This is a genomic window from Aquimarina callyspongiae (assembly GCF_034322225.1).
In the GTDB taxonomy this organism is placed as follows: Bacteria; Bacteroidota; Bacteroidia; order Flavobacteriales; family Flavobacteriaceae; genus Aquimarina.
In genome coordinates this window covers 660,559-718,229 of the sequence record NZ_JAXLPA010000003.1, presented here as the reverse complement: position 1 = coordinate 718,229, position 57,671 = coordinate 660,559, and the positions used below count along the sequence as shown (strand labels likewise).

The window sequence follows — 57,671 nt, the reverse complement described above, 5'->3', positions numbered from 1 at the left end:
TTCTAAAAACGGTAAGATCGGTATCATTAGGTAATAATTTATAAATACTATATGCAAGTGAATTAGTAACAGGAAATTCAGGGTCGGCTTTGATAAACTCATCAATCATTTTTCCATTTTTACTATTGGTTTCCATAAGCATATACGAGCTTCCTCCACTACCTCTAGCTTCAAAATTTAAAACAAGCCCAACATCTTTGGCCCAAGCGTGTTCTGATACAAATAGATCCGCACCATTTAGACCTAATTCTTCGGCATCAGAGATACATATAATAATATCGTTTTTAGGCGTTTTATTTTGATTTAGATAAGCTCTGATTCCTTCTAAAATAGTAGCTACTCCACTACCAGCATCACTTGCTCCATAAGAAGAATGCGGATTACTGTCATAATGAGAAAGTAATAGTAGAGCTTTATCAGGAGACGAACCTTTGATTTTTGCAACAATATTTTGAGGTTTGCTTAGATTGGCACGATCTCCAATCGAGAATCCTTCTTGTATCTCTGGGGTTAATCCAAGTTTCTTAAGTTCATCAACAATATATGCTTTTGTCTTTTCATGAGCTGGACTACCTAAGTAGTGAGGGTGTTCAGAAATTCTTTTTACGTGTTCTAATGCTCGTAACGTAGAAAACTCCTGATCTGGAGTATCTAAGCCCGAAATATTTTGAGATTTACTACCGTAAAAAGTATACCAAACAGAGACAAGGATCAATACAAAGGTGAGGACTGCGAGTACTTTTTTCATTAATTGAGTGGTTTGTTTATGTTAGTTGAATGCGAAGTTAGGGGTGCATTTTTGATCAAAATAGTGTTGAAATAAAAGGACAAAAAATTATCACTTCTCATAAACGGTTTTATTAGTGGGTTTGTTATCTTGAAGAGATGATTTGTTTTTCATACCGAACCAATTATTGTCAATTATAATATGATTAAACCGTTTTATTGTTGTAGCTAAAGGTAATAAAATAAGATTTTACCTACATAAATATCAAGAATGCATTTGAATAAGTTCGTGAAAATGACTATATTGAAGATTCACTAAATCACTGAATATTATGGGAATAATAAGTTTTCAAGGAGCACGTTCGAAAACCAAAAAGCAGAACGAAACTCCTATAAAAGTGTCAGATTATATGTCTCGAGACTTGATTACCTTCAGGCCTGACCAACCTGTTATGGAAGTCATTGAGACACTTGTAAAACACAAAATATCAGGAGGACCAGTTGTCGATGAGCAAAATCAATTGTTAGGGATCATTTCTGAAGGAGATTGTATTAAACAGTTAAATGAAAGTCGCTATTACAATATGCCAATAGACGATGCCAGAGTAGAGAAATTTATGGCTAAAAATGTAGAGACTATTGATGGAAACCTCAATATTTTTGATGCTGCTAACAAGTTTTTAGAAACTAAAAGAAGAAGATTTCCTATTATAGAAGATGGAAAACTTATTGGGCAGATTAGTCAGAAAGATGTTATGAAAGCAGCGTTAAAACTAAATAGTCAACATTGGAGAGATCTATAATTCGTTACTTTGTTTTAATAGCTTTAGGGTCATCTGTGATCAATAGTTTATTTGTCTTGTCACCAGATAAAAATAAATTTTTTGAGGAGTACCGATCAAAACTTTGATCGGTTTCTTTCCAGTTTCCTATTCCCATAACTGCAATGGTTTCTCCTATTTCTATAACACCTTCTCGATAACGTATCTTTTTATTAAAACCGAATAACCCAGTACTATCTTTTCCGTGCGATTTTAAGTAGTTCTCAAGAAACGCTGGAGAATCTTTCCAGAATCCGGATTTGTGTTTTACATCTTTAATGATATAAACTAATTTGGCTTGCGATCCGGTATGAGGTTTTATAATTGCTTTTTCTCCTTTTGATTCAATAATAAAATCGATTGCTTTTTCTTCTTTTATGATTGTATGCCAATGTTTGTTTTTTCCACCTCTTTCTTCTTCGACTTTAATTTGATAGTATACACATTTTCTTTTACCGATAGGAGAGATTAAAGATTCGTCAATATGTTGGGCTTTCCCTATAATTTTTGCATACTCATTCTCTTTAACTAATAAAATTCTTTTTGCAACAACACTTTTTAATTTTCTAAGAATTCTGTTTCGATCACTGAAATAGTAGGATATTGCAACTATAGAAAGAATTACTATAATTCCAATAATAATGTAAAATGTCTTGTCTGTCAATTGAAATGAAGAAAACAAAGAACTCATATTAACTATTTCTTTTTACAAGCGCATAAAATTCATTTTCTAACGGGAGATATCCTTGATCGTATACAAAATAATAGATGTTTCCGGTCTTAGTGGTATAAATGCTAGTAAAATAATTGAAATCAAAACCTTTGGCAATCATTTTTGACTTGGTTGATTTGGTCTTTTCATATGGATTTAGTTCTTCCAGAATACGATAATTTTTTCTGAGTCGGTTGTTGATATTTCTTACCAGGTTTTTACTGTCTTTATTGAGTTTGTTATTAAAAGCATTTCTACAATAATCACTGCAGAATTTTTTATCAACTCTTCCGATAATTTTGTCACCACATTCAAGACATTCTTTTGGCATATCTATATAATTGGAGTTCTAAGATACAATTAATATCCGTTTACAAACGATTAAAAACATGTGAGTTAGAAGAAAAAAATTTCCTGAGCCAATCTATAGGTATTAGCATGAGCTTCAATAATAACTTTAATATCTGGTGAGTATCCGCCACCCATAGAACACATCAATGGGATCTTAGCATCTTTACAGGTTTGTAGTACAAAGCGATCTCTTTCTTTACATCCGTTAATTGTACACCCTAATTTTCCTAACTTATCTGTCGCTAGAATATCTACTCCTGATAGGTAATAGATAAAATCTGGTTGTTGCTGTTTGATAAGGATAGGGAATGTTTCTTTTAAGATTTTTAAGTACTCGTGATCACTAGTATGATCGGGTAATTGTATATCAAGATCAGATTTTTCTTTTTTAAAAGGGTAATTGTTTGCACCATGCAGAGAAAAAGTAAAAACAGAAGGGTCGTTCTGAAAGATCTCTGCGGTCCCGTTGCCTTGATGTACATCAAGGTCAACAATTAGAACTTTTTTACATTTCCTCTTTTGTGTTAGGTATCGCGCAGCAATTGCCTGGTCATTTAATAAGCAAAAAGCTTCTCCGTGATCGGTATATGCGTGATGTGTTCCTCCTGCTATATTCATAGCAATCCCGTACTTAAGAGCATATTCTGAAGCTTTTATGGTACCATCAGCAATCAATAGTTCTCTATCTACAAGTTCTTTTGATAAAGGGAATCCTGTTTTTCTGATCGCTTTACGTTCTAGTGATAGAGAAATTAGATTGTTATAATATTCTTGAGTATGTACAGCTAATATATGTTCAGGATTCGGGATTTCAGGTTTAAAAAAATTATACTCAGTACAAGTTCCTTCAAGTAATAATTGTTGAGGTAATAGTTCATATTTAATCATCGGAAAACGATGCCCCAACGGTAACGGATGTGTATAAATAGGATGGTATGCTATTTTGAGCATAAAGAATTATTCTTCGAATCGATATAGGTTATAAGTTCTAAGTTTCTTGTCAAAAAAACCGTAATGCAAAAGATCTTTATGCAAAAAAACAGTGACAGCTTCGGGTTCGTTTTTAAGGCTATCCTCAAAATCTGTAAGAAGATCATATTTGTTTTTTTGAATATCTCCTTCTAAATGATCAAAATTCTTGTCGAAAAGACAATTGATATATGTTGATTTGGTCGAGGTATATCCTCCATACCCATAATAAGTTGGGTTAAAACTTACGGATAACGCCCCAGAACTTCCTACAGTCCCGCCAAAACCTACACCTACCCCAAAATGTGAAACGCCGCCATTGTTAATTTCTTTGGTTCCACCGAGTATGACATTGTATTCATTATCAACCTTATATACCGAAATCCCTAAGTTAGAGGAAGATATTTTTCGTAAATATTTAGATGTTTTTTCCATTTCACGAATACGATTCTTTGAAAAATCTGAAAAAGCACCTCCTCCTTCTTGTATGATGGGAGAGTTTTTAAAAGTTATAGAATCTTCTTTAGTAATTGAGTACTCTTTGATTTTCTGTTTAGTTTCCAAATCTTTAATAGTAAACCTCATTTTTTTGCTGGAACTGGCAATTTGAAATATTTTATCATCAAAAATATAAGAATTGCTTTTTACAAACCCTTTTTCAGTGTTAGAAGGTTTTTCAATAGCTTTAAAAGTTAATTCAAATGTGTCCAGATTTACATAGAATAATTGAGTTTCTTTACCGCGATGATCAAAGCTTAGGATTAATTGATTATCTAATACGTATATTTTTGTTTTCTTAGATGTGGTTTCAATCACGTTTGGATTGCGCGGTTCTATTTTAGCAATATCATAATATGATAATGTGTTATAAGCAGTAAATATTGAACCATCAATAGAATTTTTATATTCTAACGACTTTAATGAAGAGGTGTTTTTAGATACTTCAAAATCTTCATTAAAAGTATAGATATTTAAATCAGAATTGTTTTTACTTACCGAGAGTATATAAATTTTATTTTGATAATTGATAGCATCTATAAACCATTCTTTTTTTAATTTGAAATCTAATGATTTAAGTGATGAGGTCTTATTTTTAAAGTTAAATGTTAGAATTTCGAATTTGGTCTTTCTATTGTTTGTAAAAAATAAGGAATAAACATCTTCCTGTACATTGTACCCTATTAGGTTTTGGTATTTAGAAAACCCATCAATGTATATTTTTGATTCTATATTATACTCTTTGTCTATCAAATAAGCTAGAAACTGCTGTTGCCCTTCTAGTAAAAGCATCAGTTCACCATTTACTTGATTAGGAAGGGTATAAGATTCTTTTACCCTAATGCCTGAATTTGATGAGAATTCAGACAATTCTAATACTTTTTCTTGAGCCTGAAGCGAAATAGTAAGACATACTATCCCAATAAATAATATAACTTGTTTTATCATCTTACTTTTTAGGTTAGTATCCTGAGTAATTAATTTGTTACCCAGAATTTTAGGATTTTTTTTACTAATTATCCTCTTGCCGCAACAATATACGCTAGCTTTAACTTACTACTGCTCCTGGGTTCACGTTATCCTCATCCGGGTTAAGAAAAACGATTTTTCCCTCTGGATTTTCTGTCATCAGGATCATACCTTCGCTTTCAACGCCTCGCAGTTTTCTAGGAGCTAAGTTTACTAATACAGTTACTTTTTTACCCACAATTTCTTCTGGTGTAAAATGTTCTGCAATACCTGAAACGATCGTTCTGGTATTAATACCCGTATCTACTTTTAAAACCAATAACTTTTTAGCCTTCGGCATTTTTTCTGCCTCTATGATAGTTCCGATTCTGATATCAAGTTTGGTAAAATCTTCAAAAGTAGCAGTGTCTTTTTGAGGTTCTACAGTTTTGTTTTCAGCTTCATTAGCTTTTTTAGTAGCTTCTAGCTTATCCAATTGTTTTTGAATATCCGCATCTTCGATCTTAGAAAATAGTAATTGACTCTTTTCTATTTTATGTCCGGCAGGAAGTAATACTTCTCTGTTTGCAATTTCATTCCAATTAGTTTGTGTATCCAATGTAGAATGTGCTAGTATAGATTTTAATTTATCACTGGTAAAAGGTAAAAAAGGTTCTGATAAAACTGCTAAAGCCGATGCTATTTGCAAAGCAACGTACATAATCGTCTTTACTCGATCCTCATCCGTTTTGATAAGCTTCCAAGGTTCTGCATCTGCAAGATATTTATTACCTAATCGAGAAACGTTTAATAATTCCTGACTTGCTTCCCTGAAACGATAACGCTCAATAGAACTACTGATAACAGAAGGATACGCTCTTAACTCTGTTAACGTTTGGATATCCACCTCAGAAAACTCTCCTGGCGCAGGTATCACACCATCATAATATTTATTAGTCAATACTACAACGCGATTTATAAAATTACCAAAATTGCCAACCAGCTCGTTATTATTTCTATCCTGAAAATCTTTCCAGGTAAAATCGTTGTCTTTGGTTTCTGGAGCGTTTGCTGTTAAGGCATATCTCAGTACATCTTGTTTTTCTGGAAATTCTTCTAAATACTCATGCAACCATACCGCCCAGTTTTTAGAGGTAGACAGTTTATTACCCTCAAGGTTTAAGAATTCATTGGCAGGAACATTTTCTGGAAGCACATAGCTACCTTCGGCTTTAAGCATACTTGGAAAAATGATACAATGAAAAACAATATTATCCTTACCAATAAAATGCACTAGTTTAGTGTCTTTGTCTTTCCAGTAAGGTTGCCAATCTTTTCCTTCTCTTGCCGCCCATTCTTTGGTAGAAGAGATGTAACCAATAGGGGCATCAAACCATACGTATAGTACTTTTCCTTCTGCTCCTTCAACTGGAACAGGAATTCCCCAATCGAGATCTCTGGTTACTGCACGAGGACGCAATCCATCATCTACCCAAGATTTTATCTGACCGTATACGTTGGTTTTCCAATCTTTTTTATGACCAACCAAAACCCATTCTTTTAAGAAATCTTCGTATTGATCTAACGGTAAAAACCAATGCTTTGTTTGCTTTAATGTAGGCTTAGCACCTGAGATAGTTGATTTTGGATTAATAAGATCTGTAGCATTCAAAGAACTACCACAATTTTCACATTGATCCCCGTATGCTTCTTCATTACCACATTTTGGACAGGTACCTGTAACAAAACGATCCGCTAAGAATTGATCTGCTTCAGGATCATATAATTGTTCTGAAGTTTCTTCTATAAACTTACCGTCTTCATATAGTTTTTTGAAAAACTCTGAAGCAGTTTCATGATGAATGGCTGCAGAGGTTCGTGAATAATTGTCAAAAGAGATACCAAAATCTTTAAAAGATTTTTTAATGATTGCGTGATACTTATCAATAATCACTTGTGGAGACACTCCTTCTTTTTTAGCACGCATAGGTATAGCAGCTCCATGCTCGTCACTTCCACAAATAAAAGCAACATCGTTTCCTGTAATTCTCAGATATCTTGAATAGATATCTGCAGGAACATAAACTCCTGCCAAATGTCCGATATGAATAGGCCCGTTAGTATAGGGTAAAGCTGCTGTAATGGTATATCTTCCTTGTGTGCTCATAAATGGGTGTAAAAATGAGGCACAAAGGTAATAAAGACTGGCAAAATATAAGTATAAGGGCAGATGTAATTATTCTTAATATACATCTACCCTTATTACTTTTTATGAGATAATTATTGATCTGCTATAGTTACCGCCACCTGTTTGGATCTGATATACATAAGGACCTGTACTTAATCTGTTATCTGCAGATTCTTTTACATTGATCACATGTTCTCCTTCCATCAGGATTTCATTACGTAGTGTTGCTACTTTTTGCCCAACTACATTATACAAACTAATGTCTACATGACCCGTCTGCGGAGTAGCAATATTAATATATGTTTGATTATCACTATAGGTAACAATATGAGTCACATTTTCTCCATCTGTAGGAAGATTAGGATTGGTACCCGAACAATTGAAACCGAGATCTAAGGATTCAAACGATTCTCCTAATAATGCTCTACTTACGGTTTCTTCATCTATACACATCCAATCTTTCATGATTGTAGCGTATACTTGTCTAAAATCCATAGTGTTTGTAACATTACCTCCTCTGGTAAGGGTATTCATATCAGGATGTTCTCCTACAAAACCATTTCCGTTAAGACCAGTACCAAAAAACATCATAGGTGCAGCCGTTCCATGGTCAGTACCTAATGATCCGTTTTCTGTAAATCTTCTACCAAATTCTGATATAGTAGTGGTAAGAACTCTATTATCCATTCCGGCTGCAGTAAGATCAGCATAGAAATTACTGATAGCCTCTGAGAACGAGTTTAGAAGTTCCTGATGTCTTTGTATCTGATTGTTATGAGTGTCAAATCCTCCTAGAGTTACTAAATATACTTTGGTACCCAGGTTTCCTTTGATTAATCTTGAAATGATACTTAACTGTCTTCCTAAACTATCATCCAGGTATCCTCCAAAATCAGAAGATCTTTCATAAGCAGCACTAATAACATCGGCATAGTTAAAAGTAGTATTAGTTGCTTCTCTAAGATATCGTACTTTATCATCATAGGTACAGTTTTCTAATCCATCAAGATTATAAAACGTTTCGTTTTCAATAATTTGAAGCAATCGTTGTGGGTTGGACACTGCAAATGAAAAGTCATTTTCAGGGCCTTTAAAGATCAAGTTACCGATACTTCCGATTTGTATAGATGGCGGACTGGCGGGTGGATTAAAAAAGTAATCAGGGTATATATCCTGAAAGTACCTTCCCATAAATCCTGTACGATCTTCTTCGACAAGATTGGTATTGGCGTAAATATCAGATCCTTTAAAATGAGAAAGAGAAGAATCTTCGTATCCAACACCGTGTACTACTCTCATTTTTCCATCACCCCAAACACCTTCAAGTTTATTCATAGGTTTGGGCATTGCAAATTCATCATCAAGTGTAATGAATTCACTAGGAGGGATACGTATTAATGGTCTTGCATTGGCATAAACATCATAGTCGTACACTGGTATAATGGTATTAAAACCATCATTACCACCTTGCAATCTTACAAGGATTAGAATATTATCTGTTTCGGCTTGACTAAGCGCTATAGATAGAGGAGAGGGTCGTGATACAGAAAGAGGAGTATTTGCTAACATCATAGATCCTCCTCCTGCCAGGCCAAGCGCCTGTAGAAAAGATCGCCGATTCCATTTCTTATGATCGTTAGTATTACAAGAACCGGGTTTATTTGATTTTGTATTTTTTGAGTGGTTTATTTCGCACATGATATGTCTTATTTAAGTTGGAATTCGGGGATATCTACAATGAAATCCAAAAGTGCAAGGAATTGATCCGACACTTGTGGATAACTAAGCCTCCAGATATTAGGATCTGTGGCGTCTGCTTCATAGTATGTGGGAGGAAAGAAATCTTTGAAAACACCTAGAATTTCGTTAAAAATTACAGGATCTTCAATTCCCCTTGGAAAAAAGTAATCTACGATTGCTTTTACCACAATATCCACATCTGTGCTTTGCATGTTGTTATCGAGATTTCCCTCGGCAGTAGTACCAATAGGTAACCCAACTACAAATTCTCTGAATTGTGTTTGATTTTCTTCCCAGGCTCTGCCGATTAAGAATCGTGCACTTTCCCAACGACCGATTAACAGGTCGGGACTTATCCAATCTTCATCACCTTGCCAACCTTCTACATCTATAGGGTTTAAAACTTCTTGTCCCAGAATTCTGGAACCATCAAGAATAAATTCTACAGTGTTTACTCCAGCAGGTAAGGTAAAGCCTAACTCATTATAGAATGAAATCAATAAATCGCAAGGACTTTTGATAATAGTACCAATAGCATTTTCATCAAAGAAATGCTGACTTTTAAATAGTTGTCTTAGTACAGGAGCTATTTCATAGTTATTTGTGATAAATGTCTGAACCATTTGCGCAACAATAGCATCGTTACATGATGGACTTACAAAATAAGTATATAGCTTACCGCAAATAAAAGTAGCTAGTTCTGTTGATCTTTGATCAAATAATATATTAATGACATCGTCATAACCCCAGTTTCCAGATTGACCAAAGATAGTTTTACTATCGTTACTAAACTGAGAAGGGTTAAAGGTAATAGGTCCCCAGGCAACATCATTAGTTTCTACCCATCCTGTCAATGCTTTTGCAGTTTCTTGAATGTCATCTTCATTATAACCATTATCTACTCCTAAAGTAAATAACTCATATAATTCTCGGGCATAATTTTCATTAGGTCTATCACGTATGTTTTCATCACCATTTAGATATACTAACATGGCAGATGTTAAACCAACTTCACGTACAAAGTCTCTAAAATTACCAAGGGCATGAAATTGTAATAAACTATAATATTGGTATTGATATGCAGGACTTCTATACACATCATCTTCGGTAACAAAATGATTACTCCAAAATAAGGTCATTCGATCCCGTACTTTGTTCTGGATCAGGTCACCGATCATTTGTTCTTTCCATTCCTGGCGGTAAAAACCGACAGTGTTGTCTTCGTTGGCATTTTCTGCGGCTTCGAATTGATCCCTATTCCAGAATCCCCAAAGAGGTGCAGGTGTGGCGTTAAGAGCGATAGCATTGTCAATAAGCGAATCTACAAGAGCAGCAGGGCTTAAGGATAAAGCAGAGAGAACCTCAGATTTGGAGGCACCAAATCCGATTCTACGATACAAATGATGTATTCGATGAACATTCCAGGGATTCTCTGCCGTAGGGACATACTCGTCTAATGTGGCCAGATTACAATTAGTATCAGTCATCATAGGCAAAACGTTTAGTAAGTGTAGTTTAGGGATAAATTACATACAATATAATAGTTTAGAACGAAAGTATTTGTTAATTAGTATCCTTAAATAGAAAAAATTAACGAATGTTTAAGCCTGGATTCCTAAAAGAAGGAAGTAAAATTGCCATTGTTTCTACCGCAAGGAAAATTAGTTTACGAGAAATTGCTGAAACAATCAGTATAATTAAAGCCTGGGGATTGGTTCCTGTTATTGGTAAAACTATTGGATTAGATCATAATCAATTTGCTGGTACAGATGAAGAAAGAAGATCAGATTTTCAAGACAAGTTAGATGATCCGGATATTGATGCCATATGGTGTGCAAGAGGAGGATATGGAACGGTTAGAATTGTTGATATGCTCGATTTTTCAGGCTTTTTGAAAAAGCCAAAATGGATTATTGGATATTCTGATGTTACTGTATTACACGCCCATATTCATAAATTACAAATAGCTACGCTACATGCTCCCATGCCAATAGATTTTCATAAAGGAACAACAGCTTCTCAGAAATCTTTTAAAGAGATTATTTTTGGAAACAAAATATCGTATAGTTTTTCTTCTTCTGAAGAAAATAAAATTGGAAACTGTTCTGGACAATTGATTGGAGGAAATTTGTCGATCTTGTATTCCCTTTGTGGTTCTCTATCTTCTATAGATACTACGGGCAAAATTTTATGTATAGAAGATCTGGATGAATATTTGTATCATATTGATAGAATGTTACAAAATTTAAAACGTAATGGTTATTTTGATAAGTTATCAGGATTAATCGTTGGAGGGATGACCAAAATGCACGACAACAATATTCCTTTTGGTAGAAAGGCAGAAGAAATTATTTTAGATATCGTTGCTGATTATGATTTTCCTGTAGTTTTTAACTTCCCAATGGGACATATCGAAGATAATAGAACATTGATGTTAGGCGCAGAAGTATCATTGACTGTTACTAAAAAGATGGCGCAACTTGAGTATATATAATGTATGGCAGAGCATAATAAACTTGGAAAAGAAGGGGAAAAACTGGCAGTAGACTTTTTACTTAAAAAAGGGTATGATATTTTAGAAAAAAATTATCGATACCTGAAATCCGAAATAGATATTATTGCTCAAAAAGGTGATTTGGTCGTGGCTGTCGAGGTAAAAACCCGAAGTACTCCTGAGTTTGGGGATCCTCATGAATTTGTAAAACCAAAACAAATACAATCTTTAGTAAAAGCGATTGATCATTATATTGTAGAGAATGACCTGGATGTAGAAGTCCGTTTTGATATTATCGCAATTATCAAAAATAAACTAGGAATAAAGATAGAACATCTAGAAGATGCATTTTATCATTTTTAAATTAATGATAAACCTTGTAGCGTACGAATTGATCCAATCGGTCGAAAAAAAGAGTATCTTCAATTAATTTTATAGTCTAATCAATTATCGGTACATGGAACCTTTTGAATTTATAGATCTTATTCTTTTTTTAGGAATTAGTCAAGGGATTTTTTTGGCGATTACATTACAGATTATAAAAAACAAAAACAAGACTGCAAACCGAATTCTAGGGATTATTTTATTATTGGCTTCATTCATGCTTTTGGGGAGAATGTTGTTTTTAAAATATATTACAGTAAGGCTATTTCAAGTAAGCATCCTTGTTGATTCGATTATCTTTATTTTTGGGCCATTATGCTTAATGTATTTAAGAAGATTAGCATATGCCGGAAATAAAAACTTCAAACTCCAATGGTTTCATTATCTACCAGTAATAATTCATCTTTTGTTTTTTGGATATGTAATTTCTTTAAGCCAAGATGAATTTGTACTAAAACTAAATGACAAACATTTTTCTACTCCTTTTTTATTGATAGAAGGATTAGGAGTAATTTCTAATATTTATTATTGGACAATTAATACAAGGTTGATTCTATGGTATAGCAAAGAGGAAAAACAAAATATCTCGTATAAACAAAACTTAACTTTTTTTCTAAAGTTTTTTCAAATATCAGTAGGTCTGTTTCTAGCATTATGGGTACTTAGTTTTGTGTCTGTTAACTTTTTTAATCGCTCTTTGTATCCCATTGGTTATAACTGGGTTTGGATAGGGATATCTGTTTTTATTTTTGTTATTGGGTATTACAGTTTAAAAGAACCAGAATTGTTTAGAATCCCAATACAAATGAAAAGTAAAGACATTAATCGTCTTCCTGAAAGTGAGATTTTTTCATTAGGTAACCGGTTAAAGTATATTATGGAAAAGGAAAAACTGTTTCTGCAATCTGATTTAACCTTAAGAGATTTGTCAGAAAAATTAGATACTTCTACTCATAATATATCATGGTATTTAAATAAGGTACTACATAGTAGTTTTTATGATTATATTAATCATTACCGAATTAAGGAGTTTCTTCAGAAAATAGAAAATAACGAACATGCGTATCATACAATTCTTGCCATTGCTATGGATGTAGGGTTTAATTCTAAATCTACTTTTAATAAAGCTTTTAAGCAAGAGATGAATGATACTCCAAGCAACTATATCAAGCAGTTAAAAATTGCTTGAAATAGGTATGAGTTTATCCAGGCAGTCGATTTTTAGGTAATGCTCTAATACTTTAGAGCAAAACTTAAAATCACGAAAAATGAAAAACTTTATTCAACAATTTACGACAAACGTATCCCTTGTTTTTGTTTTAGTAATAACAGTAATCGTATCAATTTCTTGTCATGGAGATGGCTTTGATCCCGAATTTGAAGTAGAAACTATCGTTTCTGATTTTTCTGGAAATGATGCTGTTTCTGTTGATCGTCGGGGCAATATATATGTTTCAGAGTATGGTCAATTTACAAATACAGGAGGCAATGGCACAAGAGTTTTAAAGGTGTCTCAAGACGGAGATCTAACAGAATTTCTTACTGATTTAACTGGGCCATTAGGAAATGCTTTTGATAATCAAGGCAATTTTTATGTAAATGATGCAAACAATACTGTATCAGGAAATGTAGTTAAAATCACTCCTGATGGTACACGTACTATTTTGGCTACCATAGATGGATGGCCAACAGGAATGACTCTGGATCGTAATAACAACATTTATGTATCTAATTTTCTTTCACCTACTGTACATAAAATCACACAGGATGGTGAGGTGACTGTCTATGCAACAGATCCAAGATTAACAGGAGGTGTAGGAATTGATTTTGATCGTCAGGGGAATTTGATCGTAGGTAATTTTTCTACCGCGGATATTGTGTCGATTGATAAAAATGGTAGTGTCTCTTTAATAGCTAATATCCCAGACATTGTAATAAATGGTTTTGGAATAGGATATATAACCGTGGTTGGTAATTCAATATTTGCTACAGGCATTGCTGTAAATAAAATATTTAAAGTTTCTCTGGATGGAGAAATAAAGGTTTTTGCAGGAACCGGAGAAGCCGCTGTTATAGATGGACTTGTTCTGGAAGCATCATTTAATGGCCCTAACGGAATAACCTCAGATAAATATGGCAAAGCAATTTATGTATCAGAATTTGGAGGAACAGGTGCATTGAGGAAAATTAAGCTTCGATAGAACTTAAACATAAATAATACAAGAATAAAAGCTGGAATATCCTTATTCCGGCTTTTACTTTTTTGGGTAACAAAAAGACTTTTCCAGAACTACCAGATAATTGACTATACGCGTGAATGCAGACAAGAACTTGATTGTCTCTAAATGTTCAGGAATTATTCTAATTAAAAAACCTAATTAAATATGAGTACGCAAGTATATACGATACCACCAAATAATGATCTAAAAAATATAGTTAAGAGTTTTTTTGTGATGGAGCATTCTGAAACCAAAAGCCAAAAGCAATATCTTTTACCAGATGGTTTGCCCTCCTTTTTTTATTTATCTGTTTCAGAAGATGTTCAGGCTCATTTTTTTGAAACAAAACAAGAGTTTAGTCTTAAAAGCGGACTTTATGTTGGATATGCAAATACTTTGGTTAAGCTGCAACATCAAAAAATGAAAGTTATCGGAGTTTCTGTGTTTCCGTTTTATATGAGTATCCTTCTCAGGACTTCTCTAACAGAAATAATGAACAAATTTGTGCCGGTAGAGAATCTAATCGAAACAGATGTTGAACTAAGTACCTTAAAAAACACCACATCAAATAATCCAGACGATTTAATAAAGCTAATTGAAGAATTTATTTTATTAAGAATAGCTCAAAACCCTATTAGGAAAGAAATATTAGGAGTCTATGAGTTAATATTAAAATCTAAAGGAAACGAAGTTAACTTAAATGACATAGCAGATGGTACAGGATATTCTGCTCGTTATATTAATAAACTTTTCAAGAAATACCTGGGGATGTCACCAAAACAGTTTATCAAACTGGCCAGATTTAATTATGGGTTGAAACTTATTGGAGAGTTAAATAGTGATAGTAACCTTACTCAGGTAGCATTAGAACTAGGATATTATGATCAAGCTCATTTCATTAAAGATTTTAAAAATGTAAGTGGTAAAACGCCCAAAGAGTTACTTTCTGAGAGGGAATCTTTACATAAAAACTTCAGCTTATATTAATTTTTTAATCAGTTCCGATTTTTACAATTTTTATTTTTCAAAACGATTTAATTTTAGAGGAATCAAATTTACCAATATTAAATCAATGACTGCTAAGGTATTTATGATTTGCATAATAAACTTAATTTTTGGGTAACAAAAAGAGAGGTACTGATACTAACTGATACTGGTTTGTAAAAATCAATTTAGAACCATATGAGTAAAACCAATATTTTATTAATTTTTATTATCTGGTCATATGCTTGTTTGGCACAAGATCATATCTATAAAAATTTTACAACAAATGATGGTTTAAGTAGCTCAGAAGTATATGACATAACACAAGATAAAAATGGATTTTTGTGGTTTGCGACAGATCGGGGTTTAACGCGTTATGATGGTTATAATTTTAAAAAATATACGGTTAGAGATGGATTAACAGATATTGTTGTTTTTAATTTTTATGAACAGCCAGATGGAAAAATTTGGTGTTCAACATTTAATAAAAAACTATTTTACTATGATCCGGATAAAGATCAGTTCATTGCATACAAATACAATCATTTGTTAGAGAATATTCCTATTGGGTTTACAATCAATAATATATATGTAGGTGATCACGGTAGCTTTTTTATCACGTTTAAAAGATTATTGGGTTATTTAGAAATAGATAACTTGGGTGAAGTGAATAATCAAACTAGTAGAGTATATGTACCTCCAACTATTAAAGCCAGTATAAACCCCAAATGTTATAGTTTTACTTTTGATTCTGAAAAAGTAACTGAATCAAATACTTCAGATTATATTATTAAAAAACCTTCTTTCAATTTAAGTTTTGGATATTTTGATACATTTTATAGTACTGATCGTAATCTTTTGACAATTATTTCTCAAAGAGAAATTTATATTATTAATACAAAAGACGCGTCTGAAAAACATATCATAAGTAAAAAAAACATTCTTATCTCAGGAAAATATGATGATGATCATTTTTGGGTAGGATTACAACATGGAGGTGTCAAGATCTATGATTATTATGGAAATTTAACAGATCATTTTCTAAAAGATAAATCAGTAACAAAAATCTTAAAAGATCACGAAGGAGGTTTATGGATAAGTACTATAGATTCTGGAGTCTTTTATGCAAAATACCCACAAGTATTAATACATGATTTACACATTAAAGGAGAAAACAAACATGCATATCGTTTAACTAAAAATAATAAAAATGAATTGTATGTAAGTTATCATAATGGAGAGGTATATAAGAGAAGTAAAAATCAATTTCAATTGATATGGAAATCACCTGATAATTATAAATCTGAGGTTCAGTATTATAGCAAGGATAATCGTTTGATCATTCAATCAGCGCATAATAACTGGGAAGAAGGTAAAGGTTTAACAAATAATATAGGACACGGCGGAATGTTATCTGATAATCGTGATGCTATACCTGTTACCGGAAAGAGCATTTTTTCACAATTGTTACCAGGTAAACGAATTAAAACGCGTACCAGAGTTTCAAAAAGAGTACATGATATAGAATACTCTGCTGAAGGATATTATTTAGCAACTTTTTCTGGGTTATACGAATATAGGAACGATTCTGTGTATGATGTAAGAAAGACCAATTCTTTGTTATCATACAGGATGGATGATATCGATAAATACAAAGAAAGATATTATATAGCTAGTTTGGGAGCAGGGCTTATTGTTAAAGATAAGGATACTGTTTATGCTATTAATCAGTCTAATGGACTCAATAGTGATTTAACAACACAAGTTCATATAGAAAATGAACATGAAATTTATTTAGCCACCAATAGTGGTTTTAGTAAAATAACATATTCAGATGATCATCAAAACTATATTGTTTCCAGATTTTCAACCTCCAATGGATTACCAAGTAATGAAGTCAATGATATAGAGGTGATTGGCGATACTTTGTGGGTTGCTACCAAAAATGGTTTATGTTCCTTGCCAAAGTCAATTATAGAACCTGTATATAATTCTGTAAAAAATGATTGGTTACGTATAAAAACAGTCAAGATTAATGATAAGATTATTGATGATCATCAAGTTCTGAGATATTTAAAATATTTCCAAAATTCTGTTACGATTGGTTTTAGTGCAATTTCTTTTAAAAATAAAAATCAAACATTATATAGATATCGGTTGCTGGAAATAGAACCAGAATGGAATCTTACAAAAAACAGAGAAATTCGATATCCGGATTTGAAGCCAGGTCAGTATACTTTTGAGGTACAAACAAAAGGAGCAAATAAAAATTGGAATTTAAAAAGTACATATCTAGAGATAACTATCACTCCTCCTCTTTGGAATACCTGGTGGTTTTATGTATTACTAACAATAAGTATACTTTTAATTATATATAGTTTTTTTAAGTTTCGGATTCTGTTATATAACAAGGATATTATAAGAGAGTTACTGCGTTTTGTACTTAAAAAAATAAAAGGAGAAAAGCATTATATAACGATTAAAGAATCTAATACAGAAATTAAATTAAATACCTCTCAAATCAATTATATAAAATCTTCAGGAAATTATTTAGAAATTTATACTACCAAAAAGATGTATTTGATACGTGGTAAAATAAGTGATTTTCAAGAACAGTTACCTGATATGCTAGAATATATTCGGATTCATAGATCTTATTTAATTCGAATTGAAAAAGTACAGCAGAAAAATCATAAAACGCTCCAAATAAATGGTGAAACAATCCCTGTAGGAAAAACATATAAACAGAACCTGGATAAGATTATATTTTAATAGTTGTACTTTTTAAAAAACTTACCTCCTAATTCCATATTATTTCCACGAATCAAAAATGTATACATAAATCTTTTTCAAAGATTATATACTGAGTCAATTTTACTTCTCAACATTGTTTTTCAATCCAAAAAATTATAATAATTAATTCGATTGAGCAGAAGGTTTTTTAAAACTAACGCTGGAAATATTTAAAAAATTATGAATGGCGAACAAGAAGAATTATGCATAATTCTAATAGGGAGAAAATCACCCTCTTCCGTTTGTCACATTATAAGATACGTTCGTCACAAACCCCATATTCTTTACCCTTTACCATCGATTGAAATATATTTTTGATATGAGAGATTAGGAGATGTTTAACTCAAAAAAGTAGTTTTTAAACACAAACTATTTTATGAAAACCGATACTAAATACTTGGTTGATAAAATCTCTATCTCATCTTTTGGGGAAGCTGAAAACCAAAATCAATAGAGTAAGCAAAAACTTAAATTATTTATTATGCTAAAATCAATTTTAGAAATTAAAGGAGTACAAGAATTAAAAAAAGAGGTAAAAGAAAATATTTCCGGAGGTTTTAATTATTCAAGTATTTGTCCTAGTGAAGGAGATTATTGTGCTGTAAATGGTCAGCCTTATTTTGGAGTTCCCTGTTTAGCAGGCCCTGTAAATTTATATTGTATAAATCATACGTGGCAGGTTTGTCAAGAATGTGATATGAATCAATTTTAGATCACACTTTGTAAAAAATATTCAAAAAACGAATAGATAAAATATAATAACAATAATAAAAAACATCAATGAAAAAACACATATTATCATCTTGTAAAATACTTCTTTTAACAGTAGCATTTCTATGTATGGCTTGCGAAAAAGAACAGGGAGATATTCAAGAGCAGGGGCTAAAAGTAAAAGATGGAATATTGACTTTTAAATCAGAAACTTCTTTTCTCGAAACATTAGATCATTTAAAAACATTATCAGATGAAGAAATTAAATCGTGGCTTTCTGATTTACAGTTTACAAAATCACATTTCCTGACACAGGAATATTATAGTGATTTACCTACAGATGAGGATATTTCTTTACATGAAAAACTTAATAAGGCTAATATTTTGTTTATTCCTGACCCAGCTTTTTCTGCAGTCCTAAATACTGAAGGTTTGTATAGGATAGGAAAAGAATACCATAGAATAACAGAAAAGGTAGAGTATATTTCTCAAGATTATAAAATAGTGATGAACCCTGAAGCAAAACATATATCAGGAGATGTTACTGCATTTATTCTTAACCCTTCTTATGATCAAACAACGCAACGAGTAAATCTTAATGGACAAACTCTCTGTGCAAAAAATCCAACAAATTCTTATACAGGAACAGGTTTTTACGGAGGAAATTACTTTAACAAGTACCATCCTTATCCGGATAACTTTTTTACTTGCGGAGGAGGAGATTACAGTTTTCATACCCAAACTTGGTATACAGAATACTCCAATCATTATAGTGTTGGAACTTGGATAAAAGGCAGAAAGTATAAAAAGAAAGGGTTAAGAAAAAAATGGAGAGATGATAGAATGACCTATGCCAAAATAAATAATGATGCGGCAAGTAATGTTACAAGGCATACAGTTTATTTTGACGTAAATAAAGTTTTACATGTTCCCGCTATCCAGAGCTTTTCTATAAGTTATGAATATAACGATGAGAGTAAGGGTTTAAGGAGAGTCAACATGACCTTACAAAGTATACAGTAGTTGGATTACGACTTTGTTAAAAATCTACAGTTATAAATTCTATTATTTTTTACACAATTTTTAATTAAGACAAAGAACTTGATTGTCTCTAAGTGTTCAGGTCTCATATTATTTTAAATTATAAAAATTATGTTACAATCCATTTTAAACTTAGAAGGGGTAAAAAAGATTGAACGAAGTCAGTTGCGATCCGTAAGTGGTGGGGGAACCTGTGGTTCTGGAGGCCGTTGTTGCGGAGAGTGTAGCGGTAATATTTGTTCAGAGTATTGCGAACCACTTTAACAGTAAAGAGGAATTACTTAGAAAAGTATATTTCTGATTTCTTTGAAATATACTTTTCATCTTATAAAACGATATCATTTGATAAATAGCTGGTTTCTATCTAATAATAGTAGACAGTAAGAAAAAAATAAATATTGTTTTGTTACCACTTTCATATCTGTAACGATATCAAAAACAACAAATAATTTCAAAAATAATCTCATTCGCGAAGAGTAGACAAATACTTGATTGTCTCTAAATGTTCAGGCACAATTTTTAATTAAAATTATAAAAAAAGTTATGATAAAATCAATTTTAAATATTGAAGGTATACAATTATTAAGCACAAAACATAGAATAAATATTACCGGAGGAGTAGGATTATCCGGACCAGATGGACCACAGTATTTTGATTGTCATTGTGGAGGAGAAGAACATCATGCAAGAGTTTTTTATGCTGATTCAATATTAGGTGCTCTAAATGAATTACGTGGAATTTGCGGAAACTCAGGAGGTTCTTGTAGTGGTCTTGGATAAGATCAAATAGTAGTATACAAAGGCATGAGTTTATAACTCGTGCCTTTTCAAAAATATAGTAACAAGAGGTTATTGTTAAGATATGACTTTAGCTCTATAAACACATATAAAATTTAAGATCATAATTAAAATGAAAGTACTTAAAAACCTTATACTACCAGTTTGGTAACAACTTTGTTACTTTCCTGTAGTACAAATGAAGAGGATGATATAATTTCCGAATTACCTGAATTATCTTCTTTTTTCAAAGTTGAAAATATTAATGATACAGAGGTATCTTATTCTTATAAATGGAAAGACGTAACCCTTAGCGTCTATAAAGGTTTGGGGTAATTATTAATTATATTTTTAAAATTATGTTGAAAAACTTAAAACAATTTAGCATCTCCAAAAAAGATCAAAGATCAATTAATGGAGGAGGAGAAGGTGAATGGACGTGTGTAAGAGTCGGTGGACATTCTGAAGATTCTGAAGGAGAAATTTCATGGGTTGAGGAATGCACTATTCATGCCGAAGGGTATGTAATTGGACAATATCGAAGAACTGTATTTGGGAGGTAATCAAAAATTAAATATCTAGCTGAAGATCTCGTCTTTTTCTTGATGATGAAAATAGAGAGATAGATATTAGAGATGTAGTAGAGTGTGAAATTAAAATTTAATTGCATACAACATGGAAATATGTGTACTGACACACATATTTCCATTATATTTTTCCCCCCGCTCCCCGCTCCCGCTAGTCTGTGACTAGTGGCGGCAAGAGTGAGTATAAAATAATTAAAGAGAGAATTAATTTAAAAAAACAAGAAACCATGTTACAAAATATCATACAACTTAAAGGAATAAAAAAAATAACCAAACAACAACAAAAGAGTATAATGGCAGGCTCAAATTCTATCGATTGCCCTGAGCTGACAGTTAGTGCTATAGAAACAATGCATGAAGAATGTTGGAATGGTAATGTAGGCGCATACAGAACTTGTATGTTTTGTAGATCAGCCAATGCTTGTGGTCAATCTTGTGCTTGATGATGTATTAAGTTTTAAAAACAATGAGATATACAATTTTAAAAAGAACCTCATTCGCGAAGAATAGACAAATACTTGATTGTCTCTAAATGTTCAAGAGTAGAATAAATTAAATTCATTAAATCATGTTAAAAATGCTTTCAAATTTAGAGGGTTTTAGAATCTTAAAAAAACAAGAAAAAGCTACTATTCTTGGTAAAGGGATAGAATGCCCAATTGGATGGCATAGCACAGATCCTTGTACTGGAGAACCATTGTTTGTGTGTGTACCACCTTGGGAACCAACTTTAGTATGTCTGGAACCTTAAAAAGGTATTAATAGAGTATGGATAGAGGTATAATTATAACAAATTAAGTGCTTCAAAGGTTAGAATAAGTTAAAGAATGATAGCACTGATTTCAAATCAGTGCTATCATTCTTTTGAATTGTTATTTGAAAATGTCAAGTACGTTCGTTCTTAAGGAACGTAATTGGTTAGATACAAGGCGAATTCCAAGGTAGTTCGCATAATCCACCGTTAAGAGGAGTAGGGATCCAACTGATACCACCACATAGATAACAATCTTCTTCTGTTTGAGGCCAAGCACCTCCTTTTATTGTTTTTTTCTGATTTGCGTCAAGCGCTTTAACACCATTAAGATTTAGAATTTTGTGTAACATATTATTAAAGTTTTAAGATTTGCTGTTCAATGTACTTAAAAACTAACTATTATTTCCCATCTTTTTAAGGTAGTTTTTGTTGCAAAATGTTAAAGTTTAATGAATTATTCGTTTACGAATATTATTTGGGTAACAAAATCAAATTTTCTGAACTACTTGGTAAAATCACCTTGAAAGGGTGAGGAATCATCCGACTTAATTCTTTAATTTTCTACGGATTGAAATTAATATATAATCTTAAAACCAATTTTAATTATGCTACAATCAATTTTAAATTTAGAAGGAGTTACTTTATTAAATAAGTTAGAACAAAAAGAAGTGCTAGCGGGAAGAGTAAGTGCTTTAGAATATTGTGCAACCCAGTATATGATACGATCTTGTAATGATTTAAGCCCACAAGCAACTTTAGGCGCCAATGTAGGTTGGGGGCAAGCAAATTGTGGTCAATATAACGGAACTCAACTTTGGAACGCATCCGGACTTAGCTCAGAAGATAATTGCGATACCAGTTGGTATAGTTATTAATCTGGGGAATTTTCCTTATTTTTAAATACAAAATTAACTTTAATCTTAAAACCAATTTAATTATGTTACGATCAATTTTGAATCAGAAAGGTGTAAAACAACTAGACAAAAGCCAAAAACAATCCATCAATGGAGGTGGAGGAGAATTAAACGATTTTTGTCACTCTAATAGTGAGTGTAACTATCCTTTAATTTGTGCAGGATGTCTGTGCAGACCTGTGGGTGGACCTTTCTAAGATTTTTTAGAAGAAATATTTTAAACACCGAGATGATTTTCATCTCGGTGTTCTTGTGTGTATTAATTTTATAAATGTAAAGATTGTTCTCTAAATCTGATACCTGAAATAAAGGATTTAGTCACCAAACCTTTTAGTACCGTATTTTCTTACCAAATCTTCATTTTTGTTACCAATAAGATCAGCAATAAACCTAACCGTATTTTTTGAATCTTCAGGAGAAATTCCTAATGGAGTAATAAATGGATTAAGAGGTACTCCAAAATCGAAAACAATTGAGCTTCCTGGTGTAACAGTTCTTTGGCTTTCTGGAACATCGTGAAATATAAATCGGGTTATATAGTATGAATCTATACCATTAGGTAATGGAACTTCAACAAAATCCTTTTGAGGATGTCCAAAGCCAGAACCATTATTTACAATAGCCAAATGACGGGCAAAACTATGATTTTTTGGAGCGATAAATATCATTATACTCGCATCCATATGAAGTGATTTTTGAGAACGATTAGTTAATGTATATGTATATGTTTTGTACCAATCACCACCACTACTTGATACTTCTATATTGAGTGGCACATTGGATACAAAATTACTATAATCATTGATCTCGTCAAGAATAGGATTAGGTCCATCCAGGGTATGATCACCAGGAACAGGAACAGAGTTTCCGCTAATAATATAATTCTCTGACCAGGGAACCTGATCAAAATCAGCAGGGCCATTTTCTACTAGATTGATGTTATTTGTTGGATCGGTTGCGTGTACTAGCTGTTTTTGCTGTTTTTCAGGAGATTGAATTTCTGATTTTTCACAGGAAGAGTTCATTAATGATACTAATAGTATCGGTAGTACAGAATTAATAATTTTCTTCATGATTATAGGTTTTAAAAGTTAGAAATAGAATAAATAAGGGCGGAATATTTATTCCGCCCTTATTTATTAATACCGTTATTCCTTTACCAATTTTTTACCATATGTTTTCCCATTGATATTTATTTTATAAATGTAAAGACCACTTTCTAAATCTGATAAGTCTTTTTGAATCATTTTAGACTGTTCAGATATTTTCTCATTTAAGATTGTTTTAACCAACCTTCCAGAGAAACTATATACATCGATTCTTACCCAAGAAGGTTGCGCAGGATCTATTTGTAAGGTTGCAATATCTTTTATCAAAGATGAGTAGGTGATTTTATTTGACCTATTTAAAGAATTGACAACACAATCAGATACGAATTGCCACTCATTACTTGTATTAGGAACATTATTTTGTGTCCACCATTTGGCTTCATAAATTTTTTGATCATAATGTACAGTTTCTCCTGTGTTGTATGCAATCGAAGCCGACCATTCTTCAGATCCACAATATGTAGAAGTACTTCCGTCGCATTCTCTTACATATTCCCAAACATTACTGCTACCTGGAGTTTCAGTAGGTTCTGCATACCATTTGTTTTTATATACTTTACCATTATAACTTACTTCTGTACCTGCTGTAGGATAAGGTTGACTTGACCACTCAGCAATTCCATCACAAGTAGAAGTAGATTTTTGTTTTATGATAAATGAAGTTGTTGTTTCTGAAGATAATCCTTCGTTATCAGTTGCGATAATCTTAAAAGTATACGTATCAAATGCAGGAGGTGTCCAACCCAAAGTATAAATAGGCCCATCACTGGTGTTCGTTGCAGTATGTGTAACACCGTTAACCATAAATACAACAGAGCCAACGGTATTGTTAGTTCCGTCATTATCAGTTACAGATGCCCATAAACCAATTTGAGAAAGCTCTGTTTGCTCTATGACCTCATTGTTTGGTGGTGTTGTTTGTGATATAACTGGAGGTGTATTTTCATCAGAAGGCTGCTTAACAGTAAAAGTAATAGATTTTTGAGAAGTAGCATTTTTATCATCAGTAGCTACTGCGGTAATAGTGATATCTCCAAAAGCCGAAGGAGTAAAATCAGCTGTATAAGAACTTCCATTTTGAGTTGCAGTAATAGTAGTATTGTTGTGTTTAAAGCTAAAAGAAGTAATAGTACCATCACTATCAACTGCTTTAGCTTTAAGCGATACAGAAGGCAACGTTTCAGATTCTATGACTTGACCATTTGTAGGAGCTTCCCAGGTGATTACAGGTGAATTGTTTATTGGATCAGTATTTCCTGCCTCTTCATTAATTGCTTTCATGATACTAGACGAGTTGTTGTAATCTGTATCCTGAGTAAGTTCCCATACGATAACACCTTGATGTCCGTAATTTTTGGTATATCGAATTTTTTCGGCAGCAAGTTTAGGAGTGTTATAGTATATATCTTTTCCGTTAAGGCCAATATGTCCTCCAAGATTCCTGGAATCTTTAGGGTCATAACTTGTGGCAGCATTAGGAAACTCTGCAATGATATCCTTATATGGTACGAACTTAAACCCATTTCCGTTATTAGGTTTTCTTTCTGAAAAATCATAACCATATAAAGGAACTCCGATAACTAATTTGGATTTTTTTACGCCGTGACCACCTGCATGATTCCATTCGGGTTGTGCAATCCCTAACCAATATTCTAGTGCATCCTGAGCAGCGTATATTGGATTATCAGCAGATTGACGGGGATATGTGTTTAAAGGTACTTTGTACAGAGCTGAGTGTGGTCCAAAAGAAGATTCATTCCACGATCCAGTAAAATCATATGACATTAACCCTAACCAATCCATGTATTCGGTCATACCTGCGTCATAGTTATTTCCATACCAAGGAGCACCAAAAACTGCTGCAGAAATAAGTTTGTTAGGTAATTTGGCTCGTAATTTTTGAGTGAGTTTTTTTAAACCAACCCCAGCTGGATGAGGCCCTTGATCCTGACCACCCCATTTATCTCCTCTGGTTCTACCTCCTTGATCAGAAGTTCCAGAAATAGCAGGATCTGCCCACCAACATTCTAAATCCAAATCGATTCCGTCCAGATCTCGTGAAGTTATATAGTTTGCTAAAAGATTAGCGATTTCTTCTAACTTTTGATCATTGTTTTGATATTTGGTCATCAGCCATAAAAATGCATAATCTGTTGCGCCTCCTAATGCAACAGATACTTTAACGTTTTTGGCTTTTGCTTTGGATAATACATTGCAATCCGTTAAGACAGAATCTACTTTTCTCTGTTCTCGTTCATTAAATGCTATAGAGGCAAAATCACTACTGTTATAATCGTTATTGTTCTGCTTAAACATTAAAAAAGAGATATTGATATTTGTAGCTACTTCTGGATTAAAGTTGTTTTTAATATCATAATCTTCAATCCAGGTTGGTAAGTAACCGATGATACGCTGATTACCGGTATAGTCAGGTCCTAAACCTCCATCTCCACAAGCTCCATTGCTCTCCCAGGATTGATCTCCAGGTTGAGCAGATGTCCAATGTTTGGCAGTATAATTTAGACCTTCAAAAGAAACTTTTTCTCCTTGTACATAATGATCTTTATTAGGATCCCATGCTGGATTACATTCTGGAAACTGATATTGTGCTTGTAATAACATACTTAAAAGAAAGAAATTAAGTAGTAGTACTATTTTTTTCATGATTTGTGAGTTTAAATTATAAATTGATTAAAATAACTGGCTCTAAGCGAGTAGAGCCAGTAGTTGGTTGATAATTTGATTTATTCTTTGATGAATTTTTCTACGTATACAGTTTTACCTATACGAATTCTATAGATATAAAGCCCGTTTTTTAAATCTGTTAGATCCTCAGAAAGAATATTCGTAGCAGATGTAGATGATAACCGCTCAATAGTACGTATTTTTCTACCTGAGAAATCGTATAAGTCGATTTTAATTACTGTTGTTTTGGGAGAATATAATTCAATAGTAACAAGATCTTTAACGGTTGTAGGGTATACTTTGGCATTTGACCTATTGGCTATAGGGCAATCTGATACGTATTCCCATTCATTACTAGTGCTTGGAACATTGTTTTGTGTCCACCACTTAGCACGATATATCTTTTGTTCATAATATGCAGTATCTCCTGTGTTATAAGTGGCAGATGCAGACCATTCCTGAGACCCGCAATATTCTACCGGAGCCCCATCGCATTCTTTTATATAATCCCAGACATTGCTACTTCCTGGAATATCTGTAGGTTCTGCATACCACTTGTTTTTATATACTTTTCCGTTATAACTAACTTCAGTATTGCCGGTTGGATATGCTTTTGCTTCCCATGAAGGAATATCATTACAATCTCCACCGGTAATTTTTTCCTGAATGGTAAAAGTTGTGTTGCTTTCAGAAGATAATCCTTCATTATCAGTTGCAGTTATCTTAAAAGTTACTGACCCAAAAGCAGTGGGAGTCCAATTTATGGTATAAGCCCCAGTACTATTTTGAGTAGGAGTTAGTGTAGTATTATTTACAGAAAATACCACAGAAGCAACTGATACGTCATCATTTGCTAATGCACTTAAAGTAATTGCAGTCAATTGAGTTTGCTCGATAATCTGAGCGTTTGCGGGTTCGATCCCAGAAATTACAGGAGGTGTATTTGCACCTGATTTTTCTTTAATCGTAAAAGTAATGGTACTCTCAGTGGTTTTATTCTCATTATCAGTCGCTGAAGCTTTTATTGAAACATTACCAAATGCTGTTGGTGTAAATGCAGCGGTATATTGATTTCCATTTTGAGTAGCATTGATAACAGTTCCATTATGTTCAAAAAAGAAAGATTGCACATTTCCATCACTATCTGTAGCTGTGGCCGTAAGAGTAAGTGTTTCTAAAGTCTCGGTTTCTATAATTTGAGCATTGGTTGGGCTATTCCAGGATACCACAGGAGCAGCATTAGGAGGATTCCCGTTACACTCTTTTATAGATTCCCAAACTTCAGCTGATCCAGGAATATTACTACTATCAGCATACCACTTATTTCTATAGATAATATTATTGTATTTTACATAGTTGTTGGGCTTATCATATATGATATTAGATTCCCATTCTGGTATTTCTGAACAATCCAGGTTTACTCCATCCCATAGGATTACTTTAATAGAAGAAGTGGCTGTTAATCCATTTTGAAAAGTAGCGGTAGAAGAAAGAGTTTGAGTTCCATAAGACGAAGGTGTCCAGGAAAAAGAGGTACCAGTAAAAGATTGGTTGCCTACTGTAGTGGTAATGGATTCTAAAACTGTATTTTTCTCGTCTACAGATAGTGTTACATCGATAGGAGAAAAGGAAACTTGTTCTATTACCTGGTTGTTTATTGGCGACGTAAATGAGATAGTAGGTTTTTGAGCGCAAGGTTCTGCTGTAAGATCTGCAGCATCTCCACCATAAGGACTCATATCTTTACACCCACAATCTGAAAGATCATGAACTCCATCCATATCGGTTCCAATATTATAGATATCAGTAAATCTCTCGTAGTATCCTATTCTATCTAAAACTTGTGCTTTTTCTGTTCCTTGACCACATTCAACACCTCCATTAATTATATTTACGGTCATCCCTAATCCAGGAATCCTGTTTTTTGTTTGATCAAGCTCGTTAGGCGTCCATTGATTAATCATTACCGCATGAGCTGATGGTTTTGGGTATTGAGGTGTCATCCAAAACCATATAGCGGTCTGGAATGCTAATGCAGCATCTTCAATAACTCTTTCAGGGTTGTCTAGTAAGATTTGTTTATCTCCAAAAATAAATTCACTAGCAGGGCCGTAATTATAGTTGTATGAAAGCTGCATCGGTCCTCTACCTTTATAAGATTTACCAGGAGTTGGAGGGTAATTAGGATCTGGTGAAGCATATGAAGAATTTGTAGGTTCTTCTCTAAAATGTAATCCCCAGGAATACTGACCACCTGGCGCTGTTGGCCAACCTCCAGTGGTTTCATGAGAAATATTAGCAAAGAAAGCCGAAATCTCTCTTTTCTTTGTTTCTAAATCCCCTTCTTGTAAAAAAGAGCCATAGTCAACTTCTTCTGTAACAATTTCTTTATTGATATTTCTTGGAGCATCAAAATCAGCATCTGTTCTAATAACTATTGATACGCCTGTGGTTTTATCGGTTCTGGTAATTTTATATGCATTTGTACCACACCTTCTATCAAAAGTTACGGTAAGATTACTCATCCTATTGATGGCTTCAATAAAAGATTCATACGTATAAAAATCATCTGCAGGATCAAGCTCCCATCCGTTTCCTGTGTCTTTGGATCCAAATCTATATGGAAACAACACATCCCACTGCTCTTTGGTAACCAATGAGGTACTATTTGTTTTTTGAGATTCAAATTTTGACTTTAAGTGTTGTTTAAAAGCAGATTTGGTTTGAATGGATTTTTGAGAAATATCGCTAGATTGAGAAAAATCAGCATACGACTCTGAATCGATCTGAGCAAAGGTAATGTTAAAAAAAATGCAGGCTATAATTAATAGAGCATCACTACATTTTTTAAGGGAAAAGAATCCCCTTTTTTGATAAGTAAATTTGGTTTTCATGAATAGTGAGTTAAGTTATATTCTAAATAGAGTAAGTAGGTTTTGTTTAAAAGATTCTTGAATTTGCTTCTAAACAAAATGTAGAATGATTAAGAATTGGTTTAACAATCAGATATCATAATGCTTCTTGATTTATACTATTTGAAATAATTTGGTTTTAAGAATTTCGAATGAATAATTGGTTAGGTAAGAATTACCAGGTATACATAATATTTAAACATCTATATTATTGCTAAATAGAGTTAATGTCAGAAATGGCGATTTACTATTATATTTTTTAAGAATATCTAAAAGTATAATTGATCAAAAAATCAATAATAAGTGACATTGTCAAGAATTACATAGATATATACAGTAGATAATGGTCTGAAAAATAGTTATGTGTATAGTAAGTTTTTTGTTGTATCCATAATTTTAGATAAGCTTTGGTTAGAAACGTTTGTGTTAGTTATAATGAAATCGAAATTCTGTAATTCTTAAAAGCTGTCAAAATAAAATAGCTGAATGGTATACTTTACAATACAAACGACAGCTATTATGATGTTTTTAGTATACGACCATCTGGTTAACTCAAAAATTAATCCCAAAAACAAGAAGAGAGACTTGTTGTCATACCTATTTATTATAAAAATGCCACCTCAAATGATTTAGCTTTAAACTGATCATTTAAAATGGCAATAAAAAATCTATTAAGTGTTTTGAAGTATAGTTACTTGTTCTGGTAAGTACTTGAGTTTAATATTTGTTCTGAAGGAAAATTTATCCAGGTTTCTGGTGTTGAGGAGTTATCTTTTGATAAACTACTTTGTACAATATCATAACCTAAGCAGTATCCTCCCCACATAGGAAACCGATAAGAACCAAATATCACCTCTGCTTGAAAACTAAAATCTTGATTCTCAAGATGAGGTTGAATTTTTTGCCATAATTCCTGTCTTTTTTCTTCGGTTAATGCTTCAGTCCAGGGGGTTTCTATTTTTGGGTATAATAGCTTTGCAAAATAATCTCCTCGACCTTCGAACACTAAATAATCTAATAAAGTCCATTTAGTTACTGTAGCTAAATTTTTCTTTGTCCAATAAGTATGATTGTACTCATGAGCTACCGCATACGGAAGCATTTTTTGCCAATCTTTAATAGTAGGATCTATACTGATTAAAACTTGTGAGCTTCCGGCAGTAAAACCAAATACACCACTCATATCTTGAACCATTGTTTTTAATTCTGAGCTTGATGGCAAAATATAAATGGTCATTTTATCACTTTTGAGAAGTTTATTACATTCTTTTAGAGCTTTTATAACCGTCTTTTTAATCTGTTTTTTATTTGATGCAATTTCTTTTAATGTTTTTTCTAAATAAGGGATATCTAATGAAGGTCTTGCCAGATCTTCATAAACAAAAGAATTGTATTCGCTACTTAGAAAATATTTATGAAAAATGGGAGTTCGTACTTTCTTTAAATAGAGATCTGTAAGATCCTCATCACTTTGTTTGGCAGATGCGATATATTCTGAATAGTATTGATCCAAAAAGATAACTTCGTAATCAGGTTTTTGCCCCATTGATTTAAGAAAACTCATAATAAGGGCAAGAATTAATAAAACTAGATTTTTCATTTTATAATACGTTTTTATAACCTGTTTATACAGGTGAGATTTGACATAGGATTTCTTGTCATTGAAAGCTAATTCAATGATAATTTTAAAATAAAAAAGGACAAATAATGATTTACAAAGTGGCTAGTTCATCCTGCTTGGCTTTAAGCATTTGAGAAACTTTGTATAGCAATATAACTTCGAGAATAATGGTAGGGGTTAATAAAAACAATCCAACTATGGATAATATAACTGTTACTAAAAAGCCATAGCTTATGATCTCGAAAATACCAGTAACTGTGGCTAATTGTCCTAAACCTTTTTGAAGACGTAAGATGGATATACCGAATAGAATACCAATTATACCATAAGTAATGGCTTCTGCTCCAAGGATGAATCGATAATCGAAATCTCCAACATATAGAGATAAGATATCGTATGCATAAAATAGTACTGCCATACAGATAAATATAAATGAAGTGATCCGGAGCAGATAGTTTTTAAAAATTTTACCAGTCAATACAAAACCACGGGTAAATAGAATGACCGATGTAAGAATAACCAGTTTTATAAGAATATAAAAAACATCATTTACCACCATTCGATTTTCTTCGAAACGGTAAAATTCTATAGCGACTTCTGCAAATCCCAGTATGAAATATACGATTCCGCTAATCCAGGCGATACTTAATTGTTTGGTAAGAAAACCAATTTCTTTATCATCGTCAATCTCAAGTAAAAAAAGTTTTTTAAATTCTTTGGTAACCCTTGAATCTTCAGTGTGGATTCTCTCCAGGTCATAATCTAATGCTGATAGAATTGTTTTTATAGTATAACTTCTAGGGGTTACTTCACCAGCTTCTATTCGTTGTATTGTTCTAACACTGATATTACATTGTTCTACCAGTTCTTCTTGGGTAAGTCCTTTAGACTTTCTGAGTTCAGAAATTTTCTGACCTAATTCTGGCTGTTTCATAATCTGATTGATTTTCATTTTGTTCAGCAATATTAAGTTTCAGAATTAATTTCTCAAATTTTTTCGTCCGTATTTAACCCGACATTTGCCCGTCAATCTACTATAGATAGGGTGTTTCTTCGAATTTGAAAGATAGGAATTATTCTAATGTATACACCAATTTTTTTTGTGAAGATGTTTTATGGATTGATGTATTTATATGGTTTCATAATTATGAATACGATTTTCTTAGATGAAGAGAATAAATAAGGAGTTTTAAAGACTTGTAAAAATCCTTAGCACCATACTTTTATGGTTTTAAGGTAACTTTTAACTTCGATATACATCGCTTCTTTACTAAAAACATTATCGATATTATTTGAGTAATGATATCCAAAAGTATAATTCATAGAAAACTCATCTATATCAATTAACTCTGGATGGTTTTTATAGTTTTCTATTTCTTCAGTAAACCTTTTTCTTAGGTTAGAATAGTTTATTGCATATGGCTTATCGTTATGTATACCTTTGATAAGTTGATGTACCTTATTATTTATTTTTTTTAGCTGATTCCAGGTTCCTTTTAAAAAACTAAATTCTTCTCTTCGTTTCATCGTTTAAGTTGGTTTTACGCTTATAATCTGAAGTGAAATTAATCATTAAAAAGGCTGTGCATTATTATTAACGATTAGTTGCAACTTAACTGGCGGTGAAATGCAGTTTTCTGTCGTCGAATAGAAATTTAATCCACATTGTAGAGTTTAATTCTCCGAGGCTTACCTCGAAATGTAAAGACAGTTAAGGTTTTTTCTACATAAACCCATAGAAACTTAACGTTTACAGGTTTTTATAAATTCATAGATTTTCAAGAAAAGAGTCAATTTCGGATAAATACTCTTCTTTTTTGTCTAGCCATCCATAATGCCCGCAGTCATCTAATAGCACGAGTTTGGAGTTAGAAAAGACCTGATGTGTTTTGTTGGCAGTTTTAGCATCTATAATATCTTTATTTCCCTGGATAATTAGTACAGGTTTGTTGTATGATTTTAAGGTTTCAGTACAATCATAGTTGATTTTACGTAAATCCTGAAATACCAATGTATTGATTGATTGATTTCCTTGAGTCAATCGTTCTGCAATTACTGGTACGTGTTTTTTATTGACAACATAGGCAGGAGCTAATGCTTTGCCTCTTTGTAATCGTGCATGATATGTGGTATCTCCCTGATTAATTTTTTGCGTCCATATTTGTAAGTTTTTGGCTTCATTATCAGATAGTTTTTCTCTGATGTTTTGACCTACATAATTCAACAGTTCCAGATCCAAACCTCCAGACGAGGAAAGAACTAAGCCCTTGACTTTTTCAGGATGTTTTGAAGTATAATATGAACCTAGTATTCCTCCAAAAGAATGCCCCAATACGATCCAGCTATCTAATTTTAAGTGATTTCTCAATTTTTCTATATCATCAACCATCAGATCCATAGTAATTGTAGAGGTATTAACAACTGTGAGTGAAGAGTTTCCTGTACCTCGTTGATCATAAATGATAGTTTTATGATTCTTAGAAAGAAGTTGAGCAATGGAGCGAAAACCTTTACTGTTCATTCCAGGGCCACCATTAATGATTAATAATGGTTCACCTTCTCCAAAGGTTTCATAATAGATTTTGGAAGTCTTGTTTTCTACCCAATTACCGTTCTGACCTAAAAGGATAATTGAATTGAATATAGAAAGTATAATGAACCCCAGATTTTTCACAAGACTTATATTTTAATGATAATTTAGTTATAAAATCTTGATTCAGAATGATTGTAACATTTTTTTATTAAAACTTTTAGATTTCCACAGGTTTTGACTCTGGAGATATAGGTTGTAAAACCTTCAAAGCTTTTTCAACACCATTTATATTATCAAAAGTTAACAATAATCGCAATCCGTTTCTAGTATTTTTCTCTTTCATTTTACAAATTCTCGTATTTTGTTGTACATATTGTAGTACTTTACTAAATGCAGGACTTTGATAAAAACCAGATTGTTGATCACTGATAAAATAACCGATCAGTTTATTTTGTTTCATGATAATCTTTTCGATACCGATTGTTTTGGCAATCCATTTTATACGAACAGAGTCTAATAAATCTACAGCTTGATCTGGTAATTCTCCAAATCGATCGATCAATCTTTTCTCGTATTCTTGCAATGCTTTTTCATCAGAGATCGAATTTAGTTCGGTATATAAATTAAGACGTTCTGTAATATTATTGATGTAATCATCAGGGAATAACAACTCAAAATCAGTGTCGATTTGAGTGTCTTTTAAATAAACTTTATCTTCTGAGGTGTCTTCATATAACTCTTTAAACTCATTTTCTTTTAATTCTTCTATAGCTTCATTCAGAATTTTTTGATAGGTATCAAATCCGATTTCATTGATAAATCCACTTTGTTCTCCTCCTAATAAATCACCAGCACCTCTGATTTCAAGATCTTTCATGGCAATATTAAAACCACTACCTAATTCTGAATGTTGTTCTAAGGCAGTAATCCTTTTACGAGCATCATCAGTCATAGCAGAATATGGAGGTGTGATAAAGTAACAAAATGCTTTTTTATTACTTCTTCCTACACGTCCTCGCATTTGATGTAGATCAGAAAGTCCAAAATTATTGGCGTTATTAATAAAAATGGTGTTTGCATTGGGCACATCTAATCCACTTTCGACAATAGTAGTTGAGATAAGAACATCAAATTCACCATTCATAAAAGAAAGCATGAGTTCTTCTAATTTTTTACCATCCATTTGTCCGTGTCCTACACCTACTTTGGCATCAGGTACTAAGCGTTGTACCATACCGGCGACTTCTTTGATGTTTTCAATACGGTTATGAATAAAGAATACTTGTCCACCACGTTGTATTTCATAAATTACAGCGTCTCGAATGGTCTCTTCGCTAAATCGAACAACATTAGTTTCGATAGGATATCGATTGGGTGGAGGTGTAGTGATCGTAGATAAATCACGTGCTGCCATTAAACTAAACTGTAATGTTCTGGGGATTGGTGTAGCAGTAAGTGTTAGAGTATCTACATTTTCTTTGATAGTTTTCAGCTTATCTTTTACTGAAACTCCAAATTTTTGCTCCTCATCAATAACTAATAATCCAAGATCTTTAAATTTAACATTTTTATTGACCAATTGATGAGTGCCTATTATGATATCTACCCTTCCGTTTGCTAAGTCCTCAAGAGTTTCTCGTTTTTGTTTGGCAGTTCTAAAACGATTTACATAATCTACAACTACGGGAAAATCTTTTAATCGCTCTCTAAACGTTTTGGCGTGTTGAAAAGCCAATATTGTGGTTGGAACAAGTATTGCTACTTGTTTGCCGTTATCTACAGCTTTAAAAGCAGCTCGAATAGCTACTTCGGTTTTACCAAACCCTACATCTCCACAGATCAAACGATCCATGGGACGCTCACTTTCCATATCTGCTTTTACTGCTTCTGTAGCGGTACTTTGATCTGGCGTATCTTCATAAATAAAAGAAGCTTCTAGTTCGTGTTGCAAATAGCTATCTGGATTATATTGAAATCCTTTTTGCAACTTTCGCTTTGCGTAAAGCTGAATTAGGTTAAAGGCAATATGTTTTACTCGAGCCTTTGTTTTTTGTTTTAATGTTTTCCAGGCTTTTGAACCAAGTTTATAGATTTGAGGTGGTTTGCCGTCTTTTCCATTATATTTAGAAATCTTATGAAGTGAGTGAATACTTAGATACAACACATCTCGTTCTCCATAGATCAATTTAATAGCTTCTTGTTTTTTGCCTTCTACATCTATTTTTTGTAATCCACCAAATTTTCCAATCCCGTGATCAATATGAGTTACATAATCTCCAACCTCCAGATTGGTAAGTTCTTTTAAAGTAATGGCCTGCTTTTTTGCATATCCATTTTTAAGATTAAACTTGTGGTATCGTTCAAAAATTTGATGATCCGTATAACAAGCAATCTTTTGTTGGTGATCGATAAATCCTTGAAAAGCAGAAAAGACGATAGTTTCATACTGCTTAACATCCAAATCAGCATCATCGAATATGTCATGAAAACGTTTAGCTTGTTGTTCACTTACACAAAAGATGTAATTCTTATAATCATTTTCGAAATTTTCATTTAGGTTCTGAATTAATAAATCGAATTGCTTATTGAATGATGGTTGTGGTTTGATATCAAATTTAATAGCATAATCAGCTTTGGTTATAGGACGGTTTCCGATTTCGACCAAAGTAAAGTCTAATAATTGCTTTTTTATTAAATCAGAAGTAGCAAAAAGCTCTTCGGGAGTGGCATGTTTGATATCTTCAGATAAAGTTTTAAAAGCTTCTTTTGCTTTTATGAAATTTTTATCAATCCTAGAAGATAACAGATCTAGATCTTTGGCAAGAACCACTGTTTTAGAAGCAATGTATTTTAAAAAGCTTTCTCTGGTTTCTTGTAATGCTTTGTTTTCAACATTAGGAATGATAGTAATTTTTTTGATTTGATCTGTAGAAAGTTGAGTTTCTACATCAAAAGTTCTAATACTATCAACTTCATCTCCAAAAAACTCCAGGCGATAAGGTTCATCGTTACTAAAAGAAAATACATCTACAATCCCACCACGAACAGAAAACTCACCTGGCTCTGTAACAAAATCTACTCTTTGAAACTGATATTCAAACAACACTTCATTTACAAAATCCAGAGATAATGTATCTCCAAGAGCGATCTTTAAAGTATTTTTCTCTAGTTCTTTACGAGTTACCACCTTCTCAAACAACGCATCAGGGTAGGTGATGATTAATGCTGGCTTTTTTCTAGAATTAATACGATTTAGCACTTCTGCTCTCAGGAGTACATTGGCATTATCTGTTTCTTCTATTTGATATGGTCTACGGTAACTGCCGGGATAGAATAATACATTTTTATCCCCTAACAGTTGTTCCAGATCGTTGAGGTAATAAGCAGCTTCTTCTTTATCATTAAAAATGCAAAGAAAAGGTTTGTCTGCTTGATTAAAAGTATTTTCAATGACAAAGGATAGAGAAGATCCTATAAGGCCTTGCAGATGGGTTTTGCTTTCGGTTTGGGCAATAGCATTTCCCAGTTTCTGCAATTGCGGAGACTGTGCAAAGTTTTGCGTGATAAGGTTTTTACTCACGTAGCAAATATTTTAGGGCAAATATAGGTGCTATCTAAATTTCTGACAAAGAGATATTAAATTTCTGTTGTAAATTGAGTGATTAATTTATCAAAATCACCTTGAACGTTATACAAATTACAAGATACTCTAACGGCATTTCCTCTATAAGAAACAAATATGTTTTCTTTTTTTAATCTCGTTTTAAGCTTTTCCAGATCGATGTGATTAGGGAGGTATATCCCAAAAAGATGATGTGATCGATACTTTTCGTCTTCAATAAAGCATCCTAATTCTCGTAGCTTTTTAACGGCTTTTTCAGAAATTGATTCACAATATTTTTGAATATTTTTGGGTTGCCATTCTATCAATTGCTCAATAGCCCTTGTCATCATAGGTGTTAGCGCAAAATTACTGGATTCTCCGACAGAATATCGAGATGCTTTTTCCTGATAACGATCTTCATATTGAGTTAAATTATTAAAATCCTCACTATTATATCGATTCATCCAGTTGTGTTCTATAGGAGTACCGTCATTAAAAGTATCATTATAATATGCCATTCCGATAGAATAAGGGCCTAGTAACCATTTATATCCACCGCATATCAGTGCGTCTGGTTGTATTTCTTGAACAGAAAAAGGAAATGCTCCCACACTTTGGGTACCATCTATAATTAGTTTTGCATTATTGCCTTTTGATTTTTCTCGGATAGTTTTTAAATCAAAAAGTGTCCCATCTGCCCAATGTACCATTGGCATAGCAACAACAGCAGTGTTTTTGCTTATAGCATCAAGAATGTTTTTGTTCCATATTTCTCCTCTGTTTTTAAATTCTAAAGGAGGCTTAATTATTTTTATAACGGCATCATTTTTTTTAGCCACTTCTTGCCAGACATACACATTGCTGGGAAACTGCTCATCGACGATAAGAATTTCTTGACCTTTATGAATAGGGATGTTGTTTGCCGCATTTGCTATCCCATAAGACACAGATGGAATAATAGCAGTATTCTTATAATCTGAAGCCTCTATTAAAGTAGCAAAACGTTGTTTTAAAATTTCTTTTTGGGTAAAAAAATCCTCAGGCAAAATTTCATTAGGTCGAGCTTTTCTAGCTACAGATTTTAATCCTATTTCTGTTACGGATTTTAATTGAGGTGCCATATAGGCGCCATTGAGATAAGTGATATCTTCAGAAAGGTCAAAAAGATGTTTTTGGTGTTGCATGAACTTTAATTTGAGTTAAAATTACTTTATCTCAAAGAGTAAGAAAAAGTGTTTGTGAAAATATTAAGAATGCTTTGTTTTGGATAGGGGTAAAGAGAACATAAAAAAAGGACGATTTTAAATTTTAAAAGGAGTATAGTTTAGTTATATTTGCGGCAAATAAAATAAAAGTACATGATGTCAATATCTGATTTATTTGATAGCGGGTTTCAGAAGAGAAATAAAGACCATTTTGCAGCGATTGTAAGAGTTGCAATGAGTGACGAAGTAATTACTGATGAAGAGAAGGCTTTTTTAGATCGATTAGCACGTAATCTTGCTATTTCTGAGAGTGATTATAAAGAAATTTTAAAAGATTATAACTCTCATCCGGTAAATCCTCCAACTAGTTATGATAGAAGGTTAGAGCGTTTATATGATTTATCCAGAATGGTATATGCTGATCATATTAAAGGAGAAAATCAGGTAGCATTACTTGAGAAATTAAGTATCGGACTTGGTTTTAGAGCTGATAATGCTAAGTATGTTGTTGATAAAGCACTTATATTAGTAGATGAAGGTGCAGATGTTGATGCTTTTATAGATGAGATCAAAAATATGAATCGATAGTTATCTGTCGTTTATACGGTATAATATTAAAAAGGCTACCTTAATCGGCAGCCTTTTTTGCTATCTCTTTTGTGATCTTATAGATCAGATCTTTTTGCTCAAATGGTTTAACAATAAAATCATTCATTCCAGAACGCAAGCATTTATCTCTTTCTTTCTCACCAGCTTTTCCAGTAAACCCAATTATAGGGACTTCAGAAATTATCTTATCACCATAGTTGTTTCTAATCTTACGTGTGATTTGATAACCGTCAGACTTGGATAATTTAAGATCCATTAAAACAAGATCGTAATTTCTTTTTTCTATATAATTAATCGCCTCTTCGCCTTGATGAGCAACATCTACAAAAAAGCTACCATGGGTGATTAATATTTTCATTACCAGGTATTGTGTTACTTCTTCATCTTCGACTAATAAAACTCTAAATTTCTTCTTAGTTTTAGGTAAAGAGTATTTCTTCTTTTTTCTTTCTGGAGCGACTTTTGAAATTTCGAATTTAAAAGGAAGCTTAATGTTAAAAGTTGTCCCTTTTTCGGGTTCACTATCAACTTTTATTTCTCCTTTAAGAAGATCAACTAGATTTTTTACAATGGCTAAGCCTAATCCAGTTCCCGAAATTTGTTTATCCTGATCAAAACGAGTGAATCTATCAAATAAATAAGGTAAGTTTTCTTTGTGAATTCCTATACCGGTATCCTCAATTTTGAAATTAAGACTCAACTTATTAGTGCGTTGATAATTTTTAGTTATTGATAGATGTACTTTCCCGTCTTCAGTAAACTTAAACGCGTTACTTAGTAAATTGTTCAAGATTTGATATACTCTTGTTTTATCTCCAATCAAATATTCTTGAATACCTTGATCTAAGTGAGTAGTGAATTCAATTCCTTTTTCTTCGGCTAGAATAGAATATGATTCAACAAACCCATTAATCATTTCTTGAAAAGAGAATCTTTCTTCAAGGATTTTAAGTTTTCCAGATTCTATTTTAGAGATATCAATCATATCATCTATCAAAGCATTAAGGTGGAGGCTTTCTCTTTTAATAATTCGAGATAACTCTTCTTGTTCAAAACTTAACTTTGTCTTTTCAAGAACTTCAATAAATCCCAAAATACTAGTTAAAGGTGTTCTGATCTCATGATTGATATTAGCAATAAAACTGTTTTTAAACTTTTCTTTTTCGAGTAGATATTTGTTTTTTAGTTCTAGTTCTTTATTGAGAAGAATAGATTCATTTTTTTGTTGAGCTATTTGATTTAACTCTTTATATTTTCCAGTATAGTCATAAAGGATGATGGTAACCGCTTTGGGTTTTAATATGATGATAACATCACAAATCCTTTCTTGGTGTTCATCTTCTAAATGAATACAAGGGAAATTAAATTCGGACTCGGTATCTGGGTCATTTTCTTCAAAACTCCGTAGTATTTCAAAAAAAGGATGCGCATCATAAATTGATGAACTTATTGACCAATTAAAAAGGTTATGATCAGTTGCAGTGATAATACCTTCATTAGAAACTTCAATGATTTGAGTTTGAGTATTAAATTTTAAAGCGTCCTTTTGTTTCATCTTACTGCGTTATTTCCTGTGCTAAATCTGAAAAGAAATCCTGAACATTTTTGTTGGTTTTGGCACTGGTTAAACAATCAAAAGAAATCTTTTTTTCTTTAAGATGTTCAATTGCTTCTTTTTCATTAACCAAATCCAATTTATTACCAATAGTCTTGATCGCTACTTTCTTATAATTATCAGATAAGTAATCAAGATCGTTGTTAAGATTTTTATAGGTATCAGGTCTGGTAAGGTCAAATACATAAATAAAGACGTGCGATCCCAGGAGATATGATTTTCTGGTGTCTTGCACACTATCAGAGTGTCCTTCTGTATCCCAGATAATCATTGAAAGTTCTCTGCCATCCGGTAGTGTAACTATTTTTTTCTTGATTTGAACACCTAAGGTAACTTTGTAATCTTCAGAAAATTGGTCGTCAACAAAACGCCTGAACAAAGACGTTTTTCCTACACCAAAGTGTCCTAAAAGCACTACTTTTTTAGACAATTTCATCTGCAAAATGTTTTTTTAATTTTTTAGTAAAGAGTGTACTGTTTTGTAAATCTCTTTGAGAAATATGTTTTTGGGCAAAATCCAATATTTGATCTTCTAATACTTCTTTAAACATCATATTATATGCTCCAGAGATTACAGCGGCAATATAATATGAATAAAAATTCTGAATATGCAAGGTATATAATTCATACTCGATCATTTCAAGATTTTGATCACCCCCTTGAAAAGCATCCTCTACAAAGCTTTTGATCGCCGTAAGCATACCTGCAACCATATCTTTGTCAATAGTGCCATCAGATAGGGGACTATAATCTGCAATTAATATCCCAGAATCTTTTTCTATAACAAACATCTGGATTAGTCTGGGTTTTGCATATTCTGCTATGGCTAAGTCACCTTCACTAACTCCTTGTGCTCGAGCTTTTGCTTTACGAAACCAGTTTCTGAATGAAAATGCTTGCCTTGTTTTTCGACTGATGTTTTCACTTAGCAACTTCATCTCATGGGCAATGTATTTTTTTATCATTTTACCAATGATCGGAAATAAGGCTTCAACAACAGCGTCCTGAGAATTCTTAATCTCTTCTTTTAAAGTCTGTGTAATTGTAGGTCCTAAAGTCTTTGGAATTTCTTCAACAAATTCTTCTAATCTGTCATCAATAATAGGATCTACCTTATGAGAAAGTTTTTGTTTTTGATGCACTATTTTACTTAGTTCATCAACTTTTTTGGCAATGGAATCTGCATACTCCTTTTCTTCTGTGAGAAGGAGTTCTTTAAGAATTTTAAGTTTATCCTGATCTTCCATAGCTTAGGATAGATTGGATTACTTCTGATTGATTTTTTCGCCCATTGCGATAAGGAGATCTCCTAATGTTTTCTTATCTACCTTTTTAGCATCGAGTTCTTCGGCTTTATCTGCCAGGTTATCTTCTAACTCAGTAATTCTAATATTTACATCAGTACTTAAGTTGTCTATAGATTGATTTAACGAGATACGTGTTTCATCTATAAAATCTTCTAATTCTCTTTTTTTGGAAGCAATATCTTTTTTTACCTTTTCAAACTCTGAATTATATGCTTCAATATTCTCTCCAAAGATCAGATTTTTAATCGCTTCTATTTTTGAAGAAGGATCATTAGAGGTTTGCTGTTCTTCAGCTTTTTTTTCTTTGGCCATTTTGGATGATTTATTAGTTTCTTCTTTTGGGCTCTATGTAAATTTAACATAAAAAATTAAAAATGTAAGATTTATGCCTGATACTGAGGAATGTTTCAGGTTAAAGCATTCATTTTTAAAAGATTGTGATTCGTTTGGTTTTTAAATTTCGGGGATAGGGTTGTACGAAATACATATAAATATATGATTATTCTTTGTACAAAATCCATAAAAGGTATTATTTTATCTTTTTCCCGGTAAGAATCTTTTCAAATACCAGGCCAAAAAAAGTAAAGGATTTAAAAAATTATTCAGATTCCATAAAAGATTCTACTTTTTCTACCATGTTTTTACTTCCACAGATGAATGGTGTGCGTTCATGTAATTCTGAAGGTTTTATATCCATTATTCGTCTAAAACCATCACTTGCTTTTCCTCCAGCTTGCTCTGTGATAAATGCCATAGGATTACACTCATATAGTAATCTTAATTTTCCGTTAGGAGATTTTGATGTGCTTGGATACATATAAACACCTCCTTTAATCATGTTACGATGGATATCACTTACTAATGAACCGATATATCTCGAGGTATAAGGGCGATCACCTTCTTCTTCCTGGCAATATTTTATGTAATCTTTGATTCCTTGCGGAAAATGCACATAATTACCTTCGTTTACAGAATATATATTTCCGTCATCAGGGAATCTCATATTTGGATGAGATAAATAATAAGTTCCTAAAGCGGGGTTAAGTGTAAAACCATTAACACCGTGACCTGTTGTATATACAAGCATTGTAGAGGTCCCATAAATAATGTATCCAGCAGCAACCTGAAGATTACCAGGTTGTAAAAAATCATCAATAGTTACTGGAGTTCCGGTAGGAGTAATCCTGCGATAAATAGAAAAAATAGTTCCTACAGAAACGTTTACATCAATATTAGAACTACCATCCAAAGGGTCCATAAGAACCACATAATTATTCCTGTGATCGTTTTTTTGACCTTTTATCGTTATAAAATCATCATTTTCTTCTGAAGCAATACCACATACAATTTCTCTATTGGTAAGTGTATTGATAAAAGTTTCATTAGCCAAAACATCCAGTTTTTGTTGATCTTCTCCCTGAATATTTGTTTCGCCTATCGCTCCTGTGATATCAACTAAGCCTGCTTTGTTTACCTCATGATTCACCATTTTTGCAGCTAAACGAATCGAATTGATCAAACGGGAAAGCTCTCCGCTTGCATATGGAAAATCCTTTTGATTTTCAATAATGAATTCTCCTAAAGTTTGATTTTTTCTTGCCATTTATGGTGAATTTAATTTTGGTGCAAAAATATTATTTTTTAGATAACTATATCGTTTTCGGAAGTTTAAATTATACATATATGTTTGATAATTATAAAAAGAGCCGGATCTAATGTATATGCATAGAAAATTATCAGGTTTCTAATACTAATTTTATAGTTTTGATAAACTTTTGATATGGATTATATAATAAGAGATGGCGTAGAAGCAGATATGCCAGAAGTTTTAGAGCTTATTCAGGAACTTGCAGAGTTTGAAAAAGAGCCTGACGCGGTTGAGGTTACGGTCGAAGAACTTATAAAAGAAGGTTTTGGAAATAACCCTCTTTTTCATTGTTTTGTTGCAGAAGTTGAGAATCGAATTGTAGGTACAGCCATAGTTTATTATCGATTTTCTACCTGGAAAGGGCGCTCAATTCATCTGGAAGATTTGATTGTTAAAGAATCTATGAGAGGGACAGGATTAGGAAGTGCATTATATGCACAAGTGTTAAAATATGCTCAGTCAAAAGGCGTTCGAAGAGTAGAGTGGGTGGTTCTCGATTGGAATCAGAATGCCATTGATTTTTATGAAAAAAGTGGAGCCAACCTTTTAAAAGATTGGTATTTGGTTCAGATGGATCAGAATGGAATGAAGAAGTTTATCTCTACATTATAATTAGTAACAATGAGGGTTTTTAAATTTGGAGGTGCATCAGTTAAGGATGCAGATGGTGTAAAGAATGTAATTAAGGTACTTCAAAAAACGGGTTCTGCTAATTTGGTTGTGGTAGTTTCTGCAATGGGTAAGATGACCAACGCTTTTGAAAAGGTGGTTGCTTTATACCTTGATAAAAATCCAGAGTTTAATAAAGCAATATCCAGAATTGAAACTTATCATAAAGAAATTACTAAACAGCTGTTTGATAATCATCAGCAACCAATTTTTGGTGTTATAGATGCATTATTTGATGACTTGAGAACTACATTGGATAGAAATAGATCTTCTAGATATGATTATGTATATGATCAAGTGGTTAGTTATGGAGAGTTAATTTCTACAAAAATAGTAAGTGAATATTTGATAGATCAGGGATATAATAATACGTGGGTTGATGCAAGAGATCTTATCAAAACAAATGATGATTATCGTGACGCAGAAGTAGATTGGGAGACCACTCAAAAATGTATTATTGAGAAGGTAGACAAGAAAGCTTTAAGTATTACTCAAGGATTTATAAGTTCTAATGATGATGGTTTTACTACTACCTTGGGTAGAGAAGGGAGTGATTATACGGCAGGAATTCTGGCTTATTGTCTTAATGCAGATAGTGTGAGTATTTGGAAAGATGTTCCAGGAGTTCTAAATGCTGATCCACGGGTTTTTGAAAAAACACAATTGTTATCTCAAATTTCATATAGTGAGGCAATCGAATTGGCGTTTTATGGAGCTTCGGTGATCCACCCTAAAACCCTTCAGCCACTGCAACGTAAAGAGATACCATTGTATGTAAAATCATTTCTTCATCCAGAAAATGATGGAACTTCAGTAGAGAAAGGGCAGGTTCTAGTTCCTTATATTCCGTGTTATATTGTAAAGAAAAATCAAATTCTAGTGTCGCTTTCGTCTTTAGATTTTTCGTTTATTGTTGAAGATAAAATAGGTGAGATTTTTCATCTTTTCCATCAACATCATATTAAAGTGGATCTTATACAGAATTCTGCAATTAGCTTTTCTGTATGCTTAGATGATAAATTTAATCACTTTGATACCGTATTTTCTCAACTAAAAGCAAGATTCAAAGTAGTATACAATAAAGACGTTTCATTATATACTATTAGACATTTTACAGAGGATGCAATTCGAGCTTTAGAGAAAAATAAAGATATTTTATTAAAACAGCTTACCAGAGAAACATATCAAATGGTTGCACGTCAATGAAGCATCCAATTGAATGATTTTGCTATATTTGTAGCCAGCACAAATAATAATTAATGCCCATAGTCACAGCAAGAGAAGTAGCCTCGGGGCTCAAATTAGACAAACTTGGTTTTATTGGTACCTTTATAGGTTGGTTGGTTCTTAAGATTACCAGGGTCTCAAAAGTAAATCGTCGATATAATACTATTAGCCATTTAAAAGAATTAGAATTTTTAAATGCAGCTTTGGATTTGTTTGATGTGAGCTTTGATATCCCTGAAGAGGATTTAAAAAGACTACCGAAAGAAGGAGCTTTTATTACCTTATCAAACCACCCATTGGGAGGTCTTGATGGTATATTGTTGCTTAAATTAATGGTAGAACATAGAGCTGATTATAAAATTATCGCTAATTTTTTACTTCATAATTTTACGCAGTTAAAGCCTTACATCATGCCAGTAAATCCTTTTGAAGATCGCAAAGGAGCTCGCTCAAGTGTAAAAGGGATTAAAGAAGCTATTCTTCATTTAAGAGAAGGAAAACCTCTGGGGATTTTTCCTGCGGGTGAGGTTTCTACTATAAAAGATGGTAAAAATTATGTAGATAAAACTTGGGAGCCAGTAGCCATGAGACTTGTTCAAAAAGCAAAAGTTCCTGTGATACCGATATATTTTCATGCACGTAATAGCAGGTTATTCTATCGTTTAGCATCTATGAGTGATAATCTGCGAACAGCAAAACTACCCAGTGAGCTTTTTTCTCAAGAAAATAAGGTGATCAAAGTTAGGATTGGTAAGCCGGTTTCAGTAAAAGATCAAGAAGAGCATGAAGATCTTGAAGATTTTACGAGTTTTCTTCGTAAGAAAACCTATATGTTGTCTAACCCTTTTGAAAAAAAGACGTTAAGAGAATCAATTCCTCAAAATTTAAAAATACCAAAATCTCCAAAGGAGATTGTTTTAGAAGGTAGTAGTGAGGTGATTGAATCAGAATTGCAATATTGTAGAGATAATGATAAGCGATTACTAATTAGTAAAAATTACGAAGTCTTTTTGGCTAGAAAGGAGTTTGTGCCTAATGTAGTTCATGAAATAGGAAGATTACGAGAGATTACATTTAGAGAAATTGGTGAAGGAACTAATAACTCAATAGATCTTGATCCTTTTGATGATTACTACCATCATATGTTTTTGTGGGATAACAAAGCAAAAAGAATGGTAGGAGCATACAGAATGGGGATGGGATCTAAAATTTATGCTGATTTTGGAATCGATGGATTTTACTTACAGGATCTATTTAGATTTGAACCAGAATTGCATAAAATGATGAGTGAATCTATAGAAATGGGACGTGCTTTTATCATTAAAGAATATCAACAACGTCCTATGCCATTGTTTTTGTTATGGAAAGGAATAGTGCATTGTACACTTCGTTTTCCAGAACATAAATATCTAATAGGAGGAGTGAGTATCAGTAATAAATTCAGTAATTTTTCTAAATCATTGATGATTGAGTTTATGAAATCTCATTACTATGATCCTTATGTTGCTCAGTATGTAAGACCTAAAAAAGAATTTAAGGTAAAACTAAAGGATGCTGATAAAGATTTTGTTTTTGATGAAAGCAAGAGTGATCTTAATAAGTTTGATAAAATTATCGATGAGGTCGAACCAGGAAGTCTACGTATTCCGGTATTAATTAAGAAATATATCAAGCAAAATGCTAAGGTAGTTGCGTTTAATGTTGACCCGTTGTTTAATAATGCTGTTGATGGGTTAATGTATATTCGAATAGCAGATTTACCGGATAGTACGGTAAAACCTGTAATGGAAGAATTTCAAACTGAATTGGAACAGAAGTATTTTAAAAATGCAGATAAGTAAGATTAATACCTATAAAAGTATTTTTCTTTTTCTTCTTTTATCGTTTTCATTTTCGTGTTTTTCGCAAAAAGAACTGAAAGGGGTTGTTTATGATGAAAAGACAAAAGAACCTTTGGAGTCAGTCGTAGTTTATCTTGATGGAACTACTAGTGGTACGGTTACCAATCAACAAGGTAAGTTTTTGTTAGAATTAGGTGTTACTTCAGATAAGCAAGTAATTATTACCTATCTGGGATATCAAACTATCACAATTCCTCTATCTTCAATAAGCGAGAGGGATTATCTTCGAGTGTATTTAAAGGAAAAACTTGAATCCCTAAATCCTGTTTATCTTGAAACTGACGATTGGAGCAGAGAAAAAAAATTAGGATATTTTAGGAAGTATTTTATAGGAGAACCTAAGTTTCAGCGAAAATGTATTATAGAGAACGAAGAGGATATTCATTTATATTATAGTGCAAAAGATAAAATATTATATGCATCTTCATTAGCTCCTCTAAGAATTAAAAACTCCTTACTAGGTTATGATATTTTGTATAATCTTGTAGATTTTGAAATAAGGCTTAATAATTACAGTTTGGTAAATTCTGTATATTTTTTAGGAACTAGTTTTTTTTCTGAATTTCCCAATAATTCAAATTATTATAAACGTAAAAGATTAAAAGCCTATGAAGGATCTGTGTTACATTTTATGCGTTCTCTGGCAACAAATAATCTAGAAAATAACGATTTTGAGATTTTCTATAAAGGATTTAAAGTATCTCCGGATCAATATTTTGTTGTTACTTTTAAAGAAAGAACTGCAGAAGTTTTAATGACAGCAGAAAGGTTAAGTATTTTATTTAAAAAGAAACAAACTGAGTTAATTTCTAATACCAAAGAGCCATTTTATATTGATGGTTTGGGAAACCATACTTCTCCTGACAAACTACTTTTTAGCGGTTATATGGGAAGCTTAAAGGTTAGTCAAATGCTTCCAATTAATTACGGTCTGTAAAAAATGATGGGAGTATATCAATAAGCTTTGTATCGTATACTCCCATAAAAATTATAGCGCAGTAGTTTTTAATACTTCTTTATTCACAAATTCCTGACAATATGATTTAATCTGATTTCTGGTTTTTGTAAAAGCTTCATGAATTTCTTCTTCGGTTCCTTCTACTTTAGAAGGGTCAAAGAAGTTATAGTGTAAGCGTTCCGCCTTGCCAGGAAAGAAAGGACATCTTTCTTTGGCATTATCACAAACAGTCAGAATATAATCAAATTTAATATCTAAATACTCATCAAGATTATTAGATGTGTGGTTAGAGATATCTATGTTATCTTCTTTCATAATAGCAATGGCCTTAGGGTTTACGCCATGTGTTTCGACTCCTGCACTATAAATAGTTGCATTGTCTTTTGCAAAATGTTTTAAGTATCCTTCTGCCATTTGACTTCTGCAAGAGTTTCCTGTACACAGTACTAAAATATTCATAATTATGGTGTTTTTGTGGTTACATTATTGTGTTACTTCGTTTTTCTAAAATGGTATTGTCATACCAAACATTGTTTAGCTTTGCTATTTTTTCTCTATAACCTATTTCTCTAAAACCAAGTGATTTGTGCAAGTTAATACTTGCAATATTTTGACTAAAAATCCCAGCTTGTAATGTCCAGAATCCTTCTTTTTCACTTTCTGAAATAAGCTTTGACAAAAGTAGTTTTCCGATGCCTAAATTTCGTTTTTTTGATGTTATATAAATGCTAACTTCTGCAACGCCTTTGTATACAGATCTCTTTGAAACAGGAGATAAAGCTGCCCATCCTACTATAGAATCATTGATGATTGCTTTAAAACGACAAGAGGTGATATGAGAATCATTCCACTGTTTCCAGCTAGGTATTTGAGTTTCAAAAGTGGCGATTCCTGTATCGATTCCTTCTTTGTATATTAGGGCAATATCCTGCCAATCTGATTTGGTAAAGTATTGTATTTTGATGTTAGTATTCATAACAAACAAATCTAAGTTTACTCAAGATCTGTCTAGCAGCAACCACTTCCTGGTGCGCAAGAATTTGCTTCAACGGTAGCGGTTTCTGGAACGCCACAGGTTTCTTTGGCTTTACAATCTGTAGATTCTACAGTGAGCTTGACAATTAATTGTCCTTCTTTTGCACTAAACCCTGCAATATGTAGTTGTGCTGTGTGAAACATACTATTGCCATACTCTATTTTTACTGGAGCATCCATTTCATAGGTTTTCATCGTACCTACTTTTCTAAGGATTCCTAAAGCTTTATATGCACTCATATAATCAGTTTTTCCTAATTCACTAGGGCTTTCCCAAAGTTGGATAACTGTTTCTTTCCAGGAGTCAGTTCCAGCACCGCAATCAACAGACTCTATTGTAGTATGTTTTACTTCGGTTATATGATAATTGGCTCCTACGAGCATTCCTGGAGCATATTCGAATAATAATGATTTCCCTTGGTGTTCTGCTAATAATGTTATAAAATCTGATGTATTCATAATTCTTCTTATTTTTTTAGATGTTAACAGCAATTTTGTTTTGTGGTATTAAAAAAAGAATGAAGTATTTGGTGTAATTCATTCCATCGATCAATTTGAATACAGTAACACATACTTTTTCCTTCAATTTCACCTTTTAATAATCCAATACTTTTTAATTCTTTAAGGTGTTGTGATATAGTCGCTTGAGCTAATCCTATTTCTTCAACTAGGTCATTACAAATACAGGAATCCTGTTTGCTAATGTATTGAAGAATAGCTATTCGAGCAGGATGCCCGAGTATTTTAAAAAACTGCGCTAGGTCATTTTGATGTTTATCAAATATTTGTGTTTTGGTAATTCCCATAAACTCGTATTTTAATATCGCAATATTACGATATTAAAATATAATAAAAAAGCCGAAATTGTTTTTTTCGACTTTTAATAACTAATATATTTTAAAACCAGGGTTTTTTATTAACCTGATATGTTTGATAGAATTCATCATCTGATTTGGTAAGATAAATAATACCTTCTACCAATCCAATTACTCCAGGAATCCATACAAATAGGTATCCTATCAAAAAACAAGAAAGGATAAAGCCTACTAGAAATATACCCAATAAAATAAAACCTTCTTTGTTATACCCTAAAATGAATTTGTGAACCCCAAATGCTCCAAGAACAATAGCAAGAATTCCTGCCATTATCTTTTTGTTTTCACCGGTAGCGTTACTGAATGTTTCTTTGGCTTCCTCAGCAAACTCTTTGGCGGTTTCTTTTACCGTATCTGCAGCTTCTTCTGCTCCTTTTTTAATATCATCCCCTAGATTGTTGTTTTCTTCACTCATGTTATTTAATATGATTTATTAGTTTGTAGAAAATTACAAAAAAAATCTGTTTAGGTAGAGGCAATTATAAAAAAGCTTTATCTATTGGTTCCCAGAGTTCTATTTTATTTCCTTCAGGATCAACAATCCATCCAAATTTACCATACTCATATTCTTCAATCTCACCCACAACAGTAACTCCTTCTTCCTTTAATACTTCAAGCAATTCTACTAGATTTTCTACTCTAAAATTCATCATGAATTCTTTTTTACTAGGAGCAAAGTAAGTGGTGTCATCTTTAAAAGGGCTCCATTGTGTTGAGCAATCATTTCCTTCTTTATCTTTCCACCAGAAAGTACATCCGTAATTATCTACAGGAAGACCTAAATGTTTGCCATACCATTCTTTTGTTGCTTTTGGATCTTTGGTTTTAAAGAAAAAACCACCTAATCCTGTAACTCTTTTTTCCATTGAATTTGTTGTTTTATAATAGGATTATATTATTTCTTTTTCACGTTGTTTTCGTAGATAGTTATCCACTCTTTAGGAGTCATCTTTGAGGCCAATTCGGCAATAAGATCCATTGGGATTTGATCTATTTTTTTGAATCGTATACAACTTTTTCCCATATCTAACTTAGTTTTTACGTATTTGGGATACTCTTCTACAAACCAATTCATTAATTCTTCATTAGCATAAATACCTGAGTGATATACGGCAATAAAGTTTTTTTGTGAAGCAATATTCATAAAAGGTAATGGTAATTTGGGATCACAATGATATCCATCTGGGTATAAAGTGTGAGGTACTACATATCCAATCATACCGTAGCTAATTTCTTCAGAAAAACCTTCAGGAAGATTTTCTTTAATAACCTTTCTTAAAGTACTCATCGGTTTTTTTCTTTCTTCTGGAATCGCATCAATGTATTCATCTAGTGTTTTAGCTTCGTATTGCATGTTTTTTAAGTTTTTATTGAATTAATCAAATGAGTTGTGACTTTATAATTATGAATCCGTTACAGGTTTGCGCTGAAGAATCAAAGAAGAGATTAACGAAATGATAAACCCAATTATTAATACGGTAAGGAACATTAATAAAAAACTCATAACCGGGTTAGAAAATAATTCCTTTTGAGCTTCCAGGTCTTTGAGCTGAGTTTGGAATTCGGACTCAGACAGAGAATTTCGCATTTCTTCTACATAGTGTGCGTAGTATTCTGTGGCAAAATCTGGGTTAATATATTTTACATAAATACTATCAAGTATCCCAAAAGCCGATGCGGCGAAAAGACTTATGAGAATACCTATTAGAAAGGCTTTTCTGAAAGAAACAATACCATCATTTTCTTTATCTCTATAATGTTTTATACCAAAAAATACAAAAAGCAAGGATACGACTATGCTTGTATATCCAATAACTTCTTGAATAGAATAATCCAGGCTTTTGCCTAAAAGTAATCCTCCAAGACCCAAAATAAATAAGGTGATCGCGCTATAAATTCCGTAACGTAAAACTGTACTTTTCATGTGCTTGTTTGTTTAAAAGTTAGAGTTCAAAAGTAGTTTAGAATACTAAAAATGGACTCATACTAAAGTACGAATTGTATGGTACTTTTGATTTAAATACCCTTAAAAAGGAATGATTTGGAGTTCTTTAGCTATTTGAATGGCTTGTGTGCGCCGTTTTGCATTTAACTTTACTAAAAGGTTTGAAACATGTGTTTTTATTGTGCTTTCTGAAATAAAAAGCTTATCAGCTATTTCTTTATTTGATAATCCTGATGCGATTTCACACAACACTTCATATTCACGTTTACTAAGTCCAAGTGTTTCTATTTTTTTATGGTCAATCTTTCCCGGGATTTTCTTTTTGTGCAATACTTTTTTATTGATTAACACACCAATAACAAAAAATATAATAGCGATGATAGCAATAACAACTTCTATAGAAGTATCTCTTGCCATAATACTATATGTGCTCAATTGAAAAAGTGCAAGTAATGCTACAACTAATGCTCCAAAAATAAATATGGTTTTCCTCACTCCATAAATTTAGCAAAACTCTACTGTAATCAAAAAAATTAAATAAATTCTGAGAGTAAATTCACTTCTTCCTGAAGGTTATATTTTGCCTTACATTCTAATTTGTTAAAAAAGTGATCAGTTTTAAAAATTCTTGGCATACTAATAAAATGTTTTAAAATTTTAATTCTTGCCTTATTGTACATAAAATCGGGATAGTACTTGTATTCTTTTCTTACACTATTGAAATATGTTTCATACTCTTGCCAACTACTACCTAAAATAGAAAGATCTGCATCGATAAAATAATTAATATCTGTATTTGTTGAAATTAGGTGTCTTTTTGTAGCGTGGATAATTGATGAACAAAACTCAGCTCTATCTTCTTGTATGGAGAGCGATCGTATTATCTTTTTTGCCATATCAGCACTTTGTTCTTCATTATCTTTTTTTAAAATATTATATACATAGTCGTGATAAAATAATGCAAACAATACCATATCCCAGTCCTGAATTTCACTTTTGATTGGATCAAGCTTTTGATACAAGTGCTCTAAGTGAATAAGGTTGTGGTAATACCGTTTCTTTTTATTGTGTTTTTTAACAATACTGTCCCAAAGATGATCAATATAAGTTTGATCATTAGAATATCTAGAGATTAATGAGGTAAATATGTTTTCTAACAAAATGAAGTTTGGATTTTGTTGACAATCGTTTGTGCAAGTTTTTCTTTAGACTCTATTGTCCAGCCAGCAACGTGAGGGCTTAGAATTACGTTTTCCATACTAAGTAATTCTTTAAGGGCGACAGGTATTTTTTCTTTAGAAGTAAATAGATTTTCGAAAGATGATTTCTCATATTCTAAAACATCTAAACCAGCTCCTAGTATTTTACCTTCTTTTAAGCCCTTTACCAAATCCTCTGTTACAACACTTTTTCCTCGAGCGGTATTTATAAGCCAAAATGGTTTTTTAAATTGTTCAATAAACTGAGTATTAATCATTCCGATTGTTTGAGGTGTTTCAGGAGTATGAAGACTTAGAACATCGGTTTTTTCAAAAAATTCTTTTAAATCTACTTGAGTCGCATCACTATTCTCAACATCTTCTTTAATATCGTAACAAATAATTTCTACATCAAACCCACGTAATTTTCTGGCAAAGGCTCTTCCCATATTTCCATAACCTATAATGCCTATAGTTTTTCTGTCTAGCTCTATACCGCGATGTTCTTCTCTTAGCCAATATCCGTTGCGTACACTTTGGTCAGATATATTTAATTTATTAAATAGAGTCAGGATCATTCCTAAAGCATGTTCTCCAACTGCGTTACGATTTCCTTCCGGAGCATTAAAAAGTTTAATGTTTAAAATAGAGGCATACGCTGTATCAATGTTTTCTAATCCTGCACCAACACGGCCAATAAATTTTAGGTTTTTTGCTTTATCCAGGAAAGTTTTATCAATTTTAAACCTACTTCTGATGATAATTCCTTCATAGTCTGCTATTTTGGATTCGATTTCTTCTTTTGTTGAAGTGTAATCTTCATCATTTACAAAATTAAGAGCAGTAAGCTGATCCAGTATTAAAGGATGATTAGTATCTAGGTGAAGGATTTTCATAAAATAGGGATTTCAATTTCAAAAATAAATAATAAAAGATTAGGTTCTTATAAAATAGCTATAGATACCCTTTAATTTTTAGAAAAATTTATGATCAAAAGATGGTAATTATTTGTTTGATATACTTGATTGTTCTATTCCTCATTTTTTTTAAATAATAAATATATCATCCGTATAAATACTTGATTATTGTATTTTATCTGATTTTCAGTTATTTGATGTAGGAAAAGCTAATTGATATTTTTACATTTGCAGGAAATCTAATAAACCCTTTTATGAAAACAAAATTACTATCTATAGTAGTGTTACTGGTTGTATCTATATCAGGTTATGGGCAAGAGGACGCAGATGTCCCGAGCAGACAGTTGATAGCAGAAGATTTATTTGTTCAAGGTTCACTAGGTATTGGTATGAGTATAGCGAACAATCAAAGTTTTGGTTCTGATACTTTCATAATGAAAGAAGATAATCTGAGAATGTTTTTTGATGATAATTCTAGTTCGGCTTCTTTTCCAGCTAATGATTGGCGTTTTACATTTAATGATCAATCAAATGGAGGCGATAATTATTTTTCAATTGATGATGCAACAGCAGGAAGAGTTCCTTTTAGAATCGATGCCGGGGCTCCTAATAATGCATTGCGAATTAGTAGTGATGGAAACGTTGGGATTGGAACAGATAGTCCAGGAGGTCTTGAGCTTAATATTTTAGATGGAGACAGTCCTACGATACGTATTGCGCAGGATGGTTCTAATGGATGGACTCCTCAAACCTGGGATCTGGCTGGTAATGAAACTAATTTTTTTGTTAGAGATGTTACTAATGGGAGTAAGCTTCCTTTTAGAATACAACCAAATACACCAACAGACGCATTAACTCTTCGTGCAAGCGGAACTGTAGGTGTTGGATCTTTTAGCCCTAATTCGAATGCTTCGGTACATATGACAGCGACTAATAAAGGTTTGCTGATTAATAGGATGACTACTGCTGAGCGTACGACTTTTGAAGCTAGTTTAGGAACAGGGGAGAACGGGATGATGGTGTTTGATACAGATGAAAATAAATTGTATTTATGGAGTGGTACAGCTTGGACTACTGATACAGATGCACAAGATTTATCGCTTACCAATAATGTGTTAAGTCTTACTAATGATGCTACTACTGTAGATTTATCATCATATTTGGATAATACAGATGCACAAGATTTATCGCTTACTAATAATGTATTAAGTCTTACTAATGATGCTACCACCGTAGATTTATCTTCTTATTTAGATAATACAGATACTCAGACATTAAATCTTACTACCAATACACTAAGTATTTCTAATGGAAATTCTATAGACCTATCTGCTTATGTAAATACAGATAATCAAAACCTTAGCTCTGCTACATTAAGTAATAATGAACTGACTATCGCAATTGAAAATGGGAGCTCAACAACGGTAGATCTTTCTTCTATTTTAGTTCCACTTCAAAATCAGAACACTACTCAGCAGACACAATTAGATGCTCAACTTGCATTGATAAATGATCTGATTACTCGCGTAGAGGCGCTAGAAGCTTGTGCTTGTCAAACATTAGATGTAGAAGAAAACGAATTGCCAGAGGGAAAGAGAGCGATCCTTTACCAAAATATTCCGAATCCATATCAAGGAACATCATTAATAAAATATTTTATTCCTCAGGATGCATACAAAGCAACTATGGTGTTTAGTAATATCAGCGGGCAGGTAATATCAAGAGTCGAACTTCAGGAAAGAGGTGAAGGAGAATTGAATATTAATAGTGCTGGATTATCCTCAGGAACTTATTTTTATACTTTATATGTAGGAGATGTGAAAATTGAAACCAAGAAAATGGTGATTCAATAAGCAAAAGATATTTCTATTTAAAAAGACCACTTGCAATTGCAAGTGGTCTTTTAGTTTAATTGTATTTCTGAACCATCTTTGGCTGCTTTATAAAAACATAAGAAATCTAACCTTTGTTGTTGATTTTTTCTAATAATAATCCACATTTAGCTATATACCCGTAATCTCCTGATTTACTTGACTCGGCTTGACTTAATGATTGTGAGACTATATCTTTAGCACTTTTATAATCTTTTAAATGATAGGCTAGCTCTGCTCTGTAATATTTGTACCAAAAAGCATTTGGTCTCATTTTAATGGCTTTATCAAACCATAGCACTGCTTTGTTCAAATTTTTATTTTTATGGTAATAGAACTGCGCTGCATCAAAGTATGTTTGTGCGCTAACATCTTCGGTAGAGTTAATAATCTTGTCTTCTATTTCTTTAAATATAATTGGGTCAGAATCGACAAATAAAGGAATTATAATTTTTGTTTGTTCCCAGGTGATGACTAAATCTCCACCATTGGCATGAAAGTTTTCAAAATGAATACTTAGAGTTTCAATTTTATCTTTTAGATTAGTTACCGGAACTTTAAAACGAACTAAATCATCATTTTTATTATAATTACCAGCACCCCATAATTTTGTGTTTTTATGAATGACAATTGTCCAATCTTTTTCTCCAGGAATACTATACAATCCATAAGAACCAGCTGGAATACTTTGTTTCGCTAAGAGAACATCTTTATCAATTGAAATTTTTGTAGAAGAATTAGCTCCTGTGCGCCATAGTTTTCCATAAGGAATTAGTTTTCCAAAAATTTGTCTACCCGCCATACTTGGTTGTCCGTATTCTATTTTGACAGAGGCTAGTCCTACTTTTAATTCTTTGGTGATTTTTGGACTTAAACTAGGTTTGTTAATTTGCGCAATCGTGAAAAAAGGTATCAGAAGGCACAATAACAATGATTTTTTAATTAAGTGTTTCATCTTATTGTTTTGAAAAAAATAGAAATCAACTGTAATTTCTTCTGGTGTAAAGAAAAACATTCTATTTAATGGGGTTTTGTGTTTTTTAAGAAGAAGTTTTTAGGTAGTATATTTTATAAATCGATATATTGAGAAACTGTACGGTCTGTTTGAATTTCTCCAGTATGCTTAGTGCTTTGTTTTTCAAAAAGTAAAACGTGTACTTCTTCCCCTTCTTTAGTAGACGGGCAATGCTCCACTCCTTTAGGAATTACAATTAGTTCACCAGCATTTACTTCTACAGTCTTATCTCTAAACTTCATAAGTAATGTACCTTTAACAACCTGAAAAAGTTCATCCTCGTTATCATGTTTGTGCCAAATGAAATCTCCACTCAATTTTGCGAGATATACCATATTGTCATCAACAGTGGCAATACGATGAGGATGCCATTGTTTACTGAATTTTGAAAACTTGTCTTTTATATTAATTGCCTGCATAATAAGTATATTAAGAAATCAATTTTAATTATTTGAACAAGGTACTTATTTCATCTGTGATCCGTACAGGCCTTAACGTTTCTTTAGAGAGTAAACACCAATTGGTTTTAGCAGAGACTAATGTTTTTTGTGTTATGGTATTTATGATTTTGGTATGCCTTTCACTCTTAGCTCCCTTATG

General features: G+C 32.5%; 59 protein-coding genes (2 of these 59 only partly in view). 22 read left to right on the top strand and 37 right to left on the bottom strand.

All coding sequences use genetic code 11. From position 1 onward, the window contains the following. Positions 1-748, bottom strand: partial view of a M28 family peptidase gene (locus tag U0D62_RS15395; RefSeq protein ID WP_322288197.1) — the beginning only. Its footprint begins 1,643 nt before the window's first position; only the first 748 of its 2,391 coding nucleotides appear in the window; the start codon lies at positions 746-748; its stop codon lies off the left edge, out of view. 310 nt (positions 749-1,058) lie between these two features. Here U0D62_RS15395 and U0D62_RS15390 point away from each other — a divergent pair, with 310 nt between their 5' ends. Continuing rightward, positions 1,059-1,529, top strand: a complete 471-nt coding sequence (locus U0D62_RS15390; protein ID WP_322288196.1) for a CBS domain-containing protein — start codon at positions 1,059-1,061, stop codon at positions 1,527-1,529. Positions 1,530-1,533: 4 nt separating this feature from the next. Here U0D62_RS15390 and U0D62_RS15385 read toward each other — a convergent pair whose 3' ends face one another. The 7 genes from U0D62_RS15385 to U0D62_RS15355 form a co-directional block, all read right to left on the bottom strand. After that, positions 1,534-2,238, bottom strand: a complete 705-nt coding sequence (locus U0D62_RS15385; RefSeq protein WP_322288195.1) for a hypothetical protein — start codon at positions 2,236-2,238, stop codon at positions 1,534-1,536. Position 2,239: 1 nt separating this feature from the next. Next, the gene (locus tag U0D62_RS15380; protein ID WP_322288194.1) at positions 2,240-2,590 is read right to left on the bottom strand and encodes a hypothetical protein; all 351 of its coding nucleotides are present in this window, start codon (positions 2,588-2,590) and stop codon (positions 2,240-2,242) included. A gap of 65 nt (positions 2,591-2,655) precedes the next feature. Further along, entirely contained in the window at positions 2,656-3,561 is a 906-nt protein-coding gene (locus tag U0D62_RS15375) for a histone deacetylase family protein (RefSeq protein WP_322288193.1), read from the bottom strand. A 6-nt stretch (positions 3,562-3,567) separates the two neighbouring features. After that, positions 3,568-5,025: a hypothetical protein gene (locus U0D62_RS15370; protein ID WP_322288192.1), complete on the bottom strand. Its 1,458-nt coding sequence runs from the start codon at positions 5,023-5,025 to the stop codon at positions 3,568-3,570. A 100-nt stretch (positions 5,026-5,125) separates the two neighbouring features. Next, positions 5,126-7,192, bottom strand: a complete 2,067-nt coding sequence (gene metG / locus U0D62_RS15365; RefSeq protein WP_322288191.1) for a methionine--tRNA ligase — start codon at positions 7,190-7,192, stop codon at positions 5,126-5,128. 102 nt (positions 7,193-7,294) lie between these two features. Then, positions 7,295-8,911: a DUF1501 domain-containing protein gene (locus U0D62_RS15360; RefSeq protein WP_322288190.1), complete on the bottom strand. Its 1,617-nt coding sequence runs from the start codon at positions 8,909-8,911 to the stop codon at positions 7,295-7,297. Between the two features lie 8 nt (positions 8,912-8,919). Continuing rightward, entirely contained in the window at positions 8,920-10,443 is a 1,524-nt protein-coding gene (locus U0D62_RS15355; protein ID WP_322288189.1) for a DUF1800 domain-containing protein, read from the bottom strand. A 107-nt stretch (positions 10,444-10,550) separates the two neighbouring features. Between U0D62_RS15355 and U0D62_RS15350 the strand changes: the two genes are divergently transcribed. From U0D62_RS15350 to U0D62_RS15290, 13 genes are all read left to right on the top strand, one after another. Then, positions 10,551-11,447, top strand: a complete 897-nt coding sequence (locus U0D62_RS15350; RefSeq protein WP_322288188.1) for a S66 peptidase family protein — start codon at positions 10,551-10,553, stop codon at positions 11,445-11,447. Between the two features lie 3 nt (positions 11,448-11,450). Beyond that, positions 11,451-11,810 carry a YraN family protein gene (locus U0D62_RS15345; protein WP_322288187.1) on the top strand — a complete coding sequence of 120 codons (360 nt, stop codon included), beginning with the start codon at positions 11,451-11,453 and terminating at the stop codon, positions 11,808-11,810. A gap of 94 nt (positions 11,811-11,904) precedes the next feature. Next, positions 11,905-13,020, top strand: coding sequence for a helix-turn-helix domain-containing protein (locus U0D62_RS15340; protein ID WP_322288186.1), 1,116 nt, complete (start codon positions 11,905-11,907; stop codon positions 13,018-13,020). A 79-nt stretch (positions 13,021-13,099) separates the two neighbouring features. Continuing rightward, positions 13,100-14,032, top strand: coding sequence for an SMP-30/gluconolactonase/LRE family protein (locus tag U0D62_RS15335; RefSeq protein ID WP_322288185.1), 933 nt, complete (start codon positions 13,100-13,102; stop codon positions 14,030-14,032). 183 nt (positions 14,033-14,215) lie between these two features. Then, positions 14,216-15,037 (top strand): helix-turn-helix domain-containing protein, encoded by an 822-nt coding sequence (locus U0D62_RS15330; RefSeq protein ID WP_322288184.1) that lies wholly within the window; start codon positions 14,216-14,218, stop codon positions 15,035-15,037. A 195-nt stretch (positions 15,038-15,232) separates the two neighbouring features. Beyond that, on the top strand, positions 15,233-17,806 hold the full coding sequence (locus U0D62_RS15325; protein WP_322288183.1) for a ligand-binding sensor domain-containing protein: 2,574 nt from the start codon (positions 15,233-15,235) through the stop codon (positions 17,804-17,806). Between the two features lie 502 nt (positions 17,807-18,308). Then, entirely contained in the window at positions 18,309-18,539 is a 231-nt protein-coding gene (locus U0D62_RS15320) for a hypothetical protein (protein WP_322288182.1), read from the top strand. A 68-nt stretch (positions 18,540-18,607) separates the two neighbouring features. After that, positions 18,608-19,561 carry a hypothetical protein gene (locus tag U0D62_RS15315; protein ID WP_322288181.1) on the top strand — a complete coding sequence of 318 codons (954 nt, stop codon included), beginning with the start codon at positions 18,608-18,610 and terminating at the stop codon, positions 19,559-19,561. A 129-nt stretch (positions 19,562-19,690) separates the two neighbouring features. After that, positions 19,691-19,843 (top strand): hypothetical protein, encoded by a 153-nt coding sequence (locus tag U0D62_RS15310; protein ID WP_322288180.1) that lies wholly within the window; start codon positions 19,691-19,693, stop codon positions 19,841-19,843. A gap of 279 nt (positions 19,844-20,122) precedes the next feature. Continuing rightward, positions 20,123-20,359 (top strand): hypothetical protein, encoded by a 237-nt coding sequence (locus tag U0D62_RS15305; RefSeq protein ID WP_322288179.1) that lies wholly within the window; start codon positions 20,123-20,125, stop codon positions 20,357-20,359. A 356-nt stretch (positions 20,360-20,715) separates the two neighbouring features. Continuing rightward, the gene (locus tag U0D62_RS15300; RefSeq protein ID WP_322288178.1) at positions 20,716-20,919 is read left to right on the top strand and encodes a hypothetical protein; all 204 of its coding nucleotides are present in this window, start codon (positions 20,716-20,718) and stop codon (positions 20,917-20,919) included. A gap of 251 nt (positions 20,920-21,170) precedes the next feature. Continuing rightward, positions 21,171-21,386, top strand: a complete 216-nt coding sequence (locus tag U0D62_RS15295) for a hypothetical protein (protein WP_322288177.1) — start codon at positions 21,171-21,173, stop codon at positions 21,384-21,386. 134 nt (positions 21,387-21,520) lie between these two features. Beyond that, a complete protein-coding gene (locus U0D62_RS15290) occupies positions 21,521-21,694 on the top strand; it encodes a hypothetical protein (protein WP_322288176.1) in 174 nt (57 codons plus the stop codon). Positions 21,695-21,861: 167 nt separating this feature from the next. Here U0D62_RS15290 and U0D62_RS15285 read toward each other — a convergent pair whose 3' ends face one another. Beyond that, complete coding sequence (locus U0D62_RS15285) at positions 21,862-22,047, bottom strand: hypothetical protein (RefSeq protein ID WP_322288175.1); 186 nt, start codon at positions 22,045-22,047, stop codon at positions 21,862-21,864. Between the two features lie 255 nt (positions 22,048-22,302). On the opposite strand from U0D62_RS15285, the gene U0D62_RS15280 reads away from it, so the two are divergent. Both U0D62_RS15280 and U0D62_RS15275 read left to right on the top strand, forming a co-directional pair. Further along, positions 22,303-22,572 carry a hypothetical protein gene (locus tag U0D62_RS15280; RefSeq protein ID WP_322288174.1) on the top strand — a complete coding sequence of 90 codons (270 nt, stop codon included), beginning with the start codon at positions 22,303-22,305 and terminating at the stop codon, positions 22,570-22,572. A gap of 62 nt (positions 22,573-22,634) precedes the next feature. Continuing rightward, positions 22,635-22,808 carry a hypothetical protein gene (locus U0D62_RS15275; RefSeq protein WP_322288173.1) on the top strand — a complete coding sequence of 58 codons (174 nt, stop codon included), beginning with the start codon at positions 22,635-22,637 and terminating at the stop codon, positions 22,806-22,808. 117 nt (positions 22,809-22,925) lie between these two features. Here U0D62_RS15275 and U0D62_RS15270 read toward each other — a convergent pair whose 3' ends face one another. The 9 genes from U0D62_RS15270 to U0D62_RS15230 all read right to left on the bottom strand — a co-directional run bounded on the left by U0D62_RS15270 (position 22,926) and on the right by U0D62_RS15230 (position 38,259). Beyond that, positions 22,926-23,684, bottom strand: a complete 759-nt coding sequence (locus U0D62_RS15270; RefSeq protein ID WP_322288172.1) for a hypothetical protein — start codon at positions 23,682-23,684, stop codon at positions 22,926-22,928. 75 nt (positions 23,685-23,759) lie between these two features. Next, complete coding sequence (locus U0D62_RS15265) at positions 23,760-26,384, bottom strand: glycosyl hydrolase family 18 protein (RefSeq protein ID WP_322288171.1); 2,625 nt, start codon at positions 26,382-26,384, stop codon at positions 23,760-23,762. A gap of 80 nt (positions 26,385-26,464) precedes the next feature. Continuing rightward, the gene (locus tag U0D62_RS15260) at positions 26,465-29,299 is read right to left on the bottom strand and encodes a glycoside hydrolase family 19 protein (RefSeq protein ID WP_322288170.1); all 2,835 of its coding nucleotides are present in this window, start codon (positions 29,297-29,299) and stop codon (positions 26,465-26,467) included. A 709-nt stretch (positions 29,300-30,008) separates the two neighbouring features. Continuing rightward, the gene (locus tag U0D62_RS15255) at positions 30,009-30,917 is read right to left on the bottom strand and encodes a DUF2268 domain-containing putative Zn-dependent protease (RefSeq protein ID WP_322288169.1); all 909 of its coding nucleotides are present in this window, start codon (positions 30,915-30,917) and stop codon (positions 30,009-30,011) included. A gap of 112 nt (positions 30,918-31,029) precedes the next feature. After that, positions 31,030-31,872 carry a helix-turn-helix domain-containing protein gene (locus U0D62_RS15250; RefSeq protein ID WP_322288168.1) on the bottom strand — a complete coding sequence of 281 codons (843 nt, stop codon included), beginning with the start codon at positions 31,870-31,872 and terminating at the stop codon, positions 31,030-31,032. Between the two features lie 275 nt (positions 31,873-32,147). After that, positions 32,148-32,465: a hypothetical protein gene (locus U0D62_RS15245; protein WP_322288167.1), complete on the bottom strand. Its 318-nt coding sequence runs from the start codon at positions 32,463-32,465 to the stop codon at positions 32,148-32,150. 241 nt (positions 32,466-32,706) lie between these two features. Next, positions 32,707-33,612, bottom strand: a complete 906-nt coding sequence (locus tag U0D62_RS15240) for an alpha/beta fold hydrolase (protein WP_322288166.1) — start codon at positions 33,610-33,612, stop codon at positions 32,707-32,709. A gap of 76 nt (positions 33,613-33,688) precedes the next feature. After that, a complete protein-coding gene (gene mfd / locus U0D62_RS15235) occupies positions 33,689-37,051 on the bottom strand; it encodes a transcription-repair coupling factor (RefSeq protein ID WP_322288165.1) in 3,363 nt (1,120 codons plus the stop codon). Between the two features lie 56 nt (positions 37,052-37,107). Next, positions 37,108-38,259 (bottom strand): aminotransferase class V-fold PLP-dependent enzyme, encoded by a 1,152-nt coding sequence (locus U0D62_RS15230; RefSeq protein WP_322288164.1) that lies wholly within the window; start codon positions 38,257-38,259, stop codon positions 37,108-37,110. 177 nt (positions 38,260-38,436) lie between these two features. On the opposite strand from U0D62_RS15230, the gene U0D62_RS15225 reads away from it, so the two are divergent. Then, positions 38,437-38,868, top strand: a complete 432-nt coding sequence (locus U0D62_RS15225; RefSeq protein WP_322288410.1) for a TerB family tellurite resistance protein — start codon at positions 38,437-38,439, stop codon at positions 38,866-38,868. Between the two features lie 40 nt (positions 38,869-38,908). Here U0D62_RS15225 and U0D62_RS15220 read toward each other — a convergent pair whose 3' ends face one another. The 5 genes from U0D62_RS15220 to fbp all read right to left on the bottom strand — a co-directional run bounded on the left by U0D62_RS15220 (position 38,909) and on the right by fbp (position 43,414). Beyond that, on the bottom strand, positions 38,909-40,444 hold the full coding sequence (locus U0D62_RS15220; RefSeq protein WP_322288163.1) for an ATP-binding response regulator: 1,536 nt from the start codon (positions 40,442-40,444) through the stop codon (positions 38,909-38,911). 1 nt (position 40,445) lies between these two features. After that, positions 40,446-40,940, bottom strand: coding sequence for a Rab family GTPase (locus tag U0D62_RS15215; protein ID WP_322288162.1), 495 nt, complete (start codon positions 40,938-40,940; stop codon positions 40,446-40,448). Then, entirely contained in the window at positions 40,927-41,751 is an 825-nt protein-coding gene (locus U0D62_RS15210; protein ID WP_322288161.1) for a cell envelope biogenesis protein OmpA, read from the bottom strand. Before U0D62_RS15210 ends, U0D62_RS15215 begins: the two co-directional genes overlap by 14 nt. Before the next feature lie 18 nt (positions 41,752-41,769). Beyond that, positions 41,770-42,123 carry a fructose 1,6-bisphosphatase gene (locus U0D62_RS15205; RefSeq protein ID WP_322288160.1) on the bottom strand — a complete coding sequence of 118 codons (354 nt, stop codon included), beginning with the start codon at positions 42,121-42,123 and terminating at the stop codon, positions 41,770-41,772. A gap of 286 nt (positions 42,124-42,409) precedes the next feature. Further along, positions 42,410-43,414 carry a class 1 fructose-bisphosphatase gene (fbp, locus tag U0D62_RS15200; RefSeq protein ID WP_322288159.1) on the bottom strand — a complete coding sequence of 335 codons (1,005 nt, stop codon included), beginning with the start codon at positions 43,412-43,414 and terminating at the stop codon, positions 42,410-42,412. 177 nt (positions 43,415-43,591) lie between these two features. Between fbp and U0D62_RS15195 the strand changes: the two genes are divergently transcribed. The 4 genes from U0D62_RS15195 to U0D62_RS15180 are packed head-to-tail and all read left to right on the top strand — an operon-like array spanning position 43,592 to position 48,193. Next, positions 43,592-44,071 carry a GNAT family N-acetyltransferase gene (locus U0D62_RS15195; RefSeq protein ID WP_322288158.1) on the top strand — a complete coding sequence of 160 codons (480 nt, stop codon included), beginning with the start codon at positions 43,592-43,594 and terminating at the stop codon, positions 44,069-44,071. A 9-nt stretch (positions 44,072-44,080) separates the two neighbouring features. Beyond that, positions 44,081-45,334, top strand: coding sequence for an aspartate kinase (locus U0D62_RS15190; RefSeq protein WP_322288157.1), 1,254 nt, complete (start codon positions 44,081-44,083; stop codon positions 45,332-45,334). Positions 45,335-45,387: 53 nt separating this feature from the next. Further along, a complete protein-coding gene (locus U0D62_RS15185) occupies positions 45,388-47,196 on the top strand; it encodes a lysophospholipid acyltransferase family protein (RefSeq protein WP_322288156.1) in 1,809 nt (602 codons plus the stop codon). Beyond that, positions 47,183-48,193: a carboxypeptidase-like regulatory domain-containing protein gene (locus U0D62_RS15180; RefSeq protein WP_322288155.1), complete on the top strand. Its 1,011-nt coding sequence runs from the start codon at positions 47,183-47,185 to the stop codon at positions 48,191-48,193. The genes U0D62_RS15185 and U0D62_RS15180 overlap by 14 nt, the downstream gene beginning before the upstream one ends. Positions 48,194-48,244: 51 nt before the next feature. On the opposite strand, the gene U0D62_RS15175 is transcribed toward U0D62_RS15180, so the two are convergent. From U0D62_RS15175 to U0D62_RS15125, 11 genes are all read right to left on the bottom strand, one after another. Further along, positions 48,245-48,673 (bottom strand): arsenate reductase ArsC, encoded by a 429-nt coding sequence (locus U0D62_RS15175; protein ID WP_416135542.1) that lies wholly within the window; start codon positions 48,671-48,673, stop codon positions 48,245-48,247. 19 nt (positions 48,674-48,692) lie between these two features. After that, complete coding sequence (locus U0D62_RS15170; protein WP_322288154.1) at positions 48,693-49,190, bottom strand: GNAT family N-acetyltransferase; 498 nt, start codon at positions 49,188-49,190, stop codon at positions 48,693-48,695. Between the two features lie 32 nt (positions 49,191-49,222). Beyond that, positions 49,223-49,708: a DUF6428 family protein gene (locus tag U0D62_RS15165; protein ID WP_322288153.1), complete on the bottom strand. Its 486-nt coding sequence runs from the start codon at positions 49,706-49,708 to the stop codon at positions 49,223-49,225. A 23-nt stretch (positions 49,709-49,731) separates the two neighbouring features. Next, positions 49,732-50,055 (bottom strand): ArsR/SmtB family transcription factor, encoded by a 324-nt coding sequence (locus tag U0D62_RS15160; protein WP_322288152.1) that lies wholly within the window; start codon positions 50,053-50,055, stop codon positions 49,732-49,734. Between the two features lie 91 nt (positions 50,056-50,146). Next, positions 50,147-50,539 (bottom strand): TM2 domain-containing protein, encoded by a 393-nt coding sequence (locus U0D62_RS15155; RefSeq protein WP_322288151.1) that lies wholly within the window; start codon positions 50,537-50,539, stop codon positions 50,147-50,149. A gap of 64 nt (positions 50,540-50,603) precedes the next feature. Continuing rightward, a complete protein-coding gene (locus tag U0D62_RS15150; RefSeq protein WP_322288150.1) occupies positions 50,604-50,990 on the bottom strand; it encodes a VOC family protein in 387 nt (128 codons plus the stop codon). Between the two features lie 29 nt (positions 50,991-51,019). Continuing rightward, entirely contained in the window at positions 51,020-51,478 is a 459-nt protein-coding gene (locus U0D62_RS15145) for a DUF1801 domain-containing protein (protein WP_322288149.1), read from the bottom strand. 48 nt (positions 51,479-51,526) lie between these two features. Beyond that, the gene (locus U0D62_RS15140) at positions 51,527-52,048 is read right to left on the bottom strand and encodes a DUF4199 domain-containing protein (RefSeq protein ID WP_322288148.1); all 522 of its coding nucleotides are present in this window, start codon (positions 52,046-52,048) and stop codon (positions 51,527-51,529) included. Positions 52,049-52,150: 102 nt separating this feature from the next. Further along, positions 52,151-52,564: a response regulator transcription factor gene (locus tag U0D62_RS15135; RefSeq protein ID WP_322288147.1), complete on the bottom strand. Its 414-nt coding sequence runs from the start codon at positions 52,562-52,564 to the stop codon at positions 52,151-52,153. 38 nt (positions 52,565-52,602) lie between these two features. Beyond that, complete coding sequence (locus U0D62_RS15130; RefSeq protein ID WP_322288146.1) at positions 52,603-53,229, bottom strand: HD domain-containing protein; 627 nt, start codon at positions 53,227-53,229, stop codon at positions 52,603-52,605. Next, on the bottom strand, positions 53,223-54,164 hold the full coding sequence (locus U0D62_RS15125) for a 2-hydroxyacid dehydrogenase (RefSeq protein WP_322288145.1): 942 nt from the start codon (positions 54,162-54,164) through the stop codon (positions 53,223-53,225). Before U0D62_RS15125 ends, U0D62_RS15130 begins: the two co-directional genes overlap by 7 nt. Before the next feature lie 275 nt (positions 54,165-54,439). Between U0D62_RS15125 and U0D62_RS15120 the strand changes: the two genes are divergently transcribed. Next, positions 54,440-56,038 (top strand): T9SS type A sorting domain-containing protein, encoded by a 1,599-nt coding sequence (locus tag U0D62_RS15120; protein WP_322288144.1) that lies wholly within the window; start codon positions 54,440-54,442, stop codon positions 56,036-56,038. A 106-nt stretch (positions 56,039-56,144) separates the two neighbouring features. On the opposite strand, the gene U0D62_RS15115 is transcribed toward U0D62_RS15120, so the two are convergent. The 3 genes from U0D62_RS15115 to U0D62_RS15105 all read right to left on the bottom strand — a co-directional run. Beyond that, on the bottom strand, positions 56,145-57,011 hold the full coding sequence (locus tag U0D62_RS15115; RefSeq protein ID WP_322288143.1) for a DUF2911 domain-containing protein: 867 nt from the start codon (positions 57,009-57,011) through the stop codon (positions 56,145-56,147). 113 nt (positions 57,012-57,124) lie between these two features. Continuing rightward, complete coding sequence (locus U0D62_RS15110) at positions 57,125-57,490, bottom strand: cupin domain-containing protein (protein ID WP_322288142.1); 366 nt, start codon at positions 57,488-57,490, stop codon at positions 57,125-57,127. Between the two features lie 28 nt (positions 57,491-57,518). Next, positions 57,519-57,671: the 3' end of an acyl-CoA thioesterase gene (locus U0D62_RS15105; RefSeq protein ID WP_416135541.1), read on the bottom strand. It continues 243 nt past the right edge of the window; 153 of the gene's 396 nt are visible here — the last part of the coding sequence; the start codon falls outside the window, past its right edge; its stop codon occupies positions 57,519-57,521.

What these genes read in the sequence shown, in the direction of transcription:
- U0D62_RS15340 (WP_322288186.1), top strand. Translation starts at nt 11,905, where the DNA reads ATGGAACCTTTTGAATTTATAGATCTTATTCTTTTTTTAGGAATTAGT.
- U0D62_RS15205 (WP_322288160.1), bottom strand. Translation starts at nt 42,123, where the DNA reads ATGGCCAAAGAAAAAAAAGCTGAAGAACAGCAAACCTCTAATGATCCT.
- U0D62_RS15380 (WP_322288194.1), bottom strand. Translation starts at nt 2,590, where the DNA reads ATGCCAAAAGAATGTCTTGAATGTGGTGACAAAATTATCGGAAGAGTT.
- U0D62_RS15375 (WP_322288193.1), bottom strand. Translation starts at nt 3,561, where the DNA reads ATGCTCAAAATAGCATACCATCCTATTTATACACATCCGTTACCGTTG.
- U0D62_RS15210 (WP_322288161.1), bottom strand. Translation starts at nt 41,751, where the DNA reads ATGGAAGATCAGGATAAACTTAAAATTCTTAAAGAACTCCTTCTCACA.
- U0D62_RS15180 (WP_322288155.1), top strand. Translation starts at nt 47,183, where the DNA reads ATGCAGATAAGTAAGATTAATACCTATAAAAGTATTTTTCTTTTTCTT.
- U0D62_RS15295 (WP_322288177.1), top strand. Translation starts at nt 21,171, where the DNA reads ATGTTACAAAATATCATACAACTTAAAGGAATAAAAAAAATAACCAAA.
- U0D62_RS15305 (WP_322288179.1), top strand. Translation starts at nt 20,123, where the DNA reads ATGATAAAATCAATTTTAAATATTGAAGGTATACAATTATTAAGCACA.
- metG (WP_322288191.1), bottom strand. Translation starts at nt 7,192, where the DNA reads ATGAGCACACAAGGAAGATATACCATTACAGCAGCTTTACCCTATACT.
- U0D62_RS15230 (WP_322288164.1), bottom strand. Translation starts at nt 38,259, where the DNA reads ATGCAACACCAAAAACATCTTTTTGACCTTTCTGAAGATATCACTTAT.
- U0D62_RS15315 (WP_322288181.1), top strand. Translation starts at nt 18,608, where the DNA reads ATGAAAAAACACATATTATCATCTTGTAAAATACTTCTTTTAACAGTA.
- U0D62_RS15195 (WP_322288158.1), top strand. Translation starts at nt 43,592, where the DNA reads ATGGATTATATAATAAGAGATGGCGTAGAAGCAGATATGCCAGAAGTT.
- U0D62_RS15300 (WP_322288178.1), top strand. Translation starts at nt 20,716, where the DNA reads ATGTTGAAAAACTTAAAACAATTTAGCATCTCCAAAAAAGATCAAAGA.
- U0D62_RS15115 (WP_322288143.1), bottom strand. Translation starts at nt 57,011, where the DNA reads ATGAAACACTTAATTAAAAAATCATTGTTATTGTGCCTTCTGATACCT.
- U0D62_RS15155 (WP_322288151.1), bottom strand. Translation starts at nt 50,539, where the DNA reads ATGAGTGAAGAAAACAACAATCTAGGGGATGATATTAAAAAAGGAGCA.
- U0D62_RS15265 (WP_322288171.1), bottom strand. Translation starts at nt 26,384, where the DNA reads ATGAAAAAAATAGTACTACTACTTAATTTCTTTCTTTTAAGTATGTTA.
- U0D62_RS15275 (WP_322288173.1), top strand. Translation starts at nt 22,635, where the DNA reads ATGTTACGATCAATTTTGAATCAGAAAGGTGTAAAACAACTAGACAAA.
- U0D62_RS15175 (WP_416135542.1), bottom strand. Translation starts at nt 48,673, where the DNA reads ATGAATATTTTAGTACTGTGTACAGGAAACTCTTGCAGAAGTCAAATG.
- U0D62_RS15330 (WP_322288184.1), top strand. Translation starts at nt 14,216, where the DNA reads ATGAGTACGCAAGTATATACGATACCACCAAATAATGATCTAAAAAAT.
- U0D62_RS15190 (WP_322288157.1), top strand. Translation starts at nt 44,081, where the DNA reads ATGAGGGTTTTTAAATTTGGAGGTGCATCAGTTAAGGATGCAGATGGT.
- U0D62_RS15170 (WP_322288154.1), bottom strand. Translation starts at nt 49,190, where the DNA reads ATGAATACTAACATCAAAATACAATACTTTACCAAATCAGATTGGCAG.
- U0D62_RS15320 (WP_322288182.1), top strand. Translation starts at nt 18,309, where the DNA reads ATGCTAAAATCAATTTTAGAAATTAAAGGAGTACAAGAATTAAAAAAA.
- U0D62_RS15110 (WP_322288142.1), bottom strand. Translation starts at nt 57,490, where the DNA reads ATGCAGGCAATTAATATAAAAGACAAGTTTTCAAAATTCAGTAAACAA.
- U0D62_RS15350 (WP_322288188.1), top strand. Translation starts at nt 10,551, where the DNA reads ATGTTTAAGCCTGGATTCCTAAAAGAAGGAAGTAAAATTGCCATTGTT.
- U0D62_RS15185 (WP_322288156.1), top strand. Translation starts at nt 45,388, where the DNA reads ATGCCCATAGTCACAGCAAGAGAAGTAGCCTCGGGGCTCAAATTAGAC.
- U0D62_RS15145 (WP_322288149.1), bottom strand. Translation starts at nt 51,478, where the DNA reads ATGCAATACGAAGCTAAAACACTAGATGAATACATTGATGCGATTCCA.
- U0D62_RS15120 (WP_322288144.1), top strand. Translation starts at nt 54,440, where the DNA reads ATGAAAACAAAATTACTATCTATAGTAGTGTTACTGGTTGTATCTATA.
- U0D62_RS15355 (WP_322288189.1), bottom strand. Translation starts at nt 10,443, where the DNA reads ATGATGACTGATACTAATTGTAATCTGGCCACATTAGACGAGTATGTC.
- fbp (WP_322288159.1), bottom strand. Translation starts at nt 43,414, where the DNA reads ATGGCAAGAAAAAATCAAACTTTAGGAGAATTCATTATTGAAAATCAA.
- U0D62_RS15385 (WP_322288195.1), bottom strand. Translation starts at nt 2,238, where the DNA reads ATGAGTTCTTTGTTTTCTTCATTTCAATTGACAGACAAGACATTTTAC.
- U0D62_RS15250 (WP_322288168.1), bottom strand. Translation starts at nt 31,872, where the DNA reads ATGAAACAGCCAGAATTAGGTCAGAAAATTTCTGAACTCAGAAAGTCT.
- U0D62_RS15140 (WP_322288148.1), bottom strand. Translation starts at nt 52,048, where the DNA reads ATGAAAAGTACAGTTTTACGTTACGGAATTTATAGCGCGATCACCTTA.
- U0D62_RS15325 (WP_322288183.1), top strand. Translation starts at nt 15,233, where the DNA reads ATGAGTAAAACCAATATTTTATTAATTTTTATTATCTGGTCATATGCT.
- U0D62_RS15390 (WP_322288196.1), top strand. Translation starts at nt 1,059, where the DNA reads ATGGGAATAATAAGTTTTCAAGGAGCACGTTCGAAAACCAAAAAGCAG.
- U0D62_RS15220 (WP_322288163.1), bottom strand. Translation starts at nt 40,444, where the DNA reads ATGAAACAAAAGGACGCTTTAAAATTTAATACTCAAACTCAAATCATT.
- U0D62_RS15150 (WP_322288150.1), bottom strand. Translation starts at nt 50,990, where the DNA reads ATGGAAAAAAGAGTTACAGGATTAGGTGGTTTTTTCTTTAAAACCAAA.
- U0D62_RS15245 (WP_322288167.1), bottom strand. Translation starts at nt 32,465, where the DNA reads ATGAAACGAAGAGAAGAATTTAGTTTTTTAAAAGGAACCTGGAATCAG.
- U0D62_RS15335 (WP_322288185.1), top strand. Translation starts at nt 13,100, where the DNA reads ATGAAAAACTTTATTCAACAATTTACGACAAACGTATCCCTTGTTTTT.
- U0D62_RS15360 (WP_322288190.1), bottom strand. Translation starts at nt 8,911, where the DNA reads ATGTGCGAAATAAACCACTCAAAAAATACAAAATCAAATAAACCCGGT.
- U0D62_RS15255 (WP_322288169.1), bottom strand. Translation starts at nt 30,917, where the DNA reads ATGAAAAATCTAGTTTTATTAATTCTTGCCCTTATTATGAGTTTTCTT.
- U0D62_RS15345 (WP_322288187.1), top strand. Translation starts at nt 11,451, where the DNA reads ATGGCAGAGCATAATAAACTTGGAAAAGAAGGGGAAAAACTGGCAGTA.
- U0D62_RS15310 (WP_322288180.1), top strand. Translation starts at nt 19,691, where the DNA reads ATGTTACAATCCATTTTAAACTTAGAAGGGGTAAAAAAGATTGAACGA.
- U0D62_RS15225 (WP_322288410.1), top strand. Translation starts at nt 38,437, where the DNA reads ATGTCAATATCTGATTTATTTGATAGCGGGTTTCAGAAGAGAAATAAA.
- U0D62_RS15165 (WP_322288153.1), bottom strand. Translation starts at nt 49,708, where the DNA reads ATGAATACATCAGATTTTATAACATTATTAGCAGAACACCAAGGGAAA.
- U0D62_RS15215 (WP_322288162.1), bottom strand. Translation starts at nt 40,940, where the DNA reads ATGAAATTGTCTAAAAAAGTAGTGCTTTTAGGACACTTTGGTGTAGGA.
- U0D62_RS15260 (WP_322288170.1), bottom strand. Translation starts at nt 29,299, where the DNA reads ATGAAAACCAAATTTACTTATCAAAAAAGGGGATTCTTTTCCCTTAAA.
- U0D62_RS15160 (WP_322288152.1), bottom strand. Translation starts at nt 50,055, where the DNA reads ATGGGAATTACCAAAACACAAATATTTGATAAACATCAAAATGACCTA.
- U0D62_RS15370 (WP_322288192.1), bottom strand. Translation starts at nt 5,025, where the DNA reads ATGATAAAACAAGTTATATTATTTATTGGGATAGTATGTCTTACTATT.
- U0D62_RS15125 (WP_322288145.1), bottom strand. Translation starts at nt 54,164, where the DNA reads ATGAAAATCCTTCACCTAGATACTAATCATCCTTTAATACTGGATCAG.
- U0D62_RS15280 (WP_322288174.1), top strand. Translation starts at nt 22,303, where the DNA reads ATGCTACAATCAATTTTAAATTTAGAAGGAGTTACTTTATTAAATAAG.
- U0D62_RS15290 (WP_322288176.1), top strand. Translation starts at nt 21,521, where the DNA reads ATGCTTTCAAATTTAGAGGGTTTTAGAATCTTAAAAAAACAAGAAAAA.
- U0D62_RS15285 (WP_322288175.1), bottom strand. Translation starts at nt 22,047, where the DNA reads ATGTTACACAAAATTCTAAATCTTAATGGTGTTAAAGCGCTTGACGCA.
- U0D62_RS15270 (WP_322288172.1), bottom strand. Translation starts at nt 23,684, where the DNA reads ATGAAGAAAATTATTAATTCTGTACTACCGATACTATTAGTATCATTA.